The 44,931-nt window shown below is 40.2% G+C and carries 40 protein-coding genes; 25 read left to right on the plus strand and 15 right to left on the minus strand.

Features of this window, described 5'->3' with window-relative positions:
• The 3 genes from B4F08_RS00690 to yccS form a co-directional block, all read right to left on the minus strand.
• A partial coding sequence (locus B4F08_RS00690) for a PepSY domain-containing protein (RefSeq protein WP_291372446.1) occupies positions 1-1,724 on the minus strand: 1,724 nt, incomplete at its 3' end.
• Between the two features lie 168 nt (positions 1,725-1,892).
• On the minus strand, positions 1,893-2,453 hold the full coding sequence (locus B4F08_RS00695) for a YcxB family protein (protein ID WP_086208506.1): 561 nt from the start codon (positions 2,451-2,453) through the stop codon (positions 1,893-1,895).
• Positions 2,454-2,538: 85 nt separating this feature from the next.
• The gene (gene yccS, locus B4F08_RS00700; protein ID WP_119063568.1) at positions 2,539-4,713 is read right to left on the minus strand and encodes a YccS family putative transporter; all 2,175 of its coding nucleotides are present in this window, start codon (positions 4,711-4,713) and stop codon (positions 2,539-2,541) included.
• 140 nt (positions 4,714-4,853) lie between these two features.
• Here yccS and B4F08_RS00705 point away from each other — a divergent pair, with 140 nt between their 5' ends.
• On the plus strand, positions 4,854-6,062 hold the full coding sequence (locus B4F08_RS00705) for a multidrug effflux MFS transporter (RefSeq protein WP_291372450.1): 1,209 nt from the start codon (positions 4,854-4,856) through the stop codon (positions 6,060-6,062).
• Between the two features lie 70 nt (positions 6,063-6,132).
• On the opposite strand, the gene B4F08_RS00710 is transcribed toward B4F08_RS00705, so the two are convergent.
• A complete protein-coding gene (locus B4F08_RS00710) occupies positions 6,133-6,843 on the minus strand; it encodes a nitroreductase (protein WP_291372452.1) in 711 nt (236 codons plus the stop codon).
• A gap of 423 nt (positions 6,844-7,266) precedes the next feature.
• On the opposite strand from B4F08_RS00710, the gene B4F08_RS00715 reads away from it, so the two are divergent.
• From B4F08_RS00715 to B4F08_RS00755, 9 genes are all read left to right on the plus strand, one after another.
• Positions 7,267-8,550 carry a DcaP family trimeric outer membrane transporter gene (locus tag B4F08_RS00715; protein WP_291372454.1) on the plus strand — a complete coding sequence of 428 codons (1,284 nt, stop codon included), beginning with the start codon at positions 7,267-7,269 and terminating at the stop codon, positions 8,548-8,550.
• Positions 8,551-9,058: 508 nt separating this feature from the next.
• Positions 9,059-10,300: a sodium/glutamate symporter gene (gene gltS / locus B4F08_RS00720; RefSeq protein ID WP_086208501.1), complete on the plus strand. Its 1,242-nt coding sequence runs from the start codon at positions 9,059-9,061 to the stop codon at positions 10,298-10,300.
• A 74-nt stretch (positions 10,301-10,374) separates the two neighbouring features.
• Positions 10,375-11,850 (plus strand): alanine/glycine:cation symporter family protein, encoded by a 1,476-nt coding sequence (locus tag B4F08_RS00725; protein WP_291372456.1) that lies wholly within the window; start codon positions 10,375-10,377, stop codon positions 11,848-11,850.
• Positions 11,851-12,361: 511 nt separating this feature from the next.
• Positions 12,362-13,360, plus strand: a complete 999-nt coding sequence (locus B4F08_RS00730; protein ID WP_291372458.1) for a patatin-like phospholipase family protein — start codon at positions 12,362-12,364, stop codon at positions 13,358-13,360.
• A gap of 290 nt (positions 13,361-13,650) precedes the next feature.
• Complete coding sequence (locus B4F08_RS00735; protein WP_058869179.1) at positions 13,651-14,172, plus strand: acyl-CoA thioesterase; 522 nt, start codon at positions 13,651-13,653, stop codon at positions 14,170-14,172.
• A 129-nt stretch (positions 14,173-14,301) separates the two neighbouring features.
• On the plus strand, positions 14,302-14,874 hold the full coding sequence (locus B4F08_RS00740) for a TetR/AcrR family transcriptional regulator (RefSeq protein ID WP_291372463.1): 573 nt from the start codon (positions 14,302-14,304) through the stop codon (positions 14,872-14,874).
• A gap of 3 nt (positions 14,875-14,877) precedes the next feature.
• On the plus strand, positions 14,878-16,065 hold the full coding sequence (locus B4F08_RS00745; RefSeq protein WP_291372465.1) for an MFS transporter: 1,188 nt from the start codon (positions 14,878-14,880) through the stop codon (positions 16,063-16,065).
• Positions 16,066-16,077: 12 nt separating this feature from the next.
• A complete protein-coding gene (locus B4F08_RS00750; protein ID WP_086208496.1) occupies positions 16,078-16,971 on the plus strand; it encodes a LysR substrate-binding domain-containing protein in 894 nt (297 codons plus the stop codon).
• Positions 16,972-17,485: 514 nt separating this feature from the next.
• Entirely contained in the window at positions 17,486-18,094 is a 609-nt protein-coding gene (locus B4F08_RS00755) for a glutathione S-transferase family protein (RefSeq protein WP_110975087.1), read from the plus strand.
• 446 nt (positions 18,095-18,540) lie between these two features.
• Here B4F08_RS00755 and B4F08_RS00760 read toward each other — a convergent pair whose 3' ends face one another.
• On the minus strand, positions 18,541-20,148 hold the full coding sequence (locus B4F08_RS00760) for a bifunctional 3-(3-hydroxy-phenyl)propionate/3-hydroxycinnamic acid hydroxylase (protein WP_291372469.1): 1,608 nt from the start codon (positions 20,146-20,148) through the stop codon (positions 18,541-18,543).
• Between the two features lie 315 nt (positions 20,149-20,463).
• Entirely contained in the window at positions 20,464-20,667 is a 204-nt protein-coding gene (locus tag B4F08_RS00765; RefSeq protein ID WP_086208493.1) for a hypothetical protein, read from the minus strand.
• Positions 20,668-21,141: 474 nt separating this feature from the next.
• On the opposite strand from B4F08_RS00765, the gene B4F08_RS00770 reads away from it, so the two are divergent.
• The 4 genes from B4F08_RS00770 to B4F08_RS00785 all read left to right on the plus strand — a co-directional run bounded on the left by B4F08_RS00770 (position 21,142) and on the right by B4F08_RS00785 (position 25,129).
• A complete protein-coding gene (locus tag B4F08_RS00770; RefSeq protein WP_213066000.1) occupies positions 21,142-22,143 on the plus strand; it encodes a CobW family GTP-binding protein in 1,002 nt (333 codons plus the stop codon).
• Between the two features lie 71 nt (positions 22,144-22,214).
• Positions 22,215-22,745 (plus strand): YaeQ family protein, encoded by a 531-nt coding sequence (locus B4F08_RS00775; RefSeq protein WP_110975089.1) that lies wholly within the window; start codon positions 22,215-22,217, stop codon positions 22,743-22,745.
• Between the two features lie 49 nt (positions 22,746-22,794).
• Complete coding sequence (locus B4F08_RS00780) at positions 22,795-23,133, plus strand: FKBP-type peptidyl-prolyl cis-trans isomerase (RefSeq protein ID WP_086208491.1); 339 nt, start codon at positions 22,795-22,797, stop codon at positions 23,131-23,133.
• A gap of 127 nt (positions 23,134-23,260) precedes the next feature.
• On the plus strand, positions 23,261-25,129 hold the full coding sequence (locus B4F08_RS00785; RefSeq protein ID WP_291372474.1) for a sensor domain-containing diguanylate cyclase: 1,869 nt from the start codon (positions 23,261-23,263) through the stop codon (positions 25,127-25,129).
• Here the strand turns inward: B4F08_RS00785 and B4F08_RS00790 are convergent.
• Positions 25,124-25,570: a GNAT family N-acetyltransferase gene (locus B4F08_RS00790; RefSeq protein ID WP_291372475.1), complete on the minus strand. Its 447-nt coding sequence runs from the start codon at positions 25,568-25,570 to the stop codon at positions 25,124-25,126. The two genes, B4F08_RS00785 and B4F08_RS00790, sit on opposite strands and share 6 nt — an antisense overlap.
• Positions 25,571-25,906: 336 nt before the next feature.
• On the opposite strand from B4F08_RS00790, the gene B4F08_RS00795 reads away from it, so the two are divergent.
• Entirely contained in the window at positions 25,907-26,383 is a 477-nt protein-coding gene (locus B4F08_RS00795) for a hypothetical protein (protein WP_171405793.1), read from the plus strand.
• Between the two features lie 9 nt (positions 26,384-26,392).
• Here B4F08_RS00795 and B4F08_RS00800 read toward each other — a convergent pair whose 3' ends face one another.
• The 3 genes from B4F08_RS00800 to B4F08_RS00810 are packed head-to-tail and all read right to left on the minus strand — an operon-like array spanning position 26,393 to position 28,758.
• On the minus strand, positions 26,393-26,977 hold the full coding sequence (locus tag B4F08_RS00800; protein ID WP_110975091.1) for a TetR/AcrR family transcriptional regulator: 585 nt from the start codon (positions 26,975-26,977) through the stop codon (positions 26,393-26,395).
• Between the two features lie 18 nt (positions 26,978-26,995).
• Positions 26,996-27,910, minus strand: a complete 915-nt coding sequence (locus B4F08_RS00805; protein WP_291372479.1) for an alpha/beta fold hydrolase — start codon at positions 27,908-27,910, stop codon at positions 26,996-26,998.
• Between the two features lie 50 nt (positions 27,911-27,960).
• Positions 27,961-28,758, minus strand: coding sequence for a crotonase/enoyl-CoA hydratase family protein (locus tag B4F08_RS00810; RefSeq protein ID WP_291372481.1), 798 nt, complete (start codon positions 28,756-28,758; stop codon positions 27,961-27,963).
• A 199-nt stretch (positions 28,759-28,957) separates the two neighbouring features.
• Here B4F08_RS00810 and pnuC point away from each other — a divergent pair, with 199 nt between their 5' ends.
• The 3 genes from pnuC (at position 28,958) to B4F08_RS00825 (ending at position 30,456) form a co-directional block, all read left to right on the plus strand.
• On the plus strand, positions 28,958-29,533 hold the full coding sequence (gene pnuC, locus B4F08_RS00815) for a nicotinamide riboside transporter PnuC (protein ID WP_291372483.1): 576 nt from the start codon (positions 28,958-28,960) through the stop codon (positions 29,531-29,533).
• Positions 29,534-29,541: 8 nt separating this feature from the next.
• Positions 29,542-29,811, plus strand: coding sequence for a hypothetical protein (locus B4F08_RS00820; RefSeq protein WP_110975095.1), 270 nt, complete (start codon positions 29,542-29,544; stop codon positions 29,809-29,811).
• A gap of 135 nt (positions 29,812-29,946) precedes the next feature.
• Positions 29,947-30,456: a DUF2505 family protein gene (locus B4F08_RS00825; RefSeq protein WP_119063552.1), complete on the plus strand. Its 510-nt coding sequence runs from the start codon at positions 29,947-29,949 to the stop codon at positions 30,454-30,456.
• A gap of 71 nt (positions 30,457-30,527) precedes the next feature.
• On the opposite strand, the gene B4F08_RS00830 is transcribed toward B4F08_RS00825, so the two are convergent.
• Positions 30,528-31,805, minus strand: a complete 1,278-nt coding sequence (locus tag B4F08_RS00830; RefSeq protein ID WP_291372485.1) for an MFS transporter — start codon at positions 31,803-31,805, stop codon at positions 30,528-30,530.
• 223 nt (positions 31,806-32,028) lie between these two features.
• Here B4F08_RS00830 and def point away from each other — a divergent pair, with 223 nt between their 5' ends.
• The gene (def, locus tag B4F08_RS00835; protein ID WP_086208481.1) at positions 32,029-32,514 is read left to right on the plus strand and encodes a peptide deformylase; all 486 of its coding nucleotides are present in this window, start codon (positions 32,029-32,031) and stop codon (positions 32,512-32,514) included.
• 11 nt (positions 32,515-32,525) lie between these two features.
• Here def and B4F08_RS00840 read toward each other — a convergent pair whose 3' ends face one another.
• The gene (locus B4F08_RS00840; RefSeq protein WP_151706742.1) at positions 32,526-33,308 is read right to left on the minus strand and encodes an AraC family transcriptional regulator; all 783 of its coding nucleotides are present in this window, start codon (positions 33,306-33,308) and stop codon (positions 32,526-32,528) included.
• Between the two features lie 104 nt (positions 33,309-33,412).
• Here B4F08_RS00840 and B4F08_RS00845 point away from each other — a divergent pair, with 104 nt between their 5' ends.
• Together B4F08_RS00845 and B4F08_RS00850 are read left to right on the plus strand one after the other, a co-directional pair.
• Positions 33,413-34,633 (plus strand): MFS transporter, encoded by a 1,221-nt coding sequence (locus B4F08_RS00845; RefSeq protein ID WP_291372490.1) that lies wholly within the window; start codon positions 33,413-33,415, stop codon positions 34,631-34,633.
• A 136-nt stretch (positions 34,634-34,769) separates the two neighbouring features.
• Positions 34,770-35,228 (plus strand): hypothetical protein, encoded by a 459-nt coding sequence (locus B4F08_RS00850; RefSeq protein ID WP_291372492.1) that lies wholly within the window; start codon positions 34,770-34,772, stop codon positions 35,226-35,228.
• 2 nt (positions 35,229-35,230) lie between these two features.
• On the opposite strand, the gene B4F08_RS00855 is transcribed toward B4F08_RS00850, so the two are convergent.
• Positions 35,231-35,434 (minus strand): amino acid transport protein, encoded by a 204-nt coding sequence (locus tag B4F08_RS00855; RefSeq protein ID WP_119063548.1) that lies wholly within the window; start codon positions 35,432-35,434, stop codon positions 35,231-35,233.
• 11 nt (positions 35,435-35,445) lie between these two features.
• Here B4F08_RS00855 and B4F08_RS00860 point away from each other — a divergent pair, with 11 nt between their 5' ends.
• Genes B4F08_RS00860 through B4F08_RS00870 form a run of 3 tightly spaced genes read left to right on the plus strand, consistent with a single transcriptional unit; the run spans position 35,446 to position 37,459 of the window.
• Complete coding sequence (locus tag B4F08_RS00860) at positions 35,446-35,586, plus strand: hypothetical protein (protein WP_291372495.1); 141 nt, start codon at positions 35,446-35,448, stop codon at positions 35,584-35,586.
• 17 nt (positions 35,587-35,603) lie between these two features.
• The gene (locus B4F08_RS00865) at positions 35,604-35,969 is read left to right on the plus strand and encodes an endonuclease domain-containing protein (RefSeq protein WP_291372497.1); all 366 of its coding nucleotides are present in this window, start codon (positions 35,604-35,606) and stop codon (positions 35,967-35,969) included.
• 14 nt (positions 35,970-35,983) lie between these two features.
• The gene (locus B4F08_RS00870) at positions 35,984-37,459 is read left to right on the plus strand and encodes a hypothetical protein (RefSeq protein ID WP_291372499.1); all 1,476 of its coding nucleotides are present in this window, start codon (positions 35,984-35,986) and stop codon (positions 37,457-37,459) included.
• A 100-nt stretch (positions 37,460-37,559) separates the two neighbouring features.
• Here B4F08_RS00870 and metH read toward each other — a convergent pair whose 3' ends face one another.
• On the minus strand, positions 37,560-41,246 hold the full coding sequence (metH, locus tag B4F08_RS00875; RefSeq protein ID WP_291372501.1) for a methionine synthase: 3,687 nt from the start codon (positions 41,244-41,246) through the stop codon (positions 37,560-37,562).
• Between the two features lie 427 nt (positions 41,247-41,673).
• On the opposite strand from metH, the gene B4F08_RS00880 reads away from it, so the two are divergent.
• Positions 41,674-43,293: an inorganic phosphate transporter gene (locus B4F08_RS00880; RefSeq protein ID WP_086208472.1), complete on the plus strand. Its 1,620-nt coding sequence runs from the start codon at positions 41,674-41,676 to the stop codon at positions 43,291-43,293.
• 474 nt (positions 43,294-43,767) lie between these two features.
• Here the strand turns inward: B4F08_RS00880 and B4F08_RS00885 are convergent.
• On the minus strand, positions 43,768-44,931 hold a 1,164-nt coding region (locus tag B4F08_RS00885; protein ID WP_291372504.1), incomplete at its 5' end, for a hypothetical protein.

Raw genomic sequence — 44,931 nt, forward strand, 5'->3', positions numbered from 1 at the left:
AGTTCAAGTTTTGTTGCAGAGGCAAGAGCACTATTCCAACGCTGAATATCGCTGTTGTCTGCATTATTGACTTCAATGGTTGCAAATAAAGTATGCGCTCCATTGGCTTTTAACCAATGGTCAATGCGATGCCCAAAACTACAATAGGAGTCAGGGTATTCTTGAGAGCCTAAAGCCAATACGGCATAGTGCAGGTGTGACAAATCCAAGGTTGTATTTAAAAATTTCTTTTCAAAACTACTGGCTAAGTCAGGTGCTTCACCCGTGCCATAAGTACTTGCAATAAAAAGTACTTGTTTGGCAGTTTTTAAGTCATCAAGCGTTAAGTGTTGTACCGCTTTTACGCTTACTGGCTGTCTTGCTTCTTGTAAGCTGGTTGCAGTACGCCAAGCGATTTGCTCAGAAACACCAGTTTGGGTTGCATAGGCAATCAGCCACGGTTTCGCATTTGGATCAACCGTAACATTCAACGCTCCACCACGTGCTTGTTGGGTCAGTTTCTTTTGTTTACGACGTTTCAGATAGAGCATCCACCCCGTTATAAAGAACAGTGGCATCATTAGTGATGCGAACATGGCAAAGAATTGATAAATTGGGCCAAAGAAGCTACCACGGTGTACAGGAAGCATACTGCTCATGATTTTTTCATTCAGCTTCTTCTCTTCATATAACTCCATTTTTTCAATTTTTGAAGTTTGATAATTAAAGACTGCTGAATTTCGCGCTCGCTCATGCTGTGGAATTGCATCTACAAATGAAAGTTCAAGTGTGCCATCTGGCTTTTTCGGGATATTTAAGGTCAGTGTTGAATAGTCGCGACCAACTTGTGCATTAAAGCCTGTCCATGTTTGGGTTAAAGCAATTTGCACTTGTTGAGGTGATAAGCCTTTATGCTCACCTTGCCCACGTTCGCCATGTGTAGCGTGCTCGCTTTGTGGGCCGCCACGACTTTGCTCACGTGACTCGCCACCACGAGCACCCATTTGTTCGCCGCGTGGGCCTTGAACTACACCTGCATTTGGACGGGGGCCTTCTTGCATTTGTGCTTGTGGGCGTTCAACACCAAGCACTTTGAACATGCCATCGCGCCACCAATCATAGGACCAGTACAGCCCCGTACAGGCCAAGATGAGATAAAAAATCACCACCCAAGTGCCAACAACCGCATGTAAATCCCAAATGAAGTTGCGTCCTTTCAATTTAGGCTTAACAAAAAACCATTGTTTGATGGAGTGACGCTTGGGCCAACGGAGGTACAGACCACTCAATACAAAGAAGATGAGCATGAGGGTACAGGCACCTGTGATTTGCTTACCCACAGGACCGACTGTTAAAGTGCGGTGTAGTTGTTGAATAAAGTTAAAAAAATCACGACCTTTGATTTCGGGTAAAACTTCGGCGGTATATGGATTTACCATCATGTTATAGCCACGGCGTGCACCTTCTTTCACAATATTAACTGTACTGGATGCAGTGGGCTCTTGAGCAATGGTAATACTGTTAATTTGGATGCTTGGATCATTCTTTTGGAAATGCAGATACAACTCAGCAGGAGTTAATTTATTGTTTTGACTTGCTTGAACGGTATAGCTGCTAGGATTCATCCACTTTAAGATTTGCTGTTCATAAGAGTAGATGGCACCTGTGACACCCATAAGAGATAGAATGAGACCCGCAGTGATTCCCAAAAACCAATGCACTTGGAAAAATGTCTTTTTAAACATGGCTAGACTTGATCGTGAGCGATTTGTTGTGCGCGAATTATACCTGAAGATTGAGAAGATACTATGGATTTAGCAATTAATATTTATTCTCATTATCATTTATATTTAGAGGTTTAGGGGATAAAAAAACCTCCCAAATAAGGAGGTTTTTTATAAAATAAAAAGCGATTAAAGCGGTTGAGCTTCACCCACAGTTTCTTTTAAATGCGTACGGATCGTATTAAATGAGAAGTTTTTGCTATCCATGCGTTTTGGCAGGATGTAAGCACCTTCTTGGCCTTTCACCTTAAACTTAATCAATAAGAACTCAGGTGTGTTGTACCATTCATAAATATCTTTCCAACTGATTGCACCGACACCTTCCTGCATGCCCATTTGTTGGCGCATAACCAGACCATGAGGTTGTACACCTAAGCGAATGCCTTTAATTTCCTGTACTGGAAACTCATTCATTTTGCGCTTTACATACCATTCTAGGCCGAATTTACGGACCAGTAGATAGACTACAACACAGGCTATGGCAACCCAACAAAAAATTGTGGAATAGTTTTTAAGCAGAATTAAGCCGAGGATTGAAAGGGCAACGACAGCACCCATGATGATCCAGGCTTTCAGGCTGATTTTGTTTGTGCTACGCCAAATTTTTAATTGAGCATCGCGTTGTTCAGACTCAGTGATTTCATAGTTCACAGGCTGTAAAGTATAAGCGTATAAATTTTTCGCGGTCATAGTGAAAGTAACAGATTTAAAACTGCAAAAAGTTTAGCATTATTTAGAGCATTTCAGTGAGTATATTGTTCCAAAATCACCCAAATTATAATGAAGCTAATTCTGTAGCCTCGTGATCCCGTTCATGGCTCAAACTTTGCTTCAAACGACTGAATTGATTTAGGATGCTAAACATCAATGACAGCTGTTGCAAAATGATCAATGCTTTTTGATCTTCTTCATTATTTTGGCTTAAACGTTGACGAATGGTTTGAAGCATATTCTGTGCAGTTAAATCAGGCATTTCGTCACGTAGCAGTGCACCTTGGATATTGTCAAAAGCGCGATCCATCAATTCTAAAATTTGTGGGTCGTCAATTTTTTCACGATGTGCACCCAGTGCCGCAATATAACTGATAAAGGTATGATTGAGACACAGAAATTCAAATGCCAAACTTTTTTGAGTGGGGTCAAAGTCAGGCTCGGTGGCTAAAGTTGAAATGAGTGAAGCAACTTCGGCATCGGTATTGTGCGCTGCACGGCGAACAACGCGATAATTCAAGCCATTGTTGCGTCCAGATTTATACTGCTCAATTACTTCAGCCAAATAATTGCATTGTGCTGCAAGGGAGCGGTAAATGGTGCGGGGGAGACGACGAAATTTCCAATCGGGGAAAATAAAACTCACCCCCAACCACGCCAGCCCACAGCCAATCAGGGTGTCAATCATCCGCGGAAGTGCCGCGGCGTAACCCATGCCGTCTAAATTAAAGTTAATTAAAGCCAAAATAGTAATAAATGCAGTGGCTTGAGCATATTGTTTACTGCGAAGTTCGAAAAAGAGGACACCACTGATTACTAACATGACCAATTGGCCTTCAATGGATGGGACAAAATACAAGATGGCATAACCCAAAAGAATTCCCATCAATGTACCTATGATCCGCAAGCGCAAACGTCGTTTGGTGGCATTAAAGTTGGGTTGGCTGACAAATAAAGCGGTCAGTAAAATCCAATAACCATATTGAATATTGGTTACTTGAACAAAAATATAGCCGACCAAGAGTACAATCGAAACCCGTATTGCATGTCGAAATAGTACGGATTCAGGCGTGAGATTTTGTTTAATCCGCACCACAATGTCATCCCAACCTTTGAGGTCATCATCTTTAAGCTGACTTTCAATGTGCTTACTTTTATCAAATTTAATATTGCGCTCAGTTTCTAAGTTACGAAGCTGTGCATCAATTGATTTTAAGTTTTGAAATAAGGAAAACAGGGCATTGACCCAAATTTGGTCATATTGTTGTTCATCTTTGAGCTTTTCTAAAGATAAGCGGAGGTTTTCAAACGCATGTTTAAAGCGTTTATTATGCACGTAGGTTTGGCGGTTTAATATGCTGCTACTGAGGTCCTTACAGGCCTTGGCTTGGATGGATAAAATACGTTGAAAGCGAAACAAGATATCACTGTGCTGAAAGATCTTAGCCAGTTTTTGATAGTCAATATGTGCTGAATCTGCACGTTCATGGATATCTTGTGCGACAAAATAATATTGCAAGCTCCGACGAGTATCACGCTGCCCACGGTCACCTTTTAAACGGGTGAGTAGAGCGGTTTTCATGTCGTTGAATATCGCAATTAATTTGCCATTTTCCAGAGACAGCTCAATCATACTTTGTTGATAACTATTTGGCGTCATATCGACATCGAATAGATTAGACTTGGCAAAGAGAAAATCGGCCAAAGACGAATAACATTTGGATAAGTTATCTTGAACCTGACGCACTGGGAAAAGCAGAAAACTGATGGTTGAAATCAGGCTATACCAAATTGCACCGATGACTAAAAGCGAAGGCTGCATATACCATTGGTCAAAAAGACCGACACCAAGCATGGAATAGACGGAAATAACCAAACAACCATATGAAATGGTTGCATAACGACGTCCCAATGAACCCAGTAAAATAAAACCGATACAGGAAACAATAAGACCTAGCGCAAATAAAATCGGGTGCGGAAATAAAAAATAAATAGAGGTGGCTGTGACGAAAAAACCAATATAGGTATAAATCAAGTTCATGATGCGCACAGAAAAGCGGTCATCAATATCGCTTAAACCCGCTGCAACTGCACCCAGTGTAAGTGGAATAGTTGCCAGTTGGAACCCCATAAAATAAGGTACAAAAGCGGTTCCTGCAAAGGTGATGACCATGCGGAGGTTATACATAAAGGTTGTATTATAAGTAGCCTGTTTCAGGCTCGTCAGCCATGCTTTCAAAGCGCACCTTTATCTGTCTTTTAGGGTTAGACAATTTTCAAATATGAGAATATGTGAAATTTCACTTGCTCAGGTATAAATCATACTATGGAGCGTGTAAACTTGTCTGCAAACTCTCCTTTAAAAAACACATTAATCCTATGTCGACTACACAGGAAAAAGCGGAATATTCTAACGCTTGGATTCTTTTACTCGCTTCACTGACGGCACTGGGCCCACTTTCTATTGATATGTACTTACCCGCTTTGCCACAAATGGCAGAGGACTTCGGGGTAAGCACACAAATGGTTGCTAACAGCTTGCCTGCATATTTTCTTGGTTTGGCTCTTGGGCAGCTAATTTATGGGCCTGTAAGTGACCGAATCGGGCGTAAAAAGCCTCTGTATTTTGGATTGAGCCTTTATATTGTGGCCAGTTTACTGTGTGTGTTTGCAAACAGTGAATGGAGCTTAATTGCTGCGCGGGTGTTACAGGCTCTAGGTGGTTGTGTCGGGGTGGTGATTGCACGTGCTGCAATTCGTGACCGTTTGGATATGCAAGCTTCGGCACAAGCTTTTGCCAGTATGATGATTGTGACGACCATTGCTCCAATTATTGCACCAAGTTTGGGCGCTTTGGTGCTGAGTTTTAGTAGTTGGCACAGTATTTTTGCCATATTGATGCTTGTTGGTTTGGGAAGTCTCTGTTGTGTACATTTCTTTTTTAAAGAAACTTTAGATCCAAAGCGTCGGTTAAAACTGAATTTCAATCAAGTACTCAACTTATATAGTGCGATTTTCCAAGATCCAAGTTTTAGACGACCAATGTTTGTCGGTTGTTTTGCTGGCGCGGTTTTATTTTGTTATATCAGTGCCTCAGCTGCCATTTTGATGGACGGGTATGGTTTGAGTCAGCAAATTTTTGCCTATGCCTTTGGTGCGAATGCGGTTGGCATCATGCTTTTCTCAACTTTAAATAAACGTTTAGCTCGCAGTTTAAATGTATTTCAACGTTTAAAATTAGGCAGTGCTTTGCAATTGTTAGGGGTTATTTTGCTGTTAATAGCAGGAAGCATGGCAACAGCACCTTTATCTGTTGTGTGTGCAGGTATGTTTTTAGCCGTTGCAGCGATTGGTTTTACGGGACCAAATGCAATGGCAATTGCAATGTCTGAGCAAGGCGCTCGTGCTGGAACGGCTAGTGCGATTATGGGCAGTATGCAATTTGCATGTGGTTTACTTTGTGGCGTTATTCTAAATTTCTTAGTTTGGTCTGCACTTTTAAATATGGCCATTGTCATGGCTATTTTTGTGTTACTGGCTTTATATTATGTGTTCAAACTTGGGCAAGACGAAGGGATAAAAGCCTAAGTCTGAGACATTTAAATGTATAAAAAAGAGACTGTAATCAGTCTCTTTTGATAAATGAAAGCTGTGATCTTTATTCGTCAGTTAAAAAAACAGCAAACTCGTCTACGGGGACCCGTGGTGTGATAAAGCTATTCACAATGTGTTCTGGGTCTGCATAACCTAAAGCGATTGCGCCGACTAATTCTTCATCTGATGATGCACCAAGAATACCCAGTACGATAGAATGAAAGTGATTCCATGCTGCTTGTGGGCAGGTGTCTAAGCCACGTGCTTTGGCTGCAACCATCACATTTTGCATCATCATGGCAATGTCCATTTTAGACCCAATGCCCATGACTTTATTGACTGTAAAAAATAAGCCCACAGGCGCATCAAAAAGTTGAAAATTACGGAGTTGCTGTTGAGCCATTTTACTTTTTTCATTCTTTTGAATGTTGAGTAATCCATACAGCCCCCAACCATTTTCGCGACGACGGTCAATATAGGGTGAAATCCAGTTTTCAGGATAATAAGCGAAAGTTTCTTGGTATTGTGCTGCTTTTTCAGGATGTTGAAAAAGCTCAAGTTGTGCATGGCAAACACGTTCAACTATTTCGTCGCGCTTTTTCCCAGTGACCACATACACTTTCCATGGTTGTGTGTTGGTCCCTGATGGCGCTCGGCTGGCGACGTGTAAAATATCTTTAAGGGTTTGTACCTCAACCATTTGGTTTATAAAGGCACGAACTGAATGGCGTGAGCGAATTGCTTGATCGACAAGATCGGACATCTGCTGCGTCATAATTATCCTACTTTTTATGCAAAGACGTAGTTTTGACCACTTATTTGGCAACATGAGGTTATCAATCAAACTAAGACTTTAGTTATAAGAAAAAAATATAGATATCACCGAAAACTCAGTCTATATTTAAGAATATATGAAGAATTGTTACTTAATTATTGCAAAAACATTTTTAAATTGTAATTTCATAATTCAAAGCAGATGAAGTGTGATGCTTATTCCAGTTTAGAAGGTTTCTAATTAGACTTTAGTTGCAAAAGTAATAAAAGATCATATCCAAAAACATCGAAATGTGCGATTTTTCATCTTTATAAGATTGTTCTATACATAAAGAGACCGAAATGGAATGGTTTTTGTATAGTAAATTTTACTGAAATGGAATTTTTGACTTACCACTAACTATGTAATAAAGGAAGCTTGCGTATGCGTTTAGCCCTCACTAAAAAGCCATTTGTCGCTCAAAGCCTAGCACTCAGTGTTGCCGCGTTGATGATGACAACGACTCATGCAGCAACGAAAGAACAACAAGAGCTTGCTCAATTGCGCGCTGAAGTTGCTGAGTTAAAAGCTTTAATGCAACAGCAGCAACAAGTTCAACAACAACAAGCCGTTCAGATTCAACAAGTTAAAGCACAGCCAGCACCACCTGCGAAGCCTGAGTCAGCATTGTCTTCATTTAAATCTAAGTCAGGTGCTGACATTAACCTATATGGTTTTGTTCGTGGCGATGCAAACTACATTATTGAAGGTGCGGATGATGACTTCAATGGTGTTGGTAGAGTAGGTGGAAGTGGTGCAAGTGACCCTGCATCTGTTAAAGATAAATTGCGTGCAACAGCAAAAACTACGCGTTTAGGTTTGGATTTCAATACCAATGTTGGTGGCGATAATAAGCTTGGCGGTAAGGTAGAAGTTGACTTTGCTGGAACAAATGAAGCCCTACGTATTCGCCATGCGTATTTAACCTATAACAACTGGTTATTTGGACAAACCACTTCTAACTTCCTGTCTAACCATGCGCCAGAAATGATTGATTTTGGGACCAACGTGGGTGGGGGGACAGCACGTATTCCACAAGTACGTTATGGCTTTAATTTAGCACCTGCAACTAAACTATTTATTGCTGCTGAAGAAGGAAATGGCAGTGGTACTGGTATTAAATATAGCGTACCGAATTTAACAGCAAAATTGACGCAAGGTTTTGCAGATGGTAAAGGCTCAGTGTCTGCACGTGCTTTAGTTGAGAACTATAAATCTGCGAATGACTCTGATACTGCTTGGGGCTTAGCTGCAGGTGTAAATTATCAAGTAATAGAGCCGCTAAAACTAAGTGCTGATGTGTCTTATGTTGATGGCAACAGTAACTACTTGTATGGCAGTAACTCTTCATATGTAGTTAATGCTACAAATGGCAAGATCGCCCAAAATGAAGCATTTGGTGTGCAAGTCGGTGGTACATATAAATTCAACGAAAAATTACGTTCGACTTTAGCTTATGGCGCACTGTTTGCGGATGATGGTACGGATTATGCAACTTTAAATCCAACGGCGAATGAAGAAGTTTACCAAGCATGGATTAACTTTATCTATTCACCAGTTAAGCCATTGGACTTAGGTGTTGAATATATCAATGGTAAACGCGATACCTTTGCAGGAAATAGCTACAAAGACAACCGTGTTGGTTTTATGGCGAAATATAACTTCTAAAATCGAAAACTGTAGTAACAAAACAGGAGCTTTAAGCTTCTGTTTTGTTTTTTAGAAAGCATAGAAAATTTATATAGGCTAAATAATGAGTGAAAATAGATTTTAGTATTAAGACAGAAAAAGAATAAGGGAAATAGTTAAAAATTATTGTAAAAAAATAAAGATTATCTATAAAAAATCTGCATAATGTCGGTCTTTCACTCGTATTGTGCTTTTATTGGTTAATTTTAAGCCAGTATGGGGCGATTTTTGTGACTTAAGTCAAAAAATCGTATCTGTGTCCAAAAATTATTGGGCATTACGTTCTTTCAGTTTACTCATCGGTAGAGCTGAATATGTTATGCATCAGATCGCTTAGTTGTTACCAATTTACCCATTGCCTGAATTTTCATACGCAAGACTGAGTTTGACTCAGATTTACGAAATCTATCTTGAAGTATCAATGGATTCAGTGGCTTATTTATTAGCCAGATAACAACTCTAAGCATCAGCTTTATGGACAATTGTCATGGAATTTACATTTAACGCATTTTATACCTTGATTGCTGCTGTCATTGTTTTGTTACTTGGTCGCTTCTTGGTTAATAAAATTGATTTCTTGAAACGCTACAACATTCCTGAGCCTGTAGCAGGTGGTTTGGTCGCTGCGATTATCTCTTTGCTTGTACATAGTCTTTGGGGCTATAGCATTACTACAAGTAGTGAATTACAGACCAGTTTTATGCTGATTTTCTTCGCTTCAATTGGTTTAAGTGCAAACTTCTCCAAATTACGTGAAGGTGGGATCGGTCTTATTATTTTCTTAATGGCTGTTGCTTCCTTTATTGTGGTACAAAATTTCGTGGGCATTAGCCTTGCAACCCTATTAGGTATTGATCCATTGATTGGTTTAATTGCGGGTTCAATTACCTTAACTGGTGGTCACGGTACTGCGGGTGCTTGGGGTGAAATTTTAGAAGTTAAGCATGGTATTCAAGGTGCACTTGCATTAGGTATGGCGAGTGCAACTTTTGGTCTAATTATTGGTGGTTTAATTGGTGGCCCCTTAGCAAAACTACTTATTAACCGCTATGAATTAGCGACACCACGTACCAATGAGCAGATTGAAAGAAGTGATAATACGCCTTTACCAGAGATTAGCTCAACGGAATATGTACCATTTGAATATCCGCATCGGGTTCGTCTTATCACAGCTGATAATGCAATTACCACATTAGGTTTGTTCGCAGGCTGTTTGGCTTTTGCTGACTTTATGACAGGTCAGATGAAAGGCACAATGCTTGAGTTGCCAACATTCGTTTGGGCGCTTGCTGGTGGTGTGATTTTACGTAATGTATTGGAAGGGATTTTTAAAGTTCAAATCTTTGATCGCGCGATTGATGTATTTGGTAATGCATCATTATCACTTTACCTTGCGATGGCATTATTATCATTGAAATTATGGCAGTTGGCTGACTTGGCTGGTCCACTGGTTGTTATTTTGGGTGCACAAACAATCACTATGGCATTGTATGCGGGCTTCGTAACTTTCCGTGTAATGGGGAAAAACTACGATGCTGCTGTATTGTCTGCAGGACACTGTGGTTTTGGTATGGGTGCAACACCAACAGCAGTGGCAAACATGCAAGCCATTACCAACATGTATGGTCCTTCTCATAAGGCATTCTTAATTGTTCCTTTATGTGGCGCCTTCTTTGTAGACTTGATTAACGTTGCTGTTATTCAGTCTATTTTGCAGTTTTTTAGCTAATTGAATGTGCGATTTGCCCTAGGAAACTAGGGCTTTTTTGCTTTTTAGTCTTTCACAATAATTAGGAAGTCGAGATGAATGATCAGTTAAATGAAACATTACTCGGGTGGGTGAATACACTGAATGGACCTCTGTGGGACTTTTTAGTGGTTTTTCTGGTTGCCGTTGGTTTGTTTTACACGCTAATTACGGGTGCGGTGCAGGTTCGCTTATTTTTACACAGCATCAAGGTGATGAAATCAAGCCGTAAGGAATGTGATGATGACCATGGTATTACGCCTTTTCAGGCTTTTGTAACGGGGCTTGCAAGCCGTGTTGGTGTGGGTAATGTCGCTGGTGTTGCGATCGCAATTGCGATTGGTGGACCGGGTGCAGTTTTTTGGATGTGGGTGACTGCATTTTTAGGCATGAGTTCAGCTTTTGTTGAATCATCTTTAGCACAATTGTTTAAAGTACGTGACCAAGAGAATAAACAGTTCCGTGGAGGCCCTGCTTATTATATTACCCAAGGTCTGAAGCAAAAGTGGTTGGGCGTAGTTTTTGCTGTCACTTTAATTTCAACCTATGGTTTTGTATTTAATGCAGTACAAGCCAATGCCATTACAGGTGCAACAGCACATGCATGGGGCTGGGACAAAGCCAATTTGGCTTTTGAACTGGGTGGCATTCATATTGTGGTGTCTTGGGTTGGGCTCGGTTTAGTCTTGCTAACTGCAGTGATTATCTTTGGTGGGATTAAGCGTATTGCGAAGGTTGCTGAAAGCTTTGTTCCATTTATGGCTATATTGTATTTAGTTGTTGCACTTTATATTGCCATTATTAACTATGCTATTTTGCCTGACATCTTTCAGCTTATTTTCTCGAAAGCATTTGAGTTTGAGGCGGCAGCAGGTGGATTCTTCGGTGCGATGGTTTCCATGGCAATGATGATGGGGATTAAACGTGGTTTATTCTCTAATGAAGCAGGTATGGGTTCAGCACCAAATGCGGCAGCTGCATCAGATGTGAAACATCCCGTAAACCAAGGTTTAGTACAAATGCTCGGTGTATTTGTGGATACGTTTGTGGTGTGTTCATGTACAGCAATTATTATTTTGGCATCTGGTCTGTATCACGATGCTGGGTTTGAAGGTGTTGCATTAACACAAATGGCGCTAGAGAGCCAAATTGGTTCATGGGGGGATGACTTCCTTGCAACGATTTTATTCTTATTCGCTTTTTCATCAGTCATTGGTAACTACGCCTATGCTGAAGGTAATGTGCAATTTATTAACAACAACGCCAAAGTGATGTTTGTGTTCCGTATCTTTGTTTTGATTATGGTCTATCTTGGTTCAGTGATGAGTGTGCCCCTTATTTGGAACACTGCGGATTTGTTCATGGGCATCATGGCCACCATTAACTTGTTTGCCATTTTGTTATTAACACCATTCTTATTGATGTTGTTAAAGGACTATATCGGTCAGCTCAAACAAGGAGTGAAAGAGCCAGTGTTTAAATTGGACAACCATCCTAAATTTAAAGATAAAGTCAAATCAGACATTTGGTAATTCGCCAGAAAGCCTCTACTTAAAGTAGGGGCTTTTTTATGCACTAATAGTCGTACATTAATGAATCTTCAATGGAGTTCGTGCATCAGCCATTTTTTGAGCTCTAGTGAAATCACAATGAAAGTTCTTTCTCTTTTTAAAGGAGAGGGCTAGGGAGAGGATTTATGGAAGAATCCGCCCTCATTCTAAGCTTTTCACCAAGAGAGAAAGTGACGTTCAATACTTATTTTATTGTCAATGAGTGATCATTTTTTGACTATTTTAAGAGCTCTAATGAGTCAAAATTTATGACCAAACTGAGTCCAATAGGTGACTAGACTACAAAAAGATAGGCACTTTAGGTTTAAATATGCTGATCAGGAGCTGAATACACATACCAGATGATACTAAAAGGGTGAAAAGAATTATAATAAGAGAATGCACACTTTTACGAAAAACAACAGTCAGACGGCTACGGATTTTCATACACTATGTTGCTTAAAATTTTCTTCTTCCTTAGCGTTGGTGAATTATGTTGAAATTAAAAATTAGCCTGTTGTCGCTTGCATTGCTTGTCTTGGCTGGTTGCCAAAGCATGCCAAAAGCAGACCAAGACCTGTCAAATCAGCTTGGTGCAACACATAATAATTCCAACGAAGCTCAGGAAAGAACCGATCGTATTAATTTTAAACAGCTTAAAAAAGAGCAAAATCGGCCAATTATTGCTCTTGTCCTTGGTAGTGGCGGTGCCCGTGGTTACGCACATATTGGTGCAATACAAGTACTGGAGCAGTCAGGTATACATCCTGATTTTATCGTGGGAACCAGTGCGGGTAGTATAGTGGGTTCCCTCTATGCCAGTGGTAAAAACGCAAATGAACTGCGTGAAATTGCACTCAATATGAAAGCCAATGATGTACGTGATATTCGTTTGGGTATGAAAGGTTTTTTTGATGGTCAAAAAGTTGAGGACTATGTTAATGAACAGGTCAAAGATGTTCCTCTTCAACGTTTACCAACACCGATGTATGTGGTTGCAACACAACTAAAAGAAGGTAAAAAAGTCGTTTTTAATTATGGAAATACAGGGCAAGCAGTGCGTGCATCGGTGTCCATTCCGAGCATGTTTATCCCGACTAAAATTGGTGAAGATGAGTATGTTGATGGCGGTTTAGTGAGCCCAGTTCCTGTCGATGTAGCGCGTAAATTAGGTGCAGATATTATTATTGCTGTAGATATTTTAGCGCAGCCGATGTATACCGAAACGTCGAATGTATGGGGGCTATTTAACCAAAATATCAATATTATGCAAAAGAACCTTGCGCAAATAGAGCTGAAAAATGCGGATATTGTGATTCAGCCAGACTTACGTGAGAAAGTACATATTTTTGATGTGAGTGGGCGTGAAATGACGATGAAAGCAGGACAGGATGCAACTCTTGCTCAATTGCAACAGATTCAAAAAGTGTTCGCTCAAAAAAATTATAAACAGAAACTGAATATTCAAGCGATTCAGGCACGCATGCAGTAGTAGATATATATTTTGGCAAATGAATAGGTGAAATTAAGGGCAGTGCCCTTATATATAGCGATGTTCATGCGACTGAATGTGAATTGTACAGTCAAATATATGTGATAGAAAACTGGTTGAAGCATCAAGAAGGCTTATAGATTCAATACCTTAGTCTTCTTTATATATATTTTTTTGAATGATGGGAGAATCGCTATAAATAATAATGATGGTTTTGTTACCAAATTTAGTCTGTAAAACCGATATAATAAGCGCCACATATCCTATTATCTTCCGAATTAGAGAACGCGATGTCCCCATTAGATCAAATTGCTGCGGCTGCAGATGACCAGTCTGAACTCACTATGTCGGTCTTAATGACACCAGATATGGCGAATTTTTCAGGAAATGTGCATGGTGGCACCATTTTGAAACTGTTAGACCAAGTTGCGTATGCGTGTGCAAGTCGTTTTTCTGGCAGTTATGTAGTGACCTTATCGGTGGATAAAGTGAACTTTAAAGAGCCGATTCATGTAGGTGAGTTGGTTACTTTCTTGGCAAGTGTGAACCATGTGGGACGGACTTCGATGGAAATCGGTATTCGTGTTGAAGCGCAGAATATTCAAAAGCGTACAGTACGTCATACCAACAGTTGTTACTTTACTATGGTGGCGGTCGATGAAAATGGTAAGCCAAAACAAATTCCTGCATTGAACTTGGATAATGACTGGAAGCGTTGTCGTTTTGAAGCGGCTGAGCAACGTAAAGTTGCGCGCTTACAAGAAAACCATCACCCTTCGTGCAGTATTTATAAAAAAACATCGCATAGTTAAATGCAATGAAAAGGTCTCCTATATAGGAGACCTTTTTTTATGTCTAAAATTTATTTATTAAAGAAATTAGCACAAGTGCATTTTTAAGTATAAAATGAAACGATACGTAGCGTATCGTTTTGGTGTGATATGAATGTTGAGAAAGGTTCTAAACGAAAACAATGCATTTTAAATGCTGTACTGGCAGCTTTGTCAGAGGCAGATTATTCACAGTTCACTATAGAAGATATTGCTGCACGTGCAGGGGTTGGAAAATCCACCATTTACCGATGGTGGAAGCACAAATCTGATTTGGTTTTTGAAGCATTTAAATTGCATACCGAATCCGTCTTTGAATTGGATTTTGAGCAAAGTCTAGAGCACAACTTAGTACAACAATTATGTAAACTGGCAGTGGCCTTGAATCATCCAGTGGGGCGAGCACTGTTGGTGGTCATGGCAGAGCATCGCGAAGCTGCAGGGTTATTTTTCCAAGAGTATTTACTGCCACGCCGTGTCCAAACCCGTAAATTAATTCAGTGTGCAATTGAGCGTGGTGAAGTACGCGCAGATTATCCTTTTGAGTTGATGCTCGATACTTTGTATGGACCTATTCATTATCAAATTATTTTTTTTAACCGTATGCCTGATGACGCCTATATTCACAATTTGGTTCGGTTGGTAATTGCACCTGCACAGCGACATGCGCTTTTAGAGGAATAGATAATGCCTCAGCAGTCGCTTTGGAATAGAAATTTTATACTTTGTGTGTGTAATAACCTGTTCTTGTTCACGTATTACTTTGCATTACTCACGATCTTGCCCGTTTATATCATGCAAGAACTCGGTGGGACGGTGAAGCAAGCAGGTCTCGCTTTAACCCTATTTTTGGTGTCCTCTATTGCAGTGCGACCGTTTTCAGGGTTGATTGTGGAGCGGCTCGGGAAGGCTTTTTCCTTTCGTGCTTCGGCATCACTTTTTGTCTGCTTTGCCTTTAGCTATCTTTGGGTGGATAGCATGTGGAGCTTGCTTGCTATTCGTTTTATACATGGTATTTGGTTTAGTATTTTAACAACTGTGACTGTACCTATTGCTAATGATTTTATACCCGAACAACGCAAAGGTGAGGGGATGGGTTATTTTGTCATGTCTACCAATTTGGCTGTGGTTTTTGGGCCACTTATTGCTCTGAGCGTTGTGCAGTACAGTAGTTTTAATGATTTATTTGTTCTACTGACTGTGCTGATTAGTCTTGGTTTGATTTTTAGTTGGTTGATTCCAATTACTGAATCTGTTTCTCTTCAAGTGCCCGAAACTAAAGAACGAGTAGGTTTGAGCTGGTATGACATTATTGAACTCAAGGCAGTGCCGATTGGTTTAATTGCATTACTCACGGCCTTTGCATATTCGAGCATTATGAGTTTCATTGCTACATATACTGAGTCCAAAGCTTTATTGGCTTATACCAGTTTATTTTTCGTGGTTTTTGCTGTGTCGATGATTTTGGTACGACCGTGGGTTGGCAAGATTTATGACAGCCGTGGCGCCAGTGCTGTGATTTATCCTTCATTTTTGTGTTTTGCATTGGGTTTAGTGTTGGTCAGCATCGTCAATAGTCCATGGATGTTATGGTTATCTGCTGTATTGATTGGTATGGGATACGGCTCGTTATTTCCTTGTTTTCAAACGGTCGCCATTCAGTCGGTACCGAAACAACGTATGGGACATGCTATTTCGACTTTTTTTACTTTGTTTGATTTGGGAATGGCTGTTGGCTCGGTTGTGATAGGTGTGGTGATTGCGCATTTAGGCTTCCAAACTACATATTTAATCTGTGCAGCCATTGTGCTGCTGACGTTATGTATCTACAAATTTAAAGTGGCTAAAACGACACGACGGGTGTCAGAAGCATAGTTGGAGCGTTTTATGGAATTGCGTCATTTACGTTATTTTGTTGCTGTTGCAGAAGAACTCAATTTTACTAAAGCAGCACAGCGCATGTGTACGGTTCAGCCTTCGCTTAGCCAGCAAATTAAGGATTTGGAACATGAGGTTGGCGCGCAGCTATTGATTCGAACCAATCGTAAGGTCGAACTTACGGAAGAAGGAAAAGCATTTTTAAAACAAGCTTTACTGAGCTTGGAGTATGCTGAAAAGGCAATTTATGATGCACGCCAAATTGCCAATATGAGTAAAGATCACTTACATATTGGCTTTGTACCTGTTGCTGAAATGAAAGTGTTTCCTTACATCATGCCAAACATTCGCGCGCATTTTCCAGACTTAAAAATTAGCTTTCATAGCCTGACAGATTCAGCCCAGCTTGATGCTCTGAAAAAAGGTGAAATTGATATTGCATTTACGCGTTATCCAGATGAGTCTGGAGAGTTTGAGCATGTTCAAGTTTTTCAGGAGCCTTTAGCTCTGATTATGCCGAAAGATTCTCCTTTTGCTGAACAGCGCAGTATTAGCATTAAGCACTTTAATGATCGTGACTTTGTGATCAGTGATGAAACCGCTTCACCACAGTTATATAAGTTGATCCAAGACTTTTTTAAACACTCGAAACTGAATGTCAATATTGTCCAGCACTCGACCAATATTTTGCTGAATGTGAATTTGGTCGGGATGGGGGTTGGGTGGAGTATTGTACCTGCGTATGTGATTCCACTTTTGGGCGATAAAATTGTAGCGAAGAACACAATTGAACCTTTACCGATGATTGGACTCTATGCGAATTACCGTAAACAGCAGAAAAACCCTGCGATTGATCTTATTTTAAAAATATTAAAAGAGCAATTTTATATGGACATGTTCTGACCAGAATTCTTTTGAATATTGGAACTTGGGGAAAGGGTCATTAGGTAAATCAACATTTCAAGTGCATGAGGTTTATAAAGATCTGGCTAAAGGGTTGATATAGCAGAACCAGAAGGTATAAATGTTCAAGATGCCTTATTGCGAATATACAGTGCGATTTCTAATTTTGTCTCTTTAACTGAGTCCATGATGATATCGTGGTTTATTTTCCTGATTTACCATCTATGCCTAAAGCAACACCAAATTGTGTTTAGTTTAAGCATGATGAAAATTTATTTTTATAATGTCGAAAATAATGGTGAGAGCAAAAAGGGCTCAATGCATAATAAAAAACACTGATAACACGTCCAAAAAATGTACTCTTGGTAAAGGCAGGAAAGGGATTGGGATAAAATAGTGAATAAAATCAGTCGTATTATTATGTCGTTGTTTTTTTACTTAAAAATATACACATACAGTTGTGCTATATGATGTTTAAAACATACTCAAAGCGCCATCTAAGAGGCTCAAAATAATGAAGCTGTATAGCAACGTTCATTCTCGCGGCATTACGGTATTGCCGTTTTTAAAAGAGTTAGATATTGAAGATCAGGTCGAAATTATTCATATCGAATATGCAGATTTAGCGGATGCTGAATATTTGGCTTTGAACCCAATGGGGAAAGTCCCATTTTTAGTGGATCAAGGTTCGGTGATTTCAGAAACTCCTGCTATTTTTGCTTATTTGGCAGATAAATATCTCGAAAAAGGTTTCGCGCCTGCTTTCAATGACCCCAAGCGTGGTGAATATTTGAAATGGTTATTCTTTTGTCATGGACCACTCACTGAGTTTATGGACGTGAAAAGTTTAGGCATTTCTGAACAACAGCTAGAGACTAGAAAAAGAAGTTTGGGTTTTGGTACAGAAGCATCTATTTATCGGTTTATAAAAGTAGGTTTAGCTCAGGCGAAGCCATATTTGTTGGGCAATCAAATTAGTGCCGCAGATTTGTTTTTGGCCTATTGGTTAATCTATGCCATTTCTTTCAAAATTGTCCCATATTTCGACGAATTTAAACCTTTTATCCAGTTGATTCAAAGTCGCGATGCGGTACAGGGAGTTGAATGGGTACAAGCGATTTAAGTCCAATACACCTAGGGCTATAAAACCGTGCCTTAGTGCTCATGCCAGTCTTAAGCAATAGACTGCATTTTATTTGAGAATCTAAGTTTAAACGTATGATGCTATTTGATGCGCAGAAACATCACTTGTACTTGCTCAAGGTAAAACGATTTAAAAATAAGGTTTGCGATTTATGAATCACTACAAGGGATTTGGTGACTTGTGTAGTCGGGGGTATGCGCCACAAGCCGCTTTTTTTTTGCGAACTCAATATATATTCTGAGGGGGCATTCGGGCTTAACCAAAGTAGTAGTTGAGCTATAAATATTTGATCTAGAGTATAGAAGATTCTGTTTTAAAGAACTAAAAAGTTGAGGAGTTTAGTACAAAACCCCTTAACGGATCAGCATTATGGTTTAGCGTAGTTGCTTATGTTCTGGATTGTGCCAGAACCTTGTGATATGGCATTAGCTCACATGCAGTTTGGCAAAGAGCTGTTGGCTAACCGTGTTTAAGGTCTGTGGAATCGCTAATGCTGCAACAAAACGGTCTGGACGAAGTATGACCACAGACTCAGTCGTTTGACCAAACCAACTGCGGATGTCTGTGTCCAGATCGCCTACCGTGATCACCCCGTCATACTTTTGGCGTTTTTCATTGTCCAGTTGCACTGCTGGAATGACTTGAACAAACTTGACGCCCAGTTTTTGCCATTGTTGCATGTGCGCTGGTGTGAGTCCCCACTTTGGATCTACCCCCCAAGCGATGATGGCAAAGTCATTGCTCAGAACCTCATCGAGTAAAACAGTTTTGCCAGATTCAAGTTTAACATGTGGTTGAATGAACATTTTGCCGACAGGTGTGGTTTTACTGCCATCAGTGATTAGTGCACCAGCATGATATTTCGGCATAGGTTTGAAACGCATTTCGAGTAAATACTGTTTAATTGGCTTGATGTAGTTCAATGCATGAGCAATACCATCACGCACAAAGCCTTGCCATTTTTTCGGTGGTGCCAGTACATGACCTGCCATCACGGAAAGGTCGATCATGGCTTTGGCATGGTCTTTACGTTCAACTTGGTACGAGTCTAATAATTCCGCAGATGCTTTGCCTTGTACAACCAATGCAACTTTCCATGCAAGGTTGAAAGCATCGCGCATGCCACTATTATAACCTTGACCTTGCCATACAGGCATAATGTGGGCGGCATCGCCTGCCAGTAAAATACGGTCGACACGGAATTTTTCTGCAATGCGTGCATTGTGGGTATAAACACGCTGACGAATCACTTCAATACCATCGGTTGTTGGAAGTACTTTGGACAATAGTTTGGCAATATTTTCAGGCTGACTGAGCTCTTCCTGAGTTTCACCAGGCATCACCATAAACTCAAAACGACGAATACCATGTGGAAGGGCTGCCGAAACATAAGGACGTACAGGGTCACAGCATAAGTAAATATGTGGTGTTGCCAGTGGGTCATTTTCAATATCAATCACAATCCACTGGTTTGGTGCTGTTTTACCTGCAAAATCAATATTCAATGTACGACGAATAATGGAATTTCCGCCATCACATGCAATTAAGTATTGTGCTTGAATGATTTCTTCAGTTTGATCTGCGGTTTGTAGCTTTAAAGTGACACCAGTTTGATCTTGGCTAAATTCAATCAATTGACGGGAAAACAATACATGAGTCTGCTCGTACTGTTTCAGACCTTGTAATAAGACATTGTCTACTTGTGGTTGAATAAAGGCATTCCGACGCGAAAAACCAAACTCACGGGTTAAAGGTTGGATGTCTGCAAAGCAACGCCCTTTTGGCGTTAAAAAACGCATAGCATGATTCGGCGTGGTATGTGGTAAGACCTGTTCGACTAAGCCCAAAGACTGAATCGTCCGTAGAGACTCATCATCAATCCCAATTGCACGCGGGTAATCAATTAAGCTATCTAACTGTTCAATGACTGTAACTTGTACGCCTTGCTTACTTAAATAGTTGGCAATGGTCAAACCGACAGGGCCAGCACCAAGAATTGCGACTTCAGTTGTGTAATTTGCTGTGTTGCGCATTGCGAATGTCCATTTAATTCACTTTTACAGTTATTAACGGTGAAAAAATGAGGCAGAACAAGCTAGTCAATAGTAGGTCATGGGTATAAAGATAATGAGACTTTGTGTTTGGTATAGTGTGTAGTTTATTGTTTATTATTAAAATATTCCGCTTTCTACTATAAGCTTTCACCTTGAAATGATCACTAATTTCTATGATTTAAATCTATCAGCAAAAAAGAAACCAAGACAGGACAAGTCTTGGTTTCTGATTGTGCTAAATAAGAGCTGTAATCATGCTGGAGAGTAGGTCGCTTTATTACAGCAAGTAATAAATTATTTAGCTGCTTTTTCTTGGTTTGGTTGCTCTGCTGAGGCTTCTGAAGCAGGTGCATTTGCACTTAAGTCAGTGGTTTCAGCTGTTTCTTGAGTAGATACAACGACTTTATCTTCCTGTGCAGGAGCTTCCTGAGTTGCTGCAAAAGTTGTAAAGCTCGCAGCAGTTAAAGATGTTGCAATTAATAAGTGTGAAAGTTTCATTGTTTCGGCATCCTTATATTTTATAGAGAAACAGTTCAGATTGTTCATCACATCAATTTGAACTGAGCTTCATGCTAGCGTCTGAATATGCGAGGTTCAATTGAAGCAACAATGTGAAAAATGCACTTTACCTAAAACTACAGATGATGAAAAAATGGTAGGCTTTAAGTAACAAGTAGAAGCTTTTTGTGAGTCAAAAAACTGAAAATGTAGAAAAATTGATCAAAATATTTGAGTGAAAACTCACATAAAATATACAAAGGCGATGGAAATGGAACAAACCGTGCATTTTGACGTTGAATAAAATGTAAATAAAGGTTTCTAAGAGTGAATAAGCCCAGTTTAAATACATACTTTGATATGTTGCGTGTGTAAAGCCGTCGATTTAAAGTGAGAAAATGAGACATTTAAACTAAAATAATCGCTTATTTTATTGTGCTGTTTTTATAGTATTTCAGATTAGGTGGAACAATTTTGAAACTGATGGCGATGCAACAGGCGGTTCCAACGCATATTATTTCAGGTTTTTTGGGGGCCGGTAAAACCACCTTACTGATGCATTTGTTGAGTCAAAAACCTGAACATGAAGTTTGGGCAGTGTTGATGAACGAATTTGGGCAAATTGGTGTCGACCAACAGCTTATGCCACAAAGTGAAGGTTATGCAGTTAAAGAGTTATTAGGCGGGTGTTTATGCTGTAGTAGTCAGCTTCCGATGCAAATTGCATTGTCTCGATTGCTCTCAGAACAAAAGCCTGATCGACTGTTTATTGAACCGACAGGCTTGGGTCACCCTGCACAGTTATTAGAGCAACTGACAGAACCACATTGGCATTCGACTCTGCGTATGCGTGCGCCAGTCACTGTGCTGGATGGTTCACGCTTACATGATCAGACGTGGACGGCACAAAACTTATATCAAGATCAGTTGAAGGCAGCGCAGATCGTCGTTGTTTCGCATTATGCTCAGATGCAAAGTGCAGATTTAAAGGCTCTTGAGCAGCTACAAACTGAATATCAAGCTTATGCTCAGCAGTGGCTTATGGCAGATCAGGGGAATATCCAGCTTGAACAACTTGACTTTGACTATGTTGCGACTAAGCGTCAAAACCAACCTTTACTGAAAGTGCAACAACAATTAAAAGCAAATCAACAGGAATTTCCTGAAATTAAGCAACTGCCTTATCACTATGTAGAATCGGCGCAGGGCTATAGTGTGGCAGGTTGGAAAATGCCAAAACGTTGGGTTTTTGATTTTTATGATTTACTCGATTTGTTGTGTGAGCAGCAGGATTGGCGGAGGATTAAGGGGATTTTCCATACCAATCAGGGTTGGAAAGCATTTAACTTTAATCCCAAGCAATTTAATTATCAGGATGTCGAAGAAGGCATTGATAACCGAATCGAGTTGATTGTACAGAACGAAAGAGATTGGTTGATGTTTGAAACTGCATTATTTGCATGTCGTATTGAGTAATGAGGTAAATTGTTTTAAGCAAAATGAGCTGAAATCTTATATGCTATTCGGCAAATTTGAGGACGGTATTTATGGCGCTTAAAGCTACAATTTATAAGGCAGATTTAAATATTGCCAATATGGACGTTCACCAATATGGTGATTATCAACTTACCTTGGCTCTGCATCCTTCAGAGACGATAGAACGTTTGATGGTTCGTCTTTTGGCTTTTGCACGCTTTGCAGATGAGGCTTTGGAGTTTACCAAAGATCTCTTTGAAACCAATGAACCTGCACTTTGGGAAAAAGACTTAACAGGTCAGTTGGTGAAATGGATTGAAGTGGGAAGCCCTGACGAAGACAAAGTCAAAAAAGCCAGCGCGCGTTGTAAACAAGTTGCTGTTGTGACCTATGGCACTGCTGTTGATGAATGGTACAAACGCAACAGTAAACTAAAGACTTTGAGTAATGTTGAAATTTGGCAACTGTCTGCACAAAGTACAGAAGCGGTTCAGGCCCTTTGTGAACGGACCATGCAACTTCAGTTGAACGTGATGGATGGTGAGTGGACTTTAATTGGTGACAATGCACAAGCTACGATTGAGTGGACTCAATTGCAATAAACAAGCAGTTCAACAAAATTTATTTATAAAGTAATAGTGGAGCGAATAGATGAGCGCTGAATTAGAAATTATTGATTTAGTTGTTGGTGAAGGTAAAGAAGCAGTAAAAGGTGCTTTAATCACCACACATTATACCGGATGGTTAGAAGACGGAACTAAGTTTGACTCATCTTTAGACCGTGGAAACTACTTTGAAACGGTGATCGGAACAGGTCGTGTGATTAAAGGTTGGGATCAAGGCATTATGGGGATGAAAGTGGGCGGCAAGCGTAAACTAATTGTACCGTCACATTTGGCCTATGGTGAGCGTAAGATGGGCAACGTGATTCCAGCCAATTCAAATTTGATTTTTGAAATTGAATTGTATGATGTAAAAACACGAGACTAATCAGAATTATTGATAATGAATCAATTATAAGGATGTATTTGATTCATTTGTAAAAATCACTTGGTTTTTAAGAAAAACATTTGTAGATTAATTCGTAGGCAGAGCGTATTAAAGGGAAGAGTCGCTTTTGTATAGCTCATTAGGCAGACAGCATGTTATCTGGTTTATTCTAAGCTGTTTGTTAATTTTAAGTCTTATACCTTCGACGTGGGCGCAATATGAAGCAGAGCCTGCGCAGTATTATTTACATCAAAAGAATGTCAATAATATTCAATTTACTGAGCAAACAACCAGTTATTTAAATGGAATATGGTCTTATTATGACCATGAACTGATTACTCAGCCCAATCAAAAATTAGCATCAAAAACAACGGAGCTTCCTATTTCCTTTAAGGAGCTAACGGGTAGTAATATTGATTATGGTACCTTTATTGGTCATTTTAAAATTCCTGATGAATTTATTGGTCGACGTTTAGCTATTCAAATCCCCAATCAAAATTCTGCTTATCGAGTTTATCTAAATGGCGACTTTCTCGTTCGTTTAGGAGATGTCGCAGATAATGTAATGCAACAGCAGACAGAAAATGCCCCACGTATTGCCTATTTTGTACCAGACAGCCCTTATTTTACTTTAAGCATACAGGCTTCAAATTTTAATAAGCTACGCGGTGGTCTTGAAAGTCCTATGCATATCGGGGTTGCTAAAACAGTTAATCGGCATTATCAGCAGTTAATGATGAGCATAGCCATGATCTGTGGTGCAGTATTTGGCGTGGGAATGTTCACCACGATGTTTTCTATTTTCCGTGGCTCAAACGAGAGGAATAGCAAAAGTATTTTTGTGTTCGGGATTTTTATTCTGTTTTTAGCCTTACATAATTTGTTCACAGCACCTTATGCCTATACCACTTTTTTAGATATCAATTGGTTGTGGGGCATACGCTTAGAGTATTTATTTATCTATTTAGCGATCATGTTCTTTTTGAGTTATATGTATTTACTCGATCAGAAATATTTGCACCATTGGATATATACAGCTTCTATGTTGGTGCTGACGTTAAATGTCGTTATAACACTTTTATCCGAACAGGAAGTTTTTGAGCCTCTGGCTTTTTATAGTGCCTTATTGAGCATTGTGATTCTGTGCAATTTTGCCTATGGTTTTTATATTACCTTAAAGACCAAGCAAAAATATTCAAAGCTTAATTTTTGTGCTGTAATTCTATTGTGTTTATCGTTTATCCATGACTTCTTATTAACTCTACATGTTATTGATTCGATTCATTTGTCCTTTATTTCAACGAGCCTTTATGCACTTTTAGTGATGTTTCAGCAATCACGAAACTATGCCCATCAGACCTATCATACCGAGCGCTTGAATAATAATTTGATTGAATTGAATAGCTCTTTAGATATGAAAGTACAACAAAGAACATCACAACTTCATGATTTAAATGAAAAACTAGAATATCAAATTCAAATAGATGCTTTAACGGGGGCCTATAATCGCCGTGCGTTAAATAGTGAAATTCAAAAGCGGTTCATGGAAACACAGCAAAATAGTCATGCAACTTTGGCATTTGCCATGATGGATGTAGACTATTTTAAAAAATATAACGACTACTATGGGCATTTAAAGGGAGATGAAGTACTGCAAAACTTGGTCGCAGTCATTAGCGCAGTACTCCCACATAATGCTTATTTAGCGCGTTATGGCGGGGAGGAGTTTGCAATTGTTTTATATAATGTTCCTATCGTTATTATTCGCCAAATTATGCAAACTGTGTTAGATGCAGTGCGCAGTGAGCATATTGAACATCGTAATCGCTTAGATGAAAAAGGCTATGTAACTTTGAGTATGGGGGTTTCGTGGATGGATCATCAAACATCGTATGCCAATATTCATGACCTCATGAAAGCCGCAGATTTAAAACTCTATGAAGCCAAAGAGGCGGGACGTGATCAAATGAAAATGCCAATCGAATCATCTTTATGACAGTTGTTTAATCATGGGGATCGAGGTTGTATCAGAAGTGTATTGGCTACGAATTTGGAAACCGTGTCTTTGGTAAAAGCTTAGCGCAGTTTGCGTGCTTTCAAGGCTAATTTGATGGATCTTTTTGCTTTTAAAATGTTCAATGACTGTGTTCAATAAGGCTTTACCTATACCACGGTGCTGCTCTGCCGATGAGATATAATTAAGAAGAATGCGACCTTGATCGCTCACCATAATAAAACCTACAACTTGCTGATTCATCACATAAACCCAACTGTCATTATAATGCATCCACATAATCAGGTTGGATTGGGTCTTATTTTCTAACCAAACTTGAATTGTACTTTCATGACGGTGGTGGTCTTTGATACAAGATCGAATGCTGTCATGCACGACATTTAATATCTCAGGGATGTCCTGAATCTGAGCTGCTCGTATCATGTTTTCTTCTTGGAGCTATATGAACAGCTATTTCATGCTAGAGCACACGATTACTAAATTGAATTATTGTTAGTCGCGATGTAGCTGTGTTGTTTGATTATATTGACTTGATTAAATTTTATAGTCTTTTTGTGAGCTGAAAATTTAATTTTGTGATGCTGTTCGCATTAATATTGTATTTGTTGAATGAAGAGCATTGATCGTACATTTAAAGATTATTTCTGAATAATTAGCGTGATTCGTATGCAATAGCACACGCTAGGGTCAGATGTTTTGATGTTTATTTGAACAATAATGCTGTATTTTAAAAGAATATATCTGTTACGAGAGCAGGGAATGGCAACTTTTTTATTGATGATTTGCATACTCATTGCTTTGGTTGCAGCATCTATTATTGTTATCAAAATTCAGAAAAAGCAGCGTTTTTTAAAACGGCAAAAAAAGGAAACTGAGTTGCAAGTTCAATCAGCGCAGATGACAACCCAAATTGAAAGTGATGCTCAAGTTGAACGTGTGATTGAAATTGATGCCTATGAACAAGTGCTGTTTGATGATGTTGCAAGCTTGTTTTTAGATCAAGCGATTTTGTTAAGTGCTGAGGAAGATGCAGAACTGATGCAAAGTACTTTGTTGGTTAAAATGCCTGCAAAAACCCAGACTCAAATCCGTAAAATGGACTTAAACGAATGGTCGATTTTTTGGAGTTTTTACGATCAGTCATTGGAATATTATGTGAGCCGTTATGGTATGTTTTATACACATATTGACCGTAGTGGGCGAGAGCACAAAAAAAGCCATCGGACTCGAGATTAACGATTTTGCTTATGCGCGCTCAATGTTGAGTATCGCCATAGATAACTGTTTGAGAATTCGTTCGGCAACATGGGTCAAATAAAAGTCATCTTGGTTTAAACGCGTCATTAAAATCGCCCCTTCATAATCGGCAACACTGATTTTGGCCAAAGAAGCTGCGTTTACCGTAGGCATGACTTGGTGGAAATAGTCAAAAAGTGAGGTTTCCCAGTCTTGAAAAATAGAGCGAATCTTGAGCTGTATTGTTTCAGATAAATGAGGAATTTCTAAAGACAGCATACCCACCAAACAGCCTTGTACACCTGTACTAAAAAAGGTTACGGCTTGTTGATGGAGGTGTTCAAAGCGGCCGCAATACTCGATTTGATTATTTTTTAAAATATTAAAGACTCGGTTTTTTAAATACTGTTGGCTAACGTCTAAAATATCCAAAAGCAATGCTTCTTTATTGGGATAATAATAATAAAAAGCGGCTTTACTCAGCCCACAAGATTTTGCCAACAAATCCATACTGGTGCCTGCATAACCATGTGTTTTAAAAGTTTGCATACAGTGGAGCTGGATTTGCTCTTTGCTGAGTTTTTGCGGGCGCATAGGTATTTGGTATTCCGTTTAGAGTTTCGTAGTGGTGTGTGGTGAAGATGATAGATAGCGATCAAAAGTATTCAGCATGTTATCCCAAATGTTTTCAGCACCTTGACGGAAATATCCCATGTGCCCAATTTCTTTCAAGCCATATTCACTGGCTTCAATGTTGAGATAGTGCAGATATGCCTGTCGATAATGTTGCATAAACGCATGCCTTGAGTTGGGTAGAGCCCAGTCATCATCCAGTGCTGAAACAGCATAGATTGGGGTCTTTACCTGAGCATACTGTTCCAGTAAATGCTGTTGTTCAGGGTCTGCAAAAAAGTAGGTCGGATTTTTACACCACTTTCGCCACTGCGTGTAAACATCGACAGGTAAATCTGCCCCCATTTTGAGTATGCTCCAAGGTAAATAACCCTTAAGTGCAACCATGGGTGGGAAAATAATATTCCACATCACATGGACTTTCATCTTCTCACGAAACGGCATGTAGCCATGCCAACCTGCACCTGTACCGAAGCAATACATCGCAGTAACTTGGTCATGATTATCGGTTAAACCTAAGGCTTGGCCACCATAGGAATGCCCAACCACAAAAATGGGTTTACCGTCTTGTGCGACGAAGTCAATTGCACCAGATAAGTCCAATTGTCCCCAGTCTAAATAGGACATACTAAAACCTTTTAACTGCTTCGGTGCAGAAAGCCCCACACCGCGATAATCAAAAGTTAGGACTTGATAACCTAAAGTGACTGCATACTCGGCAAAGCGACGATAGAACTGCTGTGGTACGCCTGTTGCGCTGGCAAGAATTAAGTTTGCTTTGATAGGGCCTTGAGCACGATAGAGTGTTCCCACCAGTGCATAAGCATCCCGTGCGGAAAAATGAATGGTTTGCTTCTCAATTTGATGTGTGTTTAAGCGGGCTGTGGCATGCATAACAGGCTCTTTTAAAGTTGAAAATAAAAATGGCGGTAATTTTGCACTGCTTATTTTCCTGAGAATTGGGCAGGACGTCGTTGTAACATGGCCATGACACCTTCTTGAACATCTTGAGTTTTTAGCAAAGGCGTTAGGTGCTCTTGTAAATGGCTAAAGGCATAGTCTGCGCCGTGTTGTGCTGCCTGTTGTGCAGAAGCAAGCGTGGCTTGAACGGCAAGTGGAGCAGCCTGTGCAATTGACTCGGCAAGGGTAAGTGCTCGGTCTAGTGCAGAATTTGGCGTGGATGTTTCTACAACCTCGGTAATTAAGTTCAGATCGAGAGCTACATGCGCATTGAAGCTATCCCCTGTGAGTAGATAACGCATAGCTTTATTCCAGCCTGCTGCTTGTACAAAACGTACTGTTGCACCGCCAAAGGGTAAAATGCCGCGCTGAACTTCCATTTGGGCAAACTGTGTATTGGTATCTGCAATCACCACATCGGCATTGAGCATCAGCTCAATTCCAGCGGTAAAGCAAAAGCCCTGTACTGCGACCACAACGGGTTTAGTCCGCAGTCTGGAACTGGTGCCCCAAGGATTAATTTGCGACGCAGGAAAGTCGAAAATACCTTGGCTTAATTTTGGCTGTAGTTCAACCAGATCTAAGCCAGCAGTAAAGTGTTCACCATGAGCAAAAATCACCGCACAGCGTAGGGCAGGATCATCTTCATATTCAGTGAGTGCTAAGGATAAGTCATGAATCATATAGCTATCAAAAGCATTACGTTTAGCTGCACGGTCTAGACCAATTAAAAATAACGAGCCACGCACTTCGCGACTGACACGCCCTTGTTGTTCTGACATTTTGATTATTCCTCTTTCGTTTTATAAGTTTTTAAACGATTGTTAGAAAACTGTCAAAGCGTATCCGTATATATTCTGTGACTCAGCAGTTAGGTCAGACATACACGCAAATAAGTAGAAGGTAAGATTGGACGAAATTATCTTGCCTTTCGTGGTGTTTTTTTCATAATAGCAGCATTGTTCTCATGTCAGTCTGACTATGTCCAACCTTGAAATATTTGCCGTCATCATTAGCTTGATTGGGGTGACTTTGACCATTAAACGCAATATGTGGTGTTGGTGGTTTAACTTTGTTGCTTTCTTGTTATATGCCTATTTGTTTTATACCTATAAGTTGTATGGCGAAACCATTTTGCAATTTTTCTTTGTGGTGGTGAACTTTTATGGATTTTATCACTGGTTCAAAGGCAAACAGCAAGATCATGAGATTCGGATTGAACCGATTACAGCTCGGCAAGTGATTTTGCAAATGCTACTTGCCGCTGCGGCTGGTGCAGTATTTGGTTTGAGCTTAAAGTATTTGACCGATGCTGCTGTACCGCTACTGGATGCACAGCTCGCAGCATTTAGTCTGTTGGCGACTTATTGGACCAGTCGTAAACATATTGCGACATGGGTGCTGTGGGTCTTTGTCGACATTGTTTATGTGGGCATGTTTATTTATAAAGACTTGTTCTTGACCGCAGGCTTATATGCAGGCTTTGTTGGCTTAGCGGCTTTTGGATGGTGGCAATGGACACAGGTACGTCATAAACAACAGTTGAAAAGTACCTAGGTTTGGGCATGTTGATTGATTTTAAACAAACACAATTGGCTCAATTTGAGTCAGTCATCGAACGTTTAAAAGCGAGCCCAAAGGAATACTTGGACTTTACTTCAGTTGCAGATTTTTATCAGGCGACATGGTTAAAAAACCTGCCTAGCAGCGCCAGTTGGGCGGTTACAGGGCTAGATGATGGGGCAGAGCATTTTGATATTCGCTTGGCCTGTTTTGAGCGCGTGGTTTTTATTCATATAGCAGAGCATATTGTCATACAGAATGGCACACATTGATATCCAGATCACGGTATAGTCGGTGCTGGATCATCGTCTATGCTTGATCTTTCTACAGGATAACGAGCTCCAATTTTTCAGTCCTGATCTGGGCATGGATGGTTACAAAAACAAAAAAATAAAGGATTTAATGCTATGGCACATCAGTTTGTCGTCAATGCCACCATCAACGGTGTTTCATTGGATGATTTCCGTCGACTCGCAGCCGATATCAACTTACATGAAAATGTTTGTCGTCGTATTCCAGGTGAGAAGTTGGAAATTTTGGAGTCGAATAAAGTCGGCGATATTTATACCCTCAAGCGTGCGTATAATTTGGATGTCAACATTCCCGATATTGCGAAGAAATTTTTAAAAGATGCGTTTCGTTTACATCGTACCGATGTAAGTAATTTAACTGCACTGAGTTCAGAAGTGCGCTTAGATCCGAATTTACCTCTTGAAGCGAGTTGCCAACGTAGTGTGTCAGGCAATGATGAACAGATCCATTTTCAAATGGAGTGGACGGTAAAAGTGAAAGTACCATTAATTGGCGGTATGTTAGAAAAACATGCCGAAGGTGAAATTCGGAAGTTTAGCCAAATCGAGCTTGATATTGTTGAAGATGAACTGCGCCAAAATCTGCACGCAGAAACATTAAGCTAAAGGTTTTGACCACATGTTTTCAAAGTAGGTTGCATAAAAAGAAAACCCTTCGATTGAAGGGTTTTATCATTTTAGTGTTTTGCCTCGAACTGAGCTCGATAAACCCAAGCTGTGAAGAAGCAAACCAAACAGACCAGCCAAATATAATACATCGCCCCAATCTTGCTATAGAGACTGAGCCATTGAACCAAAGGCAGTGTAATGCCTCCTGCAATGGCATAGGCGACATTGTAGGAAAACGAAATCCCCGAGAAACGGATCGGTGCAGGGAACATCTTGACCATACTATAGGACACAAGTCCAACCGTGCCTGAAAAAAATCCTAACAGAATATACAGCGCAAACACCGTATTTGGACTGACCACACCCAAACTGTGATAGAAAATGGTTGCAATAGTAGCGACACCGAGCGAGCCAAAAATCAAAACCTTGGCTGCACCCAAACGATCTGCCAATGTCCCAGCGAGTATACAACCTAACATTTGCATGATGATTGCAGCACTTTGCATTTGAAAAGCATCACCACGCGCAAAGCCAAAGGCACCCGCTAATAAGTTTGGCATGGCCAAAATCAGTACCACCACGCAAGCGGTTAAGAACCATGTTAGGAGCATGCCAATAACTACCGCTGTTTTATGATTGGCTAAGACTTGTTTAACAGGTATTTCTTTGGATAGCTCTTTGCGTGCTTGCATGGCTTTGAATACGGGTGTTTCTTTTAAATAACTGCGTAAATACAAGGCCACTAAGCCAAAAATACCCCCCACAATAAACGGGATACGCCAAGCCCAATCATGAATTGCAGCTTCACTAAACTGAAGGGAAATAAACAGCGACATTAAAGCGCCAAGAAGAATGCCAAGTGACAAACCAGCCGTGAGCAAGCCATTGGCAAAACCAATTTTTTCAGCAGGAACATGCTCAGAAACAAATGTCCATGCCGCTGGAATTTCTCCACCAATCGCGATGCCTTGTACCACCCGCATAAGGAGCAAAAGCAGTGGTGCAGCATAACCAATCGTTTCAAAAGTTGGCATGACCCCGATCATCAGTGTCGGCAAAGCCATGAGCAAAATAGATAAGCTAAATAGACGCTTGCGACCGATGAGATCGCCAAAGTGCGCCATGACTACACCGCCAAGTGGACGGAAGAAGTAACCTGCGGCAAAAATACCGTAAGTATTCAGCATCGCCCAAAATGGACTAAGTCCAGTTGGGAAGAAAAGTTCAGAGATAATTTTGGCGTAAAAAACATAAATAACAAAGTCATAGAACTCAAGTGCACCACCCAATGATGACAACCCAAGGGTACGTTTGTCTTCTCGGGTCAGTCGTGGTGTTGCATCCATGTGTGTATTTCCAAAGTTAAATAAAAGTTTGTATTTGATTTTAATAAAGTCTTTTTTGGATGAATAATCAATCTTTCTTTGCTGCATATTAACTAAAAATTATAGATGTGTTCGTGTTCATTATTTTTAGTCATAAAATATAAAGAGTAAAAGTAACTGCAATAAAATAAAAAGCTTATGGTATAAAAAGAAATAAATAGATATAAAAATTTAGGATTTGAGTATGAGTGTCATTTTACCTGTTGCACAACGAGGGGAAGAGGTTTTAAGACTGAAAGCCGCCCGTGTTGCGGATACAGAATTTAATAGTGATTGGCTTATGCAACTGGCGTCAGTCATGTTGGCGACTATGCTTGAACGAAATGGTGTAGGTATTGCAGCACCGCAAGTGTATATTTCAAAGCGGGTCATTATTGTGGCTTCACGTCCAAATTTGCGTTATCCAGATGCGCCTGAAATGGATGCAGTGGTGATGGTCAATCCCGAAATTCTAGAGTTTTCTCAAGCAACGTCCTTGGGGGAAGAGGGCTGTTTAAGCGTGCCGAATGAACGCGGTCAGGTACAGCGTGCGCAAAGTATTAAAGTGGTGTATCACACCTTAACGGGAGAGGTGCTAGAAAGCATTTTTGAAGGCTTCCCTGCGCGGATTGTGCAACATGAAATAGATCATCTCAATGGTATTTTATTTGTCGATCGACTCACCGCTTAAAGTAAAAACAGCTATTCGTCTTTATATTTAAACTGTTGCGGGGTTTGTCCTAAGTGACGTTTAAACATGCTACTAAACGCACTCGGATTGCTATAGCCAAGAGCTCTTGCAATTCGCGCAACGGATTCACCATTGGCAATTTTTGTGAGCGCTTGAGCAATATGCATTTGCTGAATCCATGCCCGATAAGACAGTCCCGTTTCCTTTTGAAACATACGCATCAAGGTTCTGGAACTGGTGCCAATTTCATCTGCCCACGCACTTAAATCTTTTAATTGATCGGGTCGACTTAATAGGGCTTGGCAAATATTCATTAAACGCTTGTCTTGTGGCCACGGAATTTGAATGGGCAACAGATTGGCCTTATGAATTTCATCAAAAATTAAAATCTGTAAAGATCGAGACAGTTCATCTGAGCTGATCAGTTCGGAGGGGGGAATGTGTTCAATTGCATTGAGCCGAATCAAGAGTTCATGCAATAACTTACTGACCCGAATAATAAAACATTGTTGTCCCAGCAGTGCAGCCGCATCGGCCTGAACCAATGCCGTATTAAGCTTTACACGGCTTAATGAAATCACACTATGCTCAACATGGGTCGGAATCCATAGCGCGCACATCGGTGGCACGATCCAGACATGATTTGGGGTAAACACTTGAATCATTCCTGTCGAAGCATATAGAAACTGTGCCCGTGAATGGGTATGTGCAGGAGTGATCTCCCGATAAGTGTGTTCAGAAGAAAGTCCAATGACCAGTTCAGACATTTCAGTTTGAATCAGTGAGTTTGGCATGCGTGTTTTAAATTTGTCACTTATACAATGATTATTGGAAGATAGTCTTATGAATGACATTTTACAATCAATGCTTGATGAAAAATACACGGAGTTTGTGCGGTATGACGTCTTCAATACAGATGAAAGATGGTATTGGTGAGGCTGTGGTTCATGAACAACCACAAGGCATGATCATTAAAATTGTGGGAGCGGTGGCTGTTGCACATCTACTGAATGACTTGATTCAAGCCGTTTTGCCAGCTATTTACCCGATGCTGAAAACCAATTTCTCCTTAAGCTTTGCACAAGTGGGATTGATTTCATTGGTTTATCAAATCACAGCATCGCTACTGCAACCTTGGATTGGACTCTATACCGATAAACATCCGAAACCTTATCTGCTACCACTCGGTATGGTGGTGACTTTTAGTGGTATTTTGCTGTTGGCATTTTCACCAAATTTTATTGTACTGCTCATGGCTTCGGCGTTGATTGGTGTGGGTTCATCGACCTTTCACCCTGAAGCATCACGTGTGGCGCGTATGGCTTCGGGCGGACGTTTTGGTACAGCCCAATCGACCTTTCAGGTCGGTGGCAATACAGGTACCGCGATTGGGCCTTTATTGGCAGCGTTGATTATTGTGCCTTTCGGACAGCATGCCGTGGCATGGTTAATTGTATTTGCCTTACTTGCAATTTGGGTGCTGTTTGGTGTCAGCCGTTGGAGCATCAGCCACAATAAAAAACAATTGGCGACCAAAGCGCATCAAGTGCAAAGCAAACTGCATGGGCGCCAACTCGTCATCGCGTTGTCGACCATTTGCGTGTTGATGTTTGCCAAATTTACTTACATCGCCAGCATCAGTAACTATTTCACTTTTTATTTAATGCATAAGTTTCAGCTCAGTTTACAAAATGCACAGTTGCACCTCTTTGCCTTTTTAGCGGCGGTGGCTCTGGGGACATTTGCAGGTGGGCCGATTGGAGACCGAATTGGGCGTAAAGCGGTGATTTGGGTGTCTTTTGTCGGCATGGCGCCGTTTGCGTTGATGATGCCACATGCCAATTTATTTTGGACGACCGTACTCTCGATTATCACCGGTTTAGTACTGTCCTCTGCCTTTGCTGCAATGGTGGTCTATGCACAAGAAGCCGTTCCTGGACGGGTTGGCATGATTGCAGGTTTGATGTTTGGTTTAATGTTTGGTGTAAGTGGTATTGCCGCAGCAGGTTTAGGATATTTGGCTGACGTCAAAGGCATTGAATGGGTGTTTGGCGTGTGTTCGTTATTGCCGTTACTTGGTTTAGCAACCTTCTTTTTACCGAAGACGCAAGCAAACTAACGAAATACTGCTGACCTTCAGTTTCAATCGCGCTATCTTATCAAACGAAGATGGCGCGATTGCATTTCGGCCTGATGATTATGATTGGTAATAACGGCATTGAATGTATGTGCTTTGACTTTGGAGTATTGAAGCGATGACTGATCTGAATGGTGTACTCAAGTTTTCATTCGGCCTAGATCAGCTTGCATTTGAAATGGATGGACAGCATATCCAGCTAGATCAAGGTTTAAGCTTTATACAGTCAAACAGTATGCGCCATGGGTTGTTGGATGAGCTTGCGATTGAGTCGATGATTTATGTGATTGAAGAGTTGTTAGAATCCGTTCAGATGAAGTATGCCCAACCTAAGACTGCCGTGACTTCAGATGGCTTATTCCAAAGGGTTTTAGCATTATTTTTTCCAGATCAGCAGCAACTTGACCGTGTGCAACTTGAAAGTGCTTTCAATACCTTTGTTGAGCGCAGGGAGTACTATGTGTCTCAAGTGGCTGATGATGGTCTTTCTAGTTTGATTTACTTTATTGTACTACGAGAGATGATGCACCACTGGAATGTGGTGGAGATTCAATTCGAACAGCTTAATTTTGAGTGACATTAAAAGCGTAAAAAATACGGAACAATAGACAAAAGTAAGCCGATACCACTTAGTAATGCGTTACTTTCAATAAAATAAGGGAAAATCATTAAAACTAGACCGACAGTTAAAGGTATGGTCATTTTTTGCTTTTTGCCATACAGAAAATAGCCTAAGCCAATTGAGCTAAAGATCACACCGAGAAAGAGTTGTGTTGTGTTCATGAGGATGTTTCGTGCATTGTTATTCTCTGGCGGATATTATGCCAAGATTCTTAAAAGAAGATGAGAAAAATAAAGATTATTCTTTAGGGCGTATAGAGCAGTATTTGTTCCAAGCGATATGCTTAGACAAGGCATGTATTTCCTATATTTAAAAATAAAGAGAATTTAGATGCAACCTTACAATAAGAACTTAAAACAAGCCTCGCGTGATTTGCGAAACAATATGACCGATGCTGAACAACTGTTATGGCAGAGATTACGCCGTAAACAAATTTTAGGATTACAGTTTTATCGACAAAAACCGATTCTTAATTTTATTGTGGATTTTTACTGTCCATCAGTGAGTTTGGTTATTGAATGTGATGGTGGGCAGCATTATACAGTAGAAGGATTGGAAGCTGATCGGGCGAGAGATCAAGCTTTGGCGCAGTTGGGATTGAACGTGCTGAGGCTTGATAATGGACAGGTGTTGGGGGAGATTGATGTGGTGGTTGAACAAATCATCATACTATTAGAAAATGAATTAAACAGATAAGTATTACGTAAATTATGATTTTTTCAAGACTTTATATTCAGGAATGTATTGATTTAATAAGAGATAAAAATAGAAATCTCAAACAACTGCTAATGATGCTTAATTCAAAGGACAAACAAGCATTAGATGCGATGTGGGAAATAGTTATTGCCGCTGAATTATCTAAATTAGGAAATGTTGATTTAGAAAAAGATTATAGTGGATATGGTACTAACTCGAAGCCAGATATACTTTTTTCCAATAATAACTTGGACTTCTTAGCAGATATTAAATGTGTTTCTGATCACAATAAGCATGATAATAATAGGGTTGGAGAGTTACAATTATTGATTTACCAACACTTCTCAAGTCTAGGATTAAGCAAATTTTCATGCCATATAGATGTTGAGGATACTTTCACTGAAAATAGGAATGGCAAATCAATTGGTTTGAAATTGCCCAAAGATATTTCAGGTTGTTTTCATAATTATGTTAAAAATAAACTCAAATTAGATCAATTAAATTATGATTTTAAAGATTTAGGTGAGTATAAGGGATTATGTTTTAGTTTAAGAGTTAGTTTGAATGATCAGTTCTCTACTGCTCATCATGCAAGTTATACAGTATCAGAAGATGATAGAAATACAACTATATATAACACACTTAGTAAGCATTACAAGCAGATAGAATTTTATAATGGTTTTAAAGGTTTTATTGTATGTGATGGTGATTATCAACTTTTTAAACAAAAAAATTATGGTGGTAGACGATATTCAACTTTTGAATCCGTCTGTAATTTTTACTTAAGACAAAAAAAGAAAATCGGATTTATTGTTGGAATTTGGATCGAAAATAAAATAGGAATATATGAAAGAGGAATTGATGTTAAATATAGAGTTTATTGTTCGAATATAATAAAAAAGCAAGACTTGGAAAAAATATTCGGAAAAGTTGTTGAAAGTTTACCTGAGGTAATAAGATCACCTGGAAATGCAAAAAATTTATTATTATCAGAAAATAAATATGGAACAGGATCTATAGGATTTAAAGTGGAGTCTAACAAAACTGAAGCAACTTATAGTTTTAGTTTGAGAGAAATACAAAGTATTTTAGCTGGTTATAAGAACCTGATGGTATATGAAAAAAATAATATGTTCCTTTACATCACATCTGGAAAATTGGTTAGTATTTGGGTTGATCATGACGAATACAAAGAGGATTATTATTTCAATTTGAAGTGTTCTGAAGAACGAAATAAAAAATTTGAAAAAATTATAAGTAACTATGATGTATTAATTTCTATTCAATCTTTCCTAGACTTAATGGTAGGTAAAATGGATTTTAAGGCATTTGAGGAGGAATGCTTTTTTGATGATAAATTGAAAATTAATCCATTTAAATATTATTATGATAATGGTTATTTGATAAAGTATGCATGGCTAATCGGATCCAATAAAATTGGATTTAAGTTCGATACTGCTAAAAGCCCTCTTATTTCTGACTTTGTCTAATCCCTCCCAACCTCCCTTTGAAAAAGGGAGGAGCTGTCACGTAATTCATTTGATACGCAAAAGTTCCCCTCTTTTTTAAAGAGGGGTTAGGGGAGATTAATTAAACAATCGAATCATCCAAATTCGGTGCTAACCAACGCTTCGCTTCATCCAGTGTCCAGCCTTTGCGCTTTGCATAATCCTCAAGCTGATCTTGAGAAATCTTGCCTACATTAAAGTATTCACTTTCAGGGTGCGAATAATAGAAACCACTGACAGAAGAAGGTGGCATCATCGCAAAATGTTCAGTCAACTTCGTACCAATCTTCGCTTCCGAACCTAACCAGTCAAACAACACTGCTTTTTCAGAATGCTCAGGACAAGCAGGATAACCTGGTGCAGGACGAATACCGACATACTTTTCTTTGATCAATTCTTCATTACCCAAAGTCTCATCGGCTTTATAGCCCCAGAACTCTTTACGGATACGCTCATGCAAATGCTCGGCAAAAGCTTCGGCAAAACGATCCGCTAAAGACTGAATCAAGATTGCAGAATAATCATCACCTTTGGCTTTATATTCATTTGCCAATTCTTCTGCACCAAAGATTGATACCGTGAAACCACCGAGATAGTCAGTATTGTCTTTCGATGTGCTAATAAAGTCGGCTAAAGATAAGTTTGGTTTGCCTGTGACTTTGTCAGACTGCTGACGCAAATGTTCAAAAGTATGCGTGACATTCTGCGCTGTTTCATCAAACACGCTGACTGTATCTGCACCTGTACGTTGAGCAGGGTATAGACCAAATACAGCACGGGCATCGAAACGGTTATTTTCGATCACATCTTTAAGCATGGCTTGCGCTTGATTATACAAATCCGTTGCAGCTTCACCGACAATCTCATCTTCTAAGATTTTCGGGAATTTACCTGCCAAGCTCCAAGAAATAAAGAATGGTGTCCAGTCAAAATACTCCACCAATGTTGCAAGTGGGTAGTTGGTGAGGACGTGTGTTCCCATTGTATTTGGAATCGGTGGTACATAATTCGCATCGACTTTAAAGCCGTTTTCAATGGATTCGGCATAGCTGAGTTTAGCTGCTTTCGGTTGCTTATTGGCTAAGCGTTCACGAATCTTGGCATATTCAGCACGATGCTCAGCAATAAAGTTACCGCGCATTTCTTTTGAGAGTAGGGTGGTTGCAACACCCACTGCACGAGAGGCATCGGCAACATAAATCACTGCATCATTTGAATATTGTGGATCAATTTTCACTGCGGTATGGGCTTTCGATGTGGTTGCACCACCAATCAATAAAGGAATAGTAAAACCTTTACGCTGCATTTCTTTGGCAACAAACACCATTTCATCTAAAGATGGCGTGATCAACCCAGATAAGCCGATGATGTCACATTTTTCATCAATTGCCGTTTGCAAGATTTTTTCACACGGCACCATTACGCCGAGGTCAACGATGTCATAACCATTACAGCCCAAGACCACGCCCACGATATTTTTACCAATATCATGTACATCACCTTTCACCGTTGCCATTAACACACGACCTTTAGATTGCGCATTACCTTTTTCGGCTTCGATGTACGGGTTCAACCATGCCACGGCTTGTTTCATCACGCGTGCAGATTTCACTACTTGCGGCAAGAACATTTTGCCTGAACCGAACAGGTCACCAACCACGTTCATGCCATCCATCAATGCGCCTTCAATCACATCAAGAGGACGTTTGGCTTTTAAACGGGCTTCTTCGGTATCTTCATCAATATAAGTGGTAATACCTTTGACTAAGGCATATTCGAGACGTTTTTCAACCGTTTCATTGCGCCATTCAAGGTTTTCAGCTTCACGTTGTGCGCCAGTATGACCACGGAACTTTTCTGCGACTTCAAGTAATTTCTCTGTTGCGTTTTGACCTGATTCACCTTGGTTTTGGTTCAGTACAACATCTTCAACCGCATCTTTAAGTTCTTTTGGAATATCATCATAAATCGCCATTTGACCTGCGTTGACGATACCCATGGTCATGCCTTGCTTAATGGCATAGTAGAGGAACACAGAGTGAATCGCTTCACGTACAGGTTCATTACCTCGGAATGAGAACGATACGTTGGATACGCCGCCTGAAATCATGGCATGTGGTAAGTTTTGTTTGATCCAACCTGTAGCTTCAATAAAATCGACGCCATAGTTATTATGTTCTTCAATCCCTGTTGCGACTGCAAACACGTTCGGGTCAAAAATAATATCTTCAGCAGGGAAGCCCACTTCATTGACCAAAACATCATAAGAACGTTTACAGATTTCACGTTTGCGTGCAGCCGTATCTGCTTGACCCGTTTCATCAAAGGCCATGACAATAATCGCAGCACCATACTGGCGACATAAACGTGCTTTTTCGACAAACTCGTCATAACCTTCTTTTAAGGAAATCGAGTTCACGACAGGTTTACCTTGTACGCATTTTAAGCCTGCTTCGATGATCTCCCATTTCGATGAGTCAATCATGATCGGTACACGAGAGATATCTGGCTCAGATGCAACTAGATTGAGGAAATGTACCATCGCATTTTGCGAATCGAGCATCCCTTCATCCATGTTAATGTCGATAATTTGTGCGCCTGCAACGACCTGTTGCTGTGCCACTTCTAAGGCTTCGGCAAATTTTTCTTCACGGATGAGGCGTAGGAATTTTTTTGAACCTGTAACGTTAGTACGTTCACCCACATTGACAAAGAGTGAGTCATCATAAATATTAAATGGTTCTAAACCGCTTAAACGACATGCAGGTTTTGTTTCAGGAATTTGGCGTGGTTTTATATCTTTAACCGCATTGTAAATGGCACGGATATGATCAGGCGTGGTACCACAGCAACCCCCTGTAATATTGATTAAACCACTTTCAGCAAATTCTTTGATGAACGCTGCTGTTTGTTCAGGCGTTTCGTCATATTCACCAAAAGCATTTGGTAAGCCTGCATTTGGATGGGCAGATACAAAAGTATCAGCAACATCAGCAATGGTTTTTACGTGTGGACGCATCGCATCTGCACCGAGCGCACAGTTAAAACCAATTGAAAGTAAATCACCGTGGCGAACCGAGTTCCAGAAAGCCTCAGCGGTTTGACCCGTTAAGGTACGACCTGATGCATCGGTAATCGTGCCCGAAATCATGAGTGGAAGTTCATGACCAAGTTGTTTGAACACTTCTTTGACTGCAAAGATCGCAGCTTTACAGTTCAATGTATCGAACACGGTTTCAATCAAGATGATGTCTGCACCACCTTCGATCAAGGCATGAGTGGCTTCGATGTAATTTTCTTTCAGTTCATCGAAAGTAATATTACGAAATGCAGGATCATTTACATTTGGTGAAATTGAACAGGTACGTGAGGTTGGGCCGAGTACACCTGCAACGAAACGTGGTTTATCTGGTGTTGAATATTTGTCACATGCCGCACGTGCTAGGCGCGCTGCTTCACGGTTGATCTCGGGAACGAGGTCTTCCATGTGATAGTCCGACATTGAAACACGTGTGCCATTGAAACTGTTGGTTTCAATGATGTCTGCGCCAGCATCGAGGTAAGCTTCATGAATCCCTTGGATAATCTGTGGCTGTGTCAGTACCAAAAGGTCATTGTTGCCTTTTAAGTCAGATGCCCAGTCTGCAAAACGTTCACCACGATAATCTTCTTCTTCGAGCTTATGACGCTGAATCATGGTGCCCATTGCACCGTCAATAATGAGGATGCGCTCGGCAAGAAGTGCTTTTAAGGTGGCAAGTGTAGACATTCAAAACTCACAAACAGGTTTTCAAAACGTGCAATATTTTAGCAGAAAAGCATATTCATTTATGCTTAATTCAAGTGGTATTCGCTATATTGCAAATAAAAAAGGCTGATTTAGCTTTAGTTTTCACGAAAGTGAAATATAGGGCGTCTATGTTAATAGATGAAAATAAATAGCGATGAGGAAAGATTGATTGGAGCAGATTGTTACAGACAGCACAGCCAAATGTAAGAAAATAATTCAGCGTAATGAGCACAGAAAAATTAAATTTTAAGCAAGCACAGTGCTTTCAAGGCCTATAGGCGATTTACTGCTGATCTAAAATGAATCAATTATGAAAAAATTGGCTTCATGTGACACGCATTTGTCATATAATTGTCACAATTAAATTGAACAATAGGGGATATTGATATCCTCTTTAGCCGTCTGCATGAATTCTAATATTCCTCCTGTCCAAGATCAGGTGCACGTGACACAAGTCAAGTCGACAAATGTGCACGTACCTACGCCGAAATTTTTTATGCCGGTGTTTTTAACGGTCATTATTTCAACGCTAATTTATATTGGCTTTCAGCTTTCTGCTGACTTATCGCATGTTCCTGCACTGAATCTTTACTCTCTAATCCTTTTAGCGACGGCATTGTTCATTGCGTTGGGCTTTGAGTTTGTAAATGGTTTCCATGACACAGCCAATGCTGTGGCAACGGTGATTTATACCAATGCACTGTCAGCGCCAGTTGCGGTAATGTGGGCAGGTTTCTGTAACTTCCTTGGGGTTATGGTGGCAAGTGGTGCAGTAGCTTACGGTATTATCGCGCTGCTACCCGTTGAGTTGATTATGAATGTCAGCTCAGGTGCAGGGTTTGCCATGGTGTTTGCCATGTTGATTGCTGCGATTTTGTGGAACTTGGGGACATGGTTCTTAGGTATCCCAGCATCAAGTTCACACACTTTGATTGGTTCAATCTTGGGTGTGGGCATTATGAACTACCTGATGCATTCAGGCAGTGGTGCTTCGGGTGTAGACATGGATCAAGTGATCAAAGTCGGCAAGGCTTTATTGTTTTCGCCATTGATCGGTTTTGCCTTTGCAGCGATCGTATTTTTGTTGGTTAAAACAATTTTCAAGCGTCAACTTGAACTATTTCAACCACCTGAAGGTAACAAGCCACCACCACCTCTGATTCGTGCTATTTTGATTTTTACCTGTACGGGTGTAAGTTTTGCACACGGTTCAAATGATGGTCAAAAAGGTATGGGTTTAATCATGCTGATTTTGATTGGTATTGTGCCTTTGGCTTATTCTTTAAATAAGAATTTGGATTCACAGCACATTCAGTCATTTGCACAGCTTTCGAATCAGACAGCAAATGTAATTTATACTCAGCATGACGATATCGCTGATGAAAAAGCCCGTGCAGTCATTACCCAATATATTCAAACTAAAGAAATGACTCCTGAAGTTGTGCCTGCATTAGCAAGTTTGACTGATCATTTGGGTGAACGTGTTGGACATTATGGTGATTTAAAAGATATTCCAGAGGCGGAAGTTTCTTCTATACGTAATGATATGTACTTAAGTACGACAGCTTTCAAACGTTTAGATAAGGCAGATCAATTACCAGCGATGTCTGATGCGGAGAAAAAGACCGTTAAAGAATATCGTAGTAACCTCGATTCGTTCCTTCAGTATATTCCAAACTGGGTAAAAGTGGCTGTGGCACTTGCACTTGGCTTAGGAACAATGGTGGGGTGGAAGCGTATTGTAGTTACCGTGGGCGAGCGTATTGGTAAGAACCATATGACTTATGGTCAAGGCATGTCAGCAGAGCTGGTGGCGATGACTACGATTGCTGCGGCAGATGGTTTTGGTATGCCTGTATCGACGACCCATGTACTCAACTCTGCGGTTGCAGGGACCATGGTGGCAAATAAGTCAGGTCTGAACTTTGCAACTGTCAGAACCATTCTTTCGGCTTGGGTTTTCACCCTGCCAGCAACAATCTGTTTATCAGGTGGTTTGTTCTGGTTGTTCCTACAGTTTGTTTAATCTGTAATGTAAAGAAAAACGTTATTTGAAGTCATAATGCCAGTCAGTTCATAAACTGACTGGCATTTTCTTTTCAATTCTCGATTTTATTCAATATACGCTAACACTACTCACGATTTGAGCAGAAATAAAAGCATTGCATTTATTCGTAGTGCAAGATGCAGTCATTGGCATTCAAAATGGACTATTTTGTAATGCAAAGTTGTTTCGTATCTATAGATTGAACAGATTTTCTGTGGGGCGCATTGCACCGCAAAATGTTACTTCTACGATGCTTCACTTCTTATTTAGCGAATAAGACCTAAACGTTGCAGGAATAAACGAACGACCAATATTGAGCTTAGGAACACTAAGACCTCACAGTATAGGGTTAAAAAGTTAAGGAGATGAAGAGGAGGCTCCTTAACTGGTTGTCTCTAAGTTGAGGTTGTGTTTTATGTCCGTATGGCTACCTAAGAGAGCAGCATTTGAGTCTTATTTTTTACGTTTTGCGAACACTTTTTCGAGTGGGAGCTTGTCCGCTGCAAAGCCATATAGTGCTGCAAAGGGTAGAGCAGTTCTTGCCAGATAAGCCACACGCCATAGTCCGCCGTGGTTTGCACCATGCATCATCAGTTCTAGAGGATGCTCAAGTTTAACCTCTGGATTCGCTACAGATTCAGCATTACGCAGGTCATGAACCCATAGAGCAGCCATAATGGCATTGGTTGTTTCAGGCTTAAATGCTTCAACGTCAAATAAGCTTGCACCGTTAAATGCTGCTTTAAGCAATGGATTTTTGGTGACAGAGTGCGTTGTAGTTGAAGGCGCAATATTGATGCTGACGCGTTGGCCTTGTGAGCGTGCCAGTGTTGCGCGCCACTGCTGAATGCGTTTAGCCAAGGCATAGTTCGGCCCTTGCTCAACCACTAAACAATCGGCAATACCGTATTCTTTATTATTGTCTGAGCTCACTAAACCATGTAAGTTTTTCTTAAAGAAGTATTGTCTACTAAGCATTGAAATACTTTTGCTGAGCATTTGTTGCGTTTTAGAGCGGCCATTAAATTTTTGTTCAGATGCTGTGATCACTTCCTCAGGCACTGCATAAACATCGGTTGGTGTACACATATACATCAAACTGGTATCCGCTTTCTGTTCGCTGACATATTGCATAATCGCATCCATTGCCACAGAAACACGAACATGCTTTTCGCCATCCAGATACGCAATGGCAGCCAAGTCTAACTGATGTGGGTTTTGTGCTAACCACTGTGCGATCTCTGGAGTCTGCGTGAGAAGATTTGCGCCGAGCTTTTCCTTTAACACTGAAACAGGCGTATCCGCATTCAATGCTTCAACAGATGGAGCATATAAGGTGGCATTGCCATGTTGAATGGTGTCTAAAATTTTGCCCCATACGCGTGGATTGGGTAGATCTACCGCTACGATATTGGCTTTCCATTGCGATAACCATGTGAGAGGACCTGCTTCAGATGCAGCGCCAAAAAGCACCATGGTCCGATCAGATAAATCGAACCATTCTGGATGTTCAACGCAGGCAATCAGTGCTTGGGCATGACTTGGTTCAATCACCCCAGCCTCTAACCATATTTGGATTTGAGCGAGTAAGCTCTCACCTTTAAGCTGTGTGCCTTT

It is taken from the genome of Acinetobacter sp. UBA6720 (assembly GCF_002454215.1).
In the GTDB taxonomy this organism is placed as follows: domain Bacteria; phylum Pseudomonadota; class Gammaproteobacteria; order Pseudomonadales; family Moraxellaceae; genus Acinetobacter.

What these genes read in the sequence shown, in the direction of transcription:
- B4F08_RS00825 (WP_119063552.1), top strand. Translation starts at nt 29,947, where the DNA reads ATGGCACATCAGTTTGTCGTCAATGCCACCATCAACGGTGTTTCATTG.
- B4F08_RS00730 (WP_291372458.1), top strand. Translation starts at nt 12,362, where the DNA reads ATGTTGAAATTAAAAATTAGCCTGTTGTCGCTTGCATTGCTTGTCTTG.
- B4F08_RS00795 (WP_171405793.1), top strand. Translation starts at nt 25,907, where the DNA reads ATGGCAACTTTTTTATTGATGATTTGCATACTCATTGCTTTGGTTGCA.
- B4F08_RS00830 (WP_291372485.1), bottom strand. Translation starts at nt 31,805, where the DNA reads ATGGATGCAACACCACGACTGACCCGAGAAGACAAACGTACCCTTGGG.
- B4F08_RS00820 (WP_110975095.1), top strand. Translation starts at nt 29,542, where the DNA reads ATGTTGATTGATTTTAAACAAACACAATTGGCTCAATTTGAGTCAGTC.
- B4F08_RS00735 (WP_058869179.1), top strand. Translation starts at nt 13,651, where the DNA reads ATGTCCCCATTAGATCAAATTGCTGCGGCTGCAGATGACCAGTCTGAA.
- B4F08_RS00775 (WP_110975089.1), top strand. Translation starts at nt 22,215, where the DNA reads ATGGCGCTTAAAGCTACAATTTATAAGGCAGATTTAAATATTGCCAAT.
- B4F08_RS00740 (WP_291372463.1), top strand. Translation starts at nt 14,302, where the DNA reads ATGAATGTTGAGAAAGGTTCTAAACGAAAACAATGCATTTTAAATGCT.
- B4F08_RS00810 (WP_291372481.1), bottom strand. Translation starts at nt 28,758, where the DNA reads ATGTCAGAACAACAAGGGCGTGTCAGTCGCGAAGTGCGTGGCTCGTTA.
- B4F08_RS00725 (WP_291372456.1), top strand. Translation starts at nt 10,375, where the DNA reads ATGAATGATCAGTTAAATGAAACATTACTCGGGTGGGTGAATACACTG.
- B4F08_RS00845 (WP_291372490.1), top strand. Translation starts at nt 33,413, where the DNA reads ATGACGTCTTCAATACAGATGAAAGATGGTATTGGTGAGGCTGTGGTT.
- B4F08_RS00865 (WP_291372497.1), top strand. Translation starts at nt 35,604, where the DNA reads ATGCAACCTTACAATAAGAACTTAAAACAAGCCTCGCGTGATTTGCGA.
- B4F08_RS00710 (WP_291372452.1), bottom strand. Translation starts at nt 6,843, where the DNA reads ATGACGCAGCAGATGTCCGATCTTGTCGATCAAGCAATTCGCTCACGC.
- B4F08_RS00755 (WP_110975087.1), top strand. Translation starts at nt 17,486, where the DNA reads ATGAAGCTGTATAGCAACGTTCATTCTCGCGGCATTACGGTATTGCCG.
- B4F08_RS00750 (WP_086208496.1), top strand. Translation starts at nt 16,078, where the DNA reads ATGGAATTGCGTCATTTACGTTATTTTGTTGCTGTTGCAGAAGAACTC.
- B4F08_RS00695 (WP_086208506.1), bottom strand. Translation starts at nt 2,453, where the DNA reads ATGACCGCGAAAAATTTATACGCTTATACTTTACAGCCTGTGAACTAT.
- B4F08_RS00870 (WP_291372499.1), top strand. Translation starts at nt 35,984, where the DNA reads ATGATTTTTTCAAGACTTTATATTCAGGAATGTATTGATTTAATAAGA.
- B4F08_RS00715 (WP_291372454.1), top strand. Translation starts at nt 7,267, where the DNA reads ATGCGTTTAGCCCTCACTAAAAAGCCATTTGTCGCTCAAAGCCTAGCA.
- B4F08_RS00850 (WP_291372492.1), top strand. Translation starts at nt 34,770, where the DNA reads ATGACTGATCTGAATGGTGTACTCAAGTTTTCATTCGGCCTAGATCAG.
- B4F08_RS00790 (WP_291372475.1), bottom strand. Translation starts at nt 25,570, where the DNA reads ATGATACGAGCAGCTCAGATTCAGGACATCCCTGAGATATTAAATGTC.
- B4F08_RS00760 (WP_291372469.1), bottom strand. Translation starts at nt 20,148, where the DNA reads ATGCGCAACACAGCAAATTACACAACTGAAGTCGCAATTCTTGGTGCT.
- B4F08_RS00765 (WP_086208493.1), bottom strand. Translation starts at nt 20,667, where the DNA reads ATGAAACTTTCACACTTATTAATTGCAACATCTTTAACTGCTGCGAGC.
- pnuC (WP_291372483.1), top strand. Translation starts at nt 28,958, where the DNA reads ATGTCCAACCTTGAAATATTTGCCGTCATCATTAGCTTGATTGGGGTG.
- B4F08_RS00855 (WP_119063548.1), bottom strand. Translation starts at nt 35,434, where the DNA reads ATGAACACAACACAACTCTTTCTCGGTGTGATCTTTAGCTCAATTGGC.
- def (WP_086208481.1), top strand. Translation starts at nt 32,029, where the DNA reads ATGAGTGTCATTTTACCTGTTGCACAACGAGGGGAAGAGGTTTTAAGA.
- B4F08_RS00705 (WP_291372450.1), top strand. Translation starts at nt 4,854, where the DNA reads ATGTCGACTACACAGGAAAAAGCGGAATATTCTAACGCTTGGATTCTT.
- B4F08_RS00745 (WP_291372465.1), top strand. Translation starts at nt 14,878, where the DNA reads ATGCCTCAGCAGTCGCTTTGGAATAGAAATTTTATACTTTGTGTGTGT.
- B4F08_RS00880 (WP_086208472.1), top strand. Translation starts at nt 41,674, where the DNA reads ATGAATTCTAATATTCCTCCTGTCCAAGATCAGGTGCACGTGACACAA.
- B4F08_RS00780 (WP_086208491.1), top strand. Translation starts at nt 22,795, where the DNA reads ATGAGCGCTGAATTAGAAATTATTGATTTAGTTGTTGGTGAAGGTAAA.
- metH (WP_291372501.1), bottom strand. Translation starts at nt 41,246, where the DNA reads ATGTCTACACTTGCCACCTTAAAAGCACTTCTTGCCGAGCGCATCCTC.
- B4F08_RS00805 (WP_291372479.1), bottom strand. Translation starts at nt 27,910, where the DNA reads ATGCATGCCACAGCCCGCTTAAACACACATCAAATTGAGAAGCAAACC.
- B4F08_RS00840 (WP_151706742.1), bottom strand. Translation starts at nt 33,308, where the DNA reads ATGCCAAACTCACTGATTCAAACTGAAATGTCTGAACTGGTCATTGGA.
- gltS (WP_086208501.1), top strand. Translation starts at nt 9,059, where the DNA reads ATGGAATTTACATTTAACGCATTTTATACCTTGATTGCTGCTGTCATT.
- B4F08_RS00800 (WP_110975091.1), bottom strand. Translation starts at nt 26,977, where the DNA reads ATGCGCCCGCAAAAACTCAGCAAAGAGCAAATCCAGCTCCACTGTATG.